The sequence below is a fragment of the Geminicoccus sp. genome, from assembly GCF_035556675.1.
Taxonomy (GTDB): domain Bacteria; phylum Pseudomonadota; class Alphaproteobacteria; order Geminicoccales; family Geminicoccaceae; genus Geminicoccus.
In genome coordinates this window covers 1-53,642 of the sequence record NZ_DATMFZ010000052.1, presented here as the reverse complement: position 1 = coordinate 53,642, position 53,642 = coordinate 1, and the positions used below count along the sequence as shown (strand labels likewise).

Below are 53,642 nucleotides of genomic sequence, written 5' to 3'. Positions count from 1 at the left end.
CGCGTTCGACCGCGGCTTCATCGGGGTCGTGTTCGGGATCTTCCTGCATCTCTTGTGGATGCGCTTTCTGGAGCAGGCCATCCCGCTCTGGGTCTGCACGATCCTGACTGTTCTGCTCGGCATCTATATCGTCAAGCGCGGCTAAGGCTGACCGCCAGAGGAGCCATGGCGGTTGATCGGGCCGCCGGCTCTTTGTAGAAAGGTGGCTGCCAGATGCGTTCAAGTTTGAAACGATCCACGGCTGGCGCCGCCGGCGCCCAATACTTGGGAGGTGAGTGATGAAACTCGGAATGATTGGCGCAGCTTTGGCTGTCGCCCTGATGAGCAGCAGTGCCTTCGCACAGGAAAAGCGCATCACGATCGCGACGGTCAACAACCCCGACATGATCACGATGCAGCGCCTGTCGGCGGAGTACACGGCCGCCAACCCGGACGTCACGCTCGATTGGGTCGTGCTGCCCGAGAACGAGCTGCGCGCCAAGGTGACCACCGACATCGCGACCAAGGCCGGCGCCTACGACATCCTGACCATCGGCACCTATGAGGTGCCGATCTGGGGCAAGCTCGGCTGGCTGGTGCCGTTCGACGACGTGCCGGAAAGCTACGACCTCGAGGACGTGTTCCCGCTGGTCCGTGCCGGCCTGACGGTCGACGAGAAGCTCTACGCCATGCCGTTCTACGGCGAGAGCAGCTTCCTGTTTTACCGCAAGGACCTGTTCGAGAAGGCCGGCATCGAGATGCCGGAGCAGCCGACCTGGGAACAGATCAAGGAATGGGCGGCCAAGCTGCACGACCCGGCCAACAAGATCTACGGCACCTGCCAGCGCGGCCTGCCGGGCTGGGGCGAGAACATGGCCATCATCAGCACGATGGGGAACACGTTCGGCGCCCGCTACTTCGACGAGGAATGGAAGCCGGAGCTCAACTCGGAAGAGTGGAAGACGGCAGTCAACTTCTATGTCGACCTGATGAACAATTACGGTCCCCCCGGCGTCACCGGTAATGGCCACCTCGAGAACCGCACGCTGTTCGCGGGCGGCAACTGCGCCACCTGGGTGGATGCCACCTCGGCCGCCGGCTACATGTTCAACAAGGACGAGTCGAAGGTCGTCGACACCGTCGCGTTCGCCAACGCGCCGATCGGCACGGTGCCGAAGGGCAACCACTGGCTGTGGGCTTGGTCGCTGGCGATCCCGGCCACCTCGCAGAACGCCGAGGCCGCCAAGGACTTCATCTACTGGGCGACTAGCAAGGAATACATCCAGAAGGTCGCCTCGGAGAATGGCTGGGCCGCCGTGCCGCCCGGCACCCGCAAGAGCACCTATGCGGAGCCCGAGTACATCAAGCTGCCGTTCACCCAGCCGACCCTGGATGCGATGAACACGGCGGATCCCACCGACGCCACTGCCAAGCCGGTGCCGTACGTGGGCATCCAGTACGCGCCGATCCCCGAGTTCCAGGCGATCGGCACCGAGCTCGGGCGTGCGATCGCCGGTGCGGTCGCCGGCCAGACCACGGTCGACCAAGCCCTGGACAATGCCCAGGCCGCAGCAGATCGGATCATGCAGGAAGCCGGCTACTACTGAGCCGCAGCTTTCCTTGAAGGTCGGGGCGGCCGCCTGGATGCACCTCTACCAGAGGGATGCATCCGCGGCCGCCCCGCCGCGTTTGCAACGGCGGAGGGATCACAGAAACCATGGCAGCTAGTCTGCAGGGTCAGGGCGGCACGGCGGTAGCCGGGCGCGGCATGGCCAAGGAAGCATGGTCCAAGCAGCGCTGGACCATGCTGGCGCTGATCGCGCCGGCGGTGGGCGTGCTGCTCGTGTGGATGATCGTCCCGCTGGCGATGACGATCTACTACGCCTTCCACCGTTACAACGTGCTCTACCCCGAGCGGTTCGGCTTCGCCGGCTTCCGCAACTTCTCCCTGCTCCTGAACGACCCGATGTTCTGGGGTGCCATGGGCAAGACCCTGATCCTGGTGGGTGCCTCGCTGGTCGTGACGGTGGTGCTGGGTATCATCCTGGCGCTGGTGCTGGAGAAGGACTTCCCCGGCCGCAGCATCGCCCGGCTGATGGCCCTGGCCCCGTTCTTTGTCATGCCGGTGGTGGCGGCCCTGGTCTGGAAGAACATGCTGATGCACCCGGTCTACGGGCTGCTCTCCTGGATCCTCGGCACGCTCGGCCTGCCGGTGGTCGACTGGTTCCAGAACTGGCCGATGACCGCCATCGTCATCATCATCGCTTGGCAATGGACGCCGTTCGCGATGCTGGTGTTCCTGACCTCGCTGCAGTCCATGCCCGAGGAGCAGAAGGAAGCCGCCTGGCTGGACGGGGCCAACCCGATCCAGATGTTCTTCAAGATCATCCTGCCGCACCTGTCGCGGGCGATCACGGCGGTCGTGATGATCGAGAGCATCTTCTTCCTCTCGATCTTCGCCGAGATCTTCACCACCACGGGCGGCGGCCCCGGCCAGGCCACCACCACGCTCAGCTACATCATCTACACCCGCGCCTTCCTGGAGTGGAACGTCGGCTCCGCCTCGGCCGGCGGCCTGTTCGCCGTGATCCTGGCGAACATCGTCGCGATCTTCCTGATCCGCCTGGTGGCCCGCAACATGCAGAACCCGGAGAAGTTCGGATGAAGCGCTCCCATCTGGGCCACGCCTTGCTGGGCCACGGCCTGGCCTTCCTGATGTTCTTCCCGATCCTTTGGATGATCATCACCGCGTTCAAGACCGAGATCGACGCCTTCTCCATGCCGCCGATCCTGTTCTTCGAGCCGACCCTGTCCTCGCTGAACGAGGTGTTCGCCCGCGGCTCCTATTCGAAGTTCGTCACCAACTCGGTGATCGCGGCGCTGGGCTCGACCGCGCTGTGCCTGGTCTTCGCGGTGCCGGCCGCCTACCAGATGTCGTTCTTCCCGAGCAAGCGGACCAATTCCACCCTGCTCTGGATGATCTCGACCAAGATGATGCCCGCGGTCGGCGTGGTGATCCCCATCTACCTGATCTTCCAGGCCACCGGGCTGCTCGACAACATCCTGGGCCTGGTGCTGATCTTCTTCCTGATGAACCTGCCGCTCGCGGTGTGGATGCTCTATACCTACTTCAAGGAAATCCCGAACGAGATCCTGGAGGCGGCCCGCGTCGACGGCGCCGGCATCATGGAGGAGCTGCGCTTCATCCTGCTGCCCGCCGCCATCCCCGGCATCGCGTCGACGGCGCTGCTCTGCACCATCCTGGCCTGGAACGAGAGCTTCTGGAGCCTGCAGCTCACCGCCTCGAACGCGGCCCCGCTCACCGTGTTCATCGCCAGCTTCAAGGCCGCCGAAGGGATGTTCTGGGCGAAGATGTCCGGCGCCTCTATGCTGGCGATCGGCCCGATCGTGCTGCTCGGCTGGGCGATGCAGCGCCATCTGGTCCGCGGCCTGACCTTTGGAGCCGTCAAGTGAGCAAGGCCTATCTGATCGCCCGGATCCGGGTCACCGACCCGGACGCCTACCGGGGCTACATCGCACGCACTCCGGCCGCGGTGGCCGAGCAAGGCGGCCGCTTCCTGGTGCGTGCCGGCGAGTTCGCGACGCTGGAAGGACCGGCCGAGGACCGGCGCATCGTCGTCATCGAGTTCCCGAGCCGTGCCGCGCTCGACGCGTTCTGGACCGGCGCCGCCTATGCGGAAGCGAAGCGCTTCCGGCTGGGCGCTGCCGAGTTCGAGGCGATCGCCGTCACCGGGGTCGACGACACGACCGCCTGAGGCCGTCCGGTAGCGGCCGCGGGATCAGGTTCCGCCCAGGTATGTAGCGCCGGCCGTGCTCGGCCCCCGGACCTGTGCTATCCTGGCCCATCCCGAGCCGCGGGAGCGCCGGCCGGAGCAGGCCGGCAGGGGCCGTCACCAGAATTACGAAACGAACCCGAGAAGGCCGGTCATCGCGTCCGTCCTACCGGCCCCTTTGCCCCGCCTGTCGCACCATTCCCCCGCCATGGCGGAAACCTGCCCAGCAACAGCAGCGCTGCCGCGGCAGCCTGTCTGTGCTACACTGGCCGGTCTGCGCCGCCTGGGTGCGGCAGGCGGGCTGGCCGGCGCGCAGACCGAAAATTGCGAAACAAACCCGGGCGGGCCATTGTCAGGATCATCCGCGCCGGTCGGGCGTGCCGCAGCCCGGGCGCAAGGAACCCGGGTCCCGGCTGCGGCCAGGCGCCATCCGACATCGGATGGCTCGGGGCCGCAGCCCTGCCCTGCCCCGCGGCGGCGTCAGGCCGCCGCGGCCGGTGCAAGCGGGACCCCGGCCTCGTCGGCCATGATCAGTTCTGCCGCCTTGTGGCCGAGCGCCAGGGCGATCGCGTTGGTGTTGGCCGAGGGGATGAACGGGATGGCGGCGCAGTCGATCACCCGCAGCGCCTCGACCCCGCGCACCCGCATCCGCGCGTCCAGCACCGCCGTCGGGTCGTGGTCCGGTCCCATCCGCGCCGAGCCCACCGGGTGGAAGTTGGTCTTGACGGTCTTGCCGGCAAACGCGGCCAGCTCGGCATCGCTCAGCTTGTCAGCACCCGGCAGGATCTCCCGCGCGATGTTGCCGGCCAGCGGTTCGGTCGCCAGGAGGGTGCGGGCGAAGCGCATGGATGCCAGGGTCAGGCGCAGATCGTCCGGATGGCCGAAGAAGTTCGCGTTGACCCTGGGCTTCTCCTTCGGATCGGCCGAGCGCAGCCGCACGGTGCCGCGCGCCTTCGGCCGGAGCAGGCAGGAGGCGATGGTGATGCCGTCGCCCTCCTCGACATCGGCGATGTCGCGGTCGACATGCACGATCGGGCCGCAATAGAGCTGGATGGTCGGGCGCTCGCCGCCGTCCGGGTCGTAGAACAGGCAGGATTCGATCCCGGTCGTGGTGACCGGGCCGGTGCCGAACAGGAGATATTGCAGGCCGTTGCGGATCATCCGCCAGCCATGGTCCTGGCCATGGTAGCCGCCGGGCTCGCGGGTGAGCGCGATCACCGGCACCTCGTGGTGGTCCTGGAGGTTCTGGCCGATGCCGGGCAGGTCGGTATGCACGGCGATACCGTGCTCGCGCAGATGGTCGGCCGGGCCCAGGCCGGACAGCATCAGCAGCTTGGGCGTATTGTAGGTGCCGGCCGCGACCAGCACCTCGCGCGCCGCGTGCGCCTTGAAGGTGGCGCCGTTGCGCAGGTACTCGACGCCGACAGCACGGCGGCCATCGAACAGGATCCGGGTGACTTGGCTGTCGGTGACCACGGTCAGCCGCTCGTCCGCCATCACCTGCGACAGGAACGCCGTCACCGCGTCGCAGCGCTGCATCTTGCCGTTCGGCCCGATGCCCATGGTGTGCTGCATGACGCCGACGCCGGCCTGGCGGGCACCGTTGAAGTCGCGGTTGTAGGGAATGCCGGCGCCCTGCGCCGCCAGGATGTAGCGCCGGGTGGTGTCGCAGAGCTGGCCTGGGTCCGAGACCAGCAGCCGGCCGTCGATGCCGTGATACTCGTCGTTGAAGTTGGCGTTCTTCTCCAGCGCCTTGAAGTGCGGGAGCAGGTCGACATAGGACCAGCCCGAGCCCCTGCCCAGATAGGCGTCCCAGCCGTCATAGTCCTCGCGCTGGCCGCGCATGTAGACCATGGCGTTCACCGAGCTGCCGCCGCCCAGCACCCGGGCCTGCGGCACGATCGGGCCACGCCCGCCCAGCTGTGGCTGGGGGGCAGTGTGGTGCATCTCGAGGAAGTCCTCGCGCCACAGATATTTCATGTAGCCCGCCGGCATCCGCATCAGCCAGGCATAGCGGGCGGGCCCGCGCTCGATCAGCAGCACCCGGGCGCCGTGGTCGCGGACCAGCCGCATCGCCGCCACGCAGGCGGACGACCCGCCTCCGGCGATCACATAGTCGTATTCCATCCCGGCCACTCCCAGCACTGCCCGGGACGAGCGGATAGCGCAGTGCGTGGCCGGGTCAACCTGGCAAGGCCCTGGATCTACTTGGTCTTGCAGCTGTCGATCGTTTCCCTGGTGCAGACGTCCAGCCCCACCGTGATCGGGTCCTCGACCGTCTTGCCGTTCACCAGGTCGTTCAGCACGTACATGGCGCGATAACCCATCTCGTAGGGCCGCTGGCCGACCTGGCCCTGGCTCAGCCCCTCCTTCAGGAACTGCATCTGCACGTCCATGGTCTCGACGAACAGCAGGACGAGATCGCCGGACTCGATCCGGTCCGCGTATTGGCTGGTGAGCTGCCGATAGGCCTCGGGCAGCATCTGCGGCGCGCCGCCGGCGTTCAGCATCGCGTCCAGGTCGGGATACTTGGCCAGAATATCGGTCATCTGGACGATCGAGAGCGGGAAGTCGTCATTGTTGTAGAGCGGGCAGCCTGCGACCTGCGTCCACTTGTCGGCCGGCAGGGTCTCGGTCATCCCCTGCATTCGCTCGTTCATGTTGACCGCCGCCGGCCCGCCGCTCTGGATGCAGTAGGTGCCGCCCTCGGGCTTGAGCGCCATCAGCCGCTTGGCCAGCTCCTTGCCGATCTCGGTGTTGACGGTGCCGATATAGGTCGAGCGCAGTGCCTGGTCCTGGTCGAGCAGGTCACTGTCCCAGGTGACAAACGGGATATCCGCGTCCTTGGCCGCCTGTGCCGCCTTGGCGATCGCCGGAGCATTGGCGACCGATACGGCGATGCCGTCGACGCCGCGCGCGATCAGGTCCTGAACGACCTGGAACTGCTCGTCGCCACCACCATGCTCGCCCGGACCAATATAGTAGCACTCGATCCCGCCGATCTCCTCGGCGGCCTTCTGGCAGCCGTCGCGTGCCTGGTCGAAGAACGGATTGTTCATGTTCTTGGGCACGAGGGCAAAGGTCTTGTCGGCAGCATGTGCGACGTTGGACAGGACTGCACATGTCGACACGGCAAGAAGAGTGGCGATCCGATTCATGGATGGGTGTTCCCTGATCTTCGTACTGGCCTAAGCTCGGCCGCACGTCCTCTTGTGGGCGGTCGAGCTTAGGCGCTTTCGATCTTCCAGGACAACCCGATCCACGGCACCGATGAGGCGGGGCGGCTCAGATTCGCCCGGGCCTGCCGACGTCCACACCCTCCGCCTCGGGCTGCCAGGTCACCGCCTTGAGCGTCAGCGCGCGGCTGTGCCCGTCAGCACCGGCAAAGCTGATCGTCTGGCCCACGCGCAGGCCCAGCAGGGCGCTGCCGACCGGCGTCACGATCGAGATCCGGCCCTGGGCGACGTCCTCCTCGCCTGGATAGACCAGGGTCACCTCCCGCTCCTCGCCGCTGCTCGACGCGAAGCGGCAACGCGAATGCATGGTGACGAGATCCGCAGGGGCCGCCTCCGGCGCCACGATCTCGGCACGGTCCAGTTCCTCGGCCAGCGCTTCCACCAGTTCGCCGTCGCCACGGCGCTCGAACGCCTCGACCACGCCGGTCAGGCGCAAGTGATCCAGCGTGGTAACCGTAATGCCGGGGGTGTCTTGCTTGTCGGCAGTCATGTCGTCTTCTCCATCGATACGTCTGATCTTAGACAGGTTCTTCGGCGTTCAAGCGGCGCCTTCTTCAATCAGCCCTTCCGCCTGCCGCTCGAACAGGCGGCGGTAGACGCCGTCCTTGCGCCGCATCAGTTCGTCGTGGCTGCCGTCCTCGACGATCCGGCCACCGTCGAACACCAGGATCCGGTCCACGGCGCGCACGGTGGACAGGCGGTGGGCAATGATGATCGCGGTCCGACCCTCCATCAGCCGTTCCATGGCATCCTGTACCAGCGCCTCCGATTCGGAATCGAGGCTCGAGGTCGCCTCGTCCAGGATCAGGATCGGCGCGTCGGCGAAGAAGGCGCGCGCAAGCGCCACGCGCTGGCGCTCGCCGCCGGACAGCTTGACGCCTCGCTCACCCACCGTGGTGGCATAGCCCTTGGGCAGCCGCATGATGAACTCGTCGGCATTGGCCAGCGCCGCCGCCGCCCGCACCTCGCCGAGCCCGATGCCGGCACCGGTCTCCCACCGGGCATAGGCGATGTTCTCGAACAGCGAACGGTGGAACAGGATCGGCTCCTGCTGGACCACCGCGATCTGCGCGCGCAGCGATGCCTGGGTCAGCCGGTCGATCTCCTGGCCGTCGATCAGGATCCGGCCGTCCGCCGGCTCGTAGAGCCGCTGGATGAGCTTGACGAAGGTGGTCTTGCCCGAGCCCGAGCGCCCGACCAGACCGACCCGCTCACCGGCACGGACCGTCACCGACAGGCCCCGGTACAACGGCGCCAGGTGCCGGCCGTAGTGGAAGTCGACATTCTCGAAGCGGATCTCGCCCCGGGTGATCCGCAAGGGCTGGGCGTCCGGACGATCCTCGATCTCCATGGGCTGGTCGTGGATCGCCACCACCTCCTCCATCTCGTTCACCGCCCGCTGCAGCGCATGGACGTGGTAGCCCACGTCACGCAGATAACCCTGCACGACGAAGAACATGGTCAGCACATAAGCGACATCGCCCGGTGTGGCACGGCCCTGCCACCAAAACCAGAGCACCATGCCGATCACGAGCGCACGCATCACCTGCAGCGCAGTACCCTGCGCCGCCTCGCTGACGGTGCCGCGAAGCCAGAATCTCCTGGTGCGCTGCCGCCACCGCCCGACCAGGGCCGCCAGCCGCGCATCCTCGCGCGCCTCGGCGCCGAATGCCTTGACCACCGCATTGCTGCCGATCGCATCGGCCAGAGCGCCGCCCATGCGCGAATCCCAGCTGTTCGCCAGCCTCGCGGCCGGCGCCACCCAGCACAGCGACAAGGCGGCGGTGAGCGTCAGGTAGGCGACAGCGCTGCCGGCCACCACCAAGCCCATCGCCGGCCAGCGCCAGCCCAGCAGCACCGCCGAGCCCAGCAGTACCATTACCGATGGCAAGAGCGCGATCAGCAGGGTGTCATGGAGGGAATCGATGGCGTTCATGCCGCGGCTGACCTTGCGGACGGTCGAGCCGGCGAAGTGGTTGGCATGCCAGTCGCTCGACAGCCGCTGGATCCGGAAGAACGCATCCTGGCCGATGTCGCTCATCACACCCAGGGTGAGCTTCACCACCAGGACGATGGCGCCGGTGCGCAGCACGAGCCCAGCCAGGCCCAGCAGCACGATGGCCCCGAAGGGCAGGAGCGCCTGTTGCAGGATGTCCGACGGTGCCAGGCCGGCACTAGCCGACACGGCGTCCACCAGCTGGCCGGCGAACAGCGGCACCAGGATCTCGGTGAGCGTCGCGGCGATCATGGCGAATACCACCAGCCAGGCCCGCCAGCCCTGCCGCTGCCAATGGCTATAGACGAATAGTAGAACCGCGCGAACCGGATTCGCGCGACCGAGTATTGCAGTCATGGGAGAGTTCCGAAGGAGCGAGCGGGCCATGCAGACATGACCCCTCACGTCCCAGGGGGATGGTTGCATCCGGATCGTTCCCGCTCCGATCAGGAGCAGGACCCACCGGATTATCTCGTTGGAGGCAGATGCGTGCCAGAATTGGCGGCTGGATCGAAGCTAACGGCGCCACTCGTCGGGGACGAGCAATCGCATCACTATCATGCAGACCCTCCCGACGACAGTAGGTTGACGTAATCAACCTACTGTAGAACCCGAGACCGGGTTTGGCAAGCATTCTGGGGAACCCGCCGTTCCCGGAGAGGTTGGCTAGCATCGTCGGCGTCCGCGAATGCCACGGCAATCCCAGTCTGGAGCAAGGATCTTCTGGTGGTTATCCTCGTTGCCGAAGATGACGGGCTAACCGCCCTGGCCATCGAGATGGCGCTGCGCACGGACGGTCATGAGGTGCTGGGACCAACCGGCTTGGTCGAGGAGGCGTTGCAGCTCGCCCAGTCCAGGACTCCCGACCTGGCGCTGGTCGACCTCGAGCTGGCCGATGGCGGCGATGGTATCCAGATCGCGCGCCAGCTGCATCGCCGATACGAGATCCCGCTCCTGTTCACCAGTGCCAGCGCCGAACGAGCCCGAGCCCATGTGGACGTGGCCATAGGCCTGCTCCGCAAGCCCTACGACCCGCAACTGGTGCCGCGCGTGATCGCCTTCCTGTCCCGGTTGGCACATGGCGAACTGGTCGCCGCCGTGCCCAGACCGCTCGAGCTGTTCGACCCGCCCCGCGGTGTCGCCGCCCTGGCGTGAGGCTGTCTCCGATGAGCGAGCGCAAGCTGCGCATGGTCTCCTCTCGCTGGCAGGCCGTGGCACTGATCTGCCGCAAATGCTCCAGGCGCCTGAAGGGCGGGTTCGGGGAGAGCGGCGAGCAGCACCTGGCCAAGGCGCTGCGCAAGCACTTGGCGCAAGGCGACGGCCAAGCGAAAGGAAGGAAGGCGCGCCTTGGTGTGGTCGAGGTCGGCTGCCTCGACATCTGCCCCAAACGGGGCGTGGTGATGATCCGCTCCACCGCACTGGACGAATGGCTGATCATTCCGGCAGGCATGCCCTTGATCGAGGTCGAGGCACTGCTGACGGAGCAGCTGCCCGCTCAGCGTGCCGCCGCGACGGGCTGAGGCAGGCCCGCGATCTCCAGCAGCAGCTTGCGCCGCACCGCCTCGGCAAAGCTGGTGGTCTGGTCCACGGTCACGACGAAGGCGCCGAACCCGCCGATCACTTGGCTAGCGAAATAGCCCTCCAGATCGGCGCGTGCCGGGCGGCCGTCGCAGGTCCGGCACAGGACCGCCAGCCCATTGATGGTGATGTCTTCCGCCAAGGCCGCCTCCCGGGCCAGCGGCAGCGGTAGTCCGCCATAATTGCCGCTGTCGGCCGAGACGTCGATCACCTTGCGGATGCCGTCATAGCTGTTCCCGGCCATGGCGCGGCGGCCGAAGTCGATCGCATTGGAGATCGAGTTCCAGCCGAACGCGCCGCGCGGCGTGGTGCGCAGCGTGTCGGCAAAGCGCGCGGCACTGTCTGGCCCGTCGATGACCGCCCAGTCGGCGATCACTACCTGCGAATCGGCACCGCCCCACTCGAAATACATGAGCGCCATCCGACCATGCGCCCCGGCGGTCATGGCGGACACCAGCTCCGGATCAGTCAGGGCAGCGGCATAGCCCTCGCGCTGCAGACGTATCTCGCCATCGTCGATCGAGCCCGACCCATCCGCCGCCAGCACCAATTCCAGGTCGACCGGCTCGGCCGTGGCGGGTGCAGCGAATGTCATCATGAGGCCAAAAAGGAACCATGCTGACTGGCGATTGGCCATGCTCACCCTCCCAGGTTCTCACGGATTGATCTGGATTATCCCGGCTGTCGGGGCAAGGCGACGAGCATCCGTGACGGTCGCAGACCGCAGCATCAATCACGCAGGTAGCAGGCTTCTTATACTGACACACGATTGTGGCGTGCTCCGGCTGGTTGCACAACCTGAGCAATTCATTCACTCAGAACATCCTGAAATTTCGTCTCTTATTATTATATGCATTTGAATAATACGCAACATTTTCCATGATATTGACAATTACAACTCCAAGGTAAAATTGCCCCAATCAACGAACGCTGCATCTATTCGTAACAATTTTTATGTTGCCTCCACTGTGCATCATGATACTCATAAGAATAGTTCCACAATGTAGCCCGATGTCTTGCACAAAGACTATCGAAACATAAGACTTGCCGCATCGTTTGGCTGATTTTGTCTGATCAGCCTATAAATCGCCTCGGTCATACATCAAAATTTCACGAGAAGGTACTTCATCCCTATCCGTGGGGAGGATTGGTGTCGTGCGGAAATCAATCACACGTTCTGGGACCCGGCATCATCTGGCCCGCCTGCTGCTGGCAGCCGCCAGCCTGTGCTGCCTGTCCCTGGCCAGCCAGGCGCAGGAGGTTCCGGCCTCGGCCATTCCAAACCGGGCGCCGAAATATTTTCCGCCGACCTATCGCGCGGCGCTGGGTGCCCCACTGCCGGCGATCATCGGCAACGAGACGCTGCCGGCCACGGTGCCGGCCAAGGGCACCTACTCGAACCCGGACGGCACGCTCGGCTTCATCAGTGGCACCGGTGCCGCGAAGACGGTGGGCGCCGGCGAGCACCCGTTCTTCAAGTCGCTGGGCGCCAACGGCCGGAGCTGCGGCACGTGTCACCAGCCGTCGCAGGCGATGAGCGTCAGCGCCGCCGACATCCGGGCACGGTTCAACCGGTCCGGCGTGAGGGACCCCATCTTCGCGCCGGTGGATGGCGCCAACTGTCCGACCCTGGTGCCGGCTTCCGAGACCAAGGCATCGCGGTTCTACGGTGGCCGTCGCGGGCGCGGCAGCGATTCGCGCAAGGCCCGCTCGTTGCTCCTGAACGACGGGCTGTTCCGGATCTTCATGCCAGCCGCCCCCAATCGCGACTTCACGATCGAAGTGGTCAAGGATCCGTATGGCTGCAACACGCCCGGCAACCCTCATGCCAGCACCTCGGACGGCAATGACGGCGCCAACGGGACCGGCGGAACGATCCCGATCTACTCGATGTACCGCCGCCCCCTGATCAGTCTCGCGCTCGACTTCAAGACCAAATCCCTGAGTTTCGGCCCGCCCGGCCCGAGCGGCAATATCATGTGGGATGGACGCGAGCCCAGCTTAGAATCCCAGGCGCTGAATGCCACGCTGGGCCATGCACAGCGTGACAACCGGCCTACCTCCGAGGGTGGCCAGGGAACCATGGACACCAGCCATCCTGATATTGCGAAGATCGTGGAGTACGAGGTCAGCTTCTTCGCCGCGCAGATTCGCGACAAGAAGGCCGGCGCGCTCGACAAGGACGGCGCTACCGGTGGCCCCGCGCACCTCAAGACGAGCGTGGAGACCGAAGGGGTCATTTTCCTCGACCTGGTCACGCAGCCTCCGCCTCCGCCCAAGCTGCCCTTCGACGAATTCGACGGCTGGTCGGCCGACAGGTCAAAGCATCGTCAGTCGATTGCGCGGGGACAGGCGTTGTTTAACGGTACTGCCCCCGACAATCGGGGCAAGTTTACCCTCGGAGAAGTTGCCGGCTTCAATGACGCCTTCCCTGGTGCACCAACAGATCCGGTACCGAACTCCGCTTGCGCCACCTGCCACAATGGCGTTGCCGGCGGCTCGGATATCATCCAGGCAAGCCAGCGAAATATCGGCACGGCCGGTGACTTCGCCAAACGTCTGGGCAACCCGCTGCGGAGCGATCTGCCGGTCTTCAAGATCACCTGCACGGGCGACAAGCCGCCCTTCTTCCCGGAGAACAAGACCGTGCTGGTCAACGATCCGGGCATGGGTCTAGTCACCGGCAGGTGCGCGGACATCGGCAAGTTCTCGGTGCCGACCCTGCGTGGCCTCGCCTCCCACGCGCCGTACTTCCACGACGGCTCCGCCAACACGATCGCCGACGTCGTCTACTTCTACAACAAGCGGTTCAACATGGGCCTGACCAAGCAGGAGAAGGCCGACCTGATCAACTTCCTGGCTGCCCTCTGAGCTTCCCGGACCGGTCAGGCGACTGACTAGGGCCCCGGTCGGACCGAAAGCCGGCCGGGGCCCGATTGTCTTCGCAGGCCACGTTCCGCCCAGGCATCCCTGCTTCCCGAGGACGATCATGGATTACGACGCATGGTTCCGTGCAGCCGTCCAGCGCGTGCGCGCCGAGGGCCGCTACCGGGTGTTCGCCAATCTGGCCCGGGAAGTCGGCGCCTATCCCCGTGCCCGGATGCGGACCGCCGCAGGTCCGCGCGACGTGGTGATCTGGTGCTCCAACGATTATCTGGGCATGGGCCACCATTCGGCCGTGCTGGACGCGGGATGTGCCGCCCTGCGTGCCCATGGCGCCGGTGCCGGCGGCACGCGCAACATCTCGGGCACTACTCATCTTCATGTCCGGCTGGAGCGTGCTCTGGCCGAGCTGCACGGCAAGCCCGCCGCGCTGCTGATGTCCTCCGGCTATGTCGCCAACGAGGCGGCGATCAGCACCATCGCCCGGCTCCTGCCGGACTGCCTGATCCTCTCCGATGCGAACAACCATGCCTCGATGATCGCCGGCATCCGCGCATCAGGCTGCGAGAAGCAGATCTTCCGGCACAACGATCCCGCCCATCTGGAGCGGCTCTTGGCGGCACAGCCGGCAAGCCGCGCCAAGCTCGTCGCCTTCGAAGGCGTCTATTCCATGGATGGCGATTTCGGGAGGGCGGCGGAGATCTGCACCATCGCCAGGCGGCACGGTGCGCTCACCTACCTGGATGAGGTGCACGCCGTGGGCATGTACGGCCCGCAGGGCGGCGGCATCGCGGAGCGGGACGGGCTGACGGACCAGGTCGACGTGGTCCAGGGCACGCTCGGCAAGGCGCTGGGTGCTGCCGGCGGTTATGTCGCGGGGCCGGCCGCCATGATCGACGCGCTCCGCAGCCACGCGCCGGGCTTCATCTTCACCACCTCATTGCCGCCGGCGACCGTGGCGGCAGCCCTGGCGGCCGTGGAAATCCTGCGCGGCCCGGAAGGCCAGGCGCTGCGGGCCCGCCACCAGGAGCGGGCCGCCAGCCTGAAGTCGCGGCTGCAAGGAGCCGGTCTCCCGGTCATCCCGTCGCCGTCGCACATCGTGCCGCTGCTGGTCGGCGATCCGGTCCGGTGCCGGCTCCTGTCCGACCTCCTGCTGGAGCGCCACGGCATCTATGTGCAGCCGATCAACTATCCCACCGTGCCCCGCGGCACCGAGCGGCTCCGGCTGACCCCGAGCCCGCTGCACGATGACCGGCTGATGGATCAGCTGGTGGCGGCACTGGTGGAAGTCTGGCAGCAACTCGACCTGCCTGAGCGAGGGTCCGCCTGGCCGTCAGGCGGCGAGCCTGCCCACTGCCTCGATCGAACGGTCGAGGGCCGCCTGGGAATCGTTGATGATGCTCAGCATCGCTTGGCCGGCCCCGGGAGCATCGCGGGCGGCGATGCGGTCATAGACCCGGGCATGCAGGGCAAAGCCCTGCTCGGCCGGGATCAGCGAGCGGCTCTGCAGGCCGAAGCTCACCGCCAGCACCGCGTCGACGATCGAGCCTAGCCGGTCGATGAAAGGGTTGCCGGTGGCGGCGAACAGGGCACGGTGGAATGCGCGGTCGGCGGCATAGTAGGAGCCGACATCGGTGCTGCGCATGTCGTCGAGCGCCGCGGCCAAGGCGGCCAGCTGCACCTTGTCGTGGCGCGTGGCCGCCATGCGCGCCGCACCCGGCTCGATCAGCCGGCGCAGCTCGATCATCAGCCGGGTGATCTCCGGATCCGGGTCGCCCGCCACCAGCCAGGCCAGCACGTCCGGGTCGAGCAGGTTCCAGTCTGACTTCGGCCGGACCAGCGTACCGCGCTTCTGGCGGGTTTCCACCAGGCCCTTGGCCGCCAGCACCTTGATCGCCTCGCGGATCGTGGTGCGCGAGGCCTGCAGCTCGGCCATCAGCTCGGCCTCCTTGGGCAGCATCTCGCCCTCGGCCAGCTCGCCTCCCACGATACGGTTGCCGATATGCTCGACGACGCGGCCATGGACCCCGCGCGCGCCATAGGTACGGGACTGGTCGATCAGATACGCAGGGTCGGTTTCCATGGGTCCTTCATCAGTGCATCCACCATCCGCCATCTACCGAGAGGTTGTGGCCGGTCACGAACCGCGCCCGATCGGAGATCAGGAACATCAGCGCATGAGCGATGTCGTCCGCGCTGCCGCGGTACTTCAGCGCCTGGTGGTCGATCAGAAACTTCACATAGCTATCGATCTGGTCCGCCCACACCTCCTGTTCCAGGGGTGTCGGGATGGCACCGGGACTGATGCAGTTCACCCTGATACCGAACTTGCCGAGCTCGCGCGCCATGGAGCGGGTCAGGCCCAGGAGCGTGCCCTTGGAGCCGACATAGGCGGTGAAGTCCTCCCAGCCGCCATTGAGCGTCACTGTGGTGATGTTCACGATCTGCCCGAAGCCCTTGCGCTTCATCGATGGCACGGTCGCCTGGGCGATCGCCACACAGGCAGTGGCATTGATGTCCTGCACCCGCTGCCACTCGGCGAGATCATAGGCGTCGATCGCCTTGAGCGGGTTGATCGCGGCATTGTTCACCACGATGTCGATTCCGCCATACTGCGCGTCCAGGGCCGCGGCTCGCTCCTTGGTCCCTTGCGGGTCGGCGAGATCACAGGCGACCCAGACCAGCTCCCCGGCGCCCTCGGGCAGAGTCGAACGAAGCTCGTCCACCACCGCCTCGCCCTTCACGTCGAGCATCAGCACGCGCGCACCTGCTTCGGCCAGCATGCGCGACTGGGCGACGCCCAGACCGCCGGTGGCACCGGTTACAAGAGCAGTGCGGCCTGCATGTTCCATGCCTGCGGATCCTCTGCGAGTGGTGCGGAGATGACCACAGGGTAGGCCGGCCGTACGGCGGCAATCAAGATGCAAATCCTATGCGCGCTATGGCCAAAGCCGCCCGGGCCCGCATGGCGCGGCACCGGGCGGGCGGTCAGTCCGCCGGGGCCGAGCGCTGCAGCCCGATCGGCTGGCGCAGCAGGCCCCGCAGGTCGGCCTCGCGCAGCCAGGCGGGGATCGCCAGCGACGCAATCGCGAGGAGCGCCAGGGCAGTGCGCACCACTGCGGGGAACGGGCCGAAGCTGCGGTCAATCGCCAGCATCAGGTAGACCACGAACACGTGGAACACGTAGACCTGGAGCGAATGGCGCCCGATCAGCCGCAGGAAGGGGAGCGAGAACAGCCGGGCGAGCAGCTCGGCGATCCGGCGCGGCCAGGCTTCCGCGGCGCGCGGGCCGGCGATCAGGGTCCATGCCAGCAGATAGCCGGTCGCCAGGAAGTTCAGGAGATAGACGAGGCTGAACTCGCCGCGGTTGGTGATCACCACGAACCGGTCCCATGTCGCCGTCGGGATCAGCCCGAACGTCCAGCCCAGCCGGAACAGCATGAAGAACAGGAAGAACGCCAGTGCTGCCGCCAGAATCACCCGCCGCTCGGGATGGAACACCTGCTGCCACTCGATCATGCGCGCGCTGGTCAGCGCACCCAGCACCAGCCCGCCCATGAACACGACCTGCCAGGCGAACACGTTGAAATGGTTGCGCATCGCCAAGCCCTCGTCCATCCGCCCGAGCAGCCCGTCCACCGCTGCCGCAACCGGCAGATGAAATCCGAGCTGTACCGCCATCCAGAACAGCGCCGACATGACCGCCACCACCACCCAGCGGCCCTTGAGCACCAGGTAGACCAGGGGCGGCGCCACCAGGAGGTAGGCGATGTATTGGGGGAGGATGTCCATGTAGGTCGGCTGATGGAGCAGGGTCACCGCCGCCAGGGTGGAAGCCCAGCCGGGCAGAGCCAGCTCACCCATCCAGTTCTTCCAGATCGGCTGGAGATCCGGCAGGAGCCGGACGGCGAGCAGCAGCGCGAACAGGCAGAACAGCGCGTAGAGATAAAGCTCGGCGGCACGGTGCCAGATCCGCGCGGCGCCGCCGAAGAAGCCTTCGCGGCTCATGCGCCGCGCATAGACCATCCCGATCAGCAGCCCGGACAGGAACACGAAGCCCTGGGCATCTTCGACGAAGCCCAGCTCGGCGTGGTTGACGTGCACCAGCGTCAGCCCGCCCGTGAAGTACAGGTGGTTCAACATCATGAAGGCGAGGAAATAGCCCCTCAGACCATCCAGAAGCTCGAGACGCCGCATTGCCACCCGCCTTGGTCCGTCCTCACCTGGCAACCGGACCACCCGAAGAGGTGGGCGAAAGCATCCTCGGCTGCCCGGAAACGCCAAATCTTTGGATGCTCGGGAACACCAAGCCCGCGGGAATAAGTGGATGTCGCCCCGGAAGTTCCAGTCACGAACGCTCGAACTGGCTGCCTTTAACGAAGCTTAGGGAATCGGTCATGGCGGCCCAGGCTGCGTCACTGGCGCCACAATCGGCTCTATCGATGCAGGTCGTTCGCGCCTTGGTTCAAATAGCGCTCGCAACTCCTGCGTGTCCCGCTTACCGATAATACCGACCTGCCGTGCGAGGCCTTAGTCCGGCCTTTCCGATCGGAACGACGTGCCATGAGATTGTTGCTCGTCCTGAGCCTGATGACGCTCGCCCTCGTCGGGCTGCCAGCCCCTACCGGCGCTGCTGCGTGCGACGCGCCTTCAGGAGTATGGGGGCCGTTCGATTCGCTCCCGCGCACTTGGGCGCGGCTGGCTGCGACCCGCTCTCTCAAGATCGTCGCGATCGGCTCGTCCAGCACCTATGGGACCGGTGCCACCAGTCGCGAGCACAGCTATCCGGCCCAACTCGCCCGTATCCTCCGTGGGCGCTTTCCGCAGGCTAAGGTCGAGGTGATCAATGCCGGGATCGGCGGCGAGACCGTGATGCGCAACCTCGCCCGGTTCGAGCACGACGTGCTGGCGCATCATCCCGACCTGGTGATCTGGCAGGTGGGCACCAACGATGCCTTCCAGAAGAAGACCGTCCAGGAGGTCTATGCCGGCATCCTGGCTGGCATTCGCCAGGTGCGGACCGCCGGTGCCGAGCTCGTGCTGATGGAATCGCAGTACTTCCCCGAGCGGCCGGAGACCGAGGCGCTCAGCCAGGCCCGGGCGACGATACGCCAGGCCGCTGCCGACTCGGGCGTGCAGTTCCTGCCGCGCTACGCCCTGATGCGCCACTGGATCGAGACGAAGCTGTTCTCGCCTGAGACCATGTTGGTCGCCGACAAGATCCACATGACCGACGCCAGCTACCAGTGCCTTGCAGAACGGGTGGCGGACCTACTGCCGGCGACACCTACCTCGGAAGCTCGCGGCGTGACGACCGCCACCACGGACGGTCTGAAATCATCGGCCAATCGGCAGGCGGCGGCAAACTGAAAGGCCGGTTGCTCACCGGCTGCCCTGTCGTCCTCGTCATTCTTTCCGATCGTTACCACGATCGCTTGATCCATTGCTCCGTTGGAAGCCGCAGATGGCGGTAAAGAGACGATCAGTCGGCTGCTCGTCTGACAGAACCCACGACTATCCCTAGCCGCGATAGTAGTGACAGATCGGCTCCGTGTGCAACGCCGCTCGAACTGTACATCATCGACATCCCCGTCCGCTGCGGTGGTGTCGCTAGATCCGAGGCACCGCCTCGCTCAAATGTCTCTGTAGATTGACTAAATCTTCGGCTTGAACCCAGCACCTCAAGACAAGCCTATCGATCAAGATAGGTGGACATTTCCAATGTCCGGTCCATCAGCGCGAATCCAGCAATCGATACAATCGTCCGGGTCCTCTACCGATCGCAGGTCGACATGGGCGACACTGCTTGCACGTTCCACAGGCGCACGCGTCGCTCACTCGGCACCGGGCGAAGCCGCTCAAGCCGTTTCACGCAGGTCGCCTGATGACCCAGAAGCGGGTGAAGCCCCGGTTGCTGGCACTGACGTTGACTGGCTCTTGCGCCAAGAGATCGTCCACATCCCGCGTGTCAAACCCAAAATGGGTTCCCCAGTGTGATCTGCTCTCAGACCTGAACTTGCCGATCCGTTCTCCCTTCATCAGCGCCATCACGTAGTCGCGCCTGAGTGACGGCCGCTGCGGCAACTCCTTCAGCGTGTAGCCGTACAGGCCGACCTTGACCAAGAACTTCACGATCCCCGCGAAGCCAACTTCCACGGGCACCGAGATGACGCCGATGCCGCCCGGCCGAACGGCATGCACGACGCTCCGCAGCGCATTGCCGAGATTGCCGGTATGCTCAAGTGTTTCGAAACACGTCACGAAGTCGAACTGCGGCCTTGTCGCGTCGAACCTGTTCAAATCGATCGTCATGAACTCGAGTTCAGGATGGCGCCGGCGCCCTTCTTCGAAGTGCTCGTCCAGATGGTCGAAACCCGTGGTATGCGCGGCCCGGACAAGCTGACGCACCTGATCGGTCACATAGCCGTTTGAGCAGCCGAAGTCCGCGTAGCTGCCTCCTGGCGGCACCTTCAGGCTGGAGATCAACGCCTTGATGTCGTTGAGCCGCTTGATGTGCGGGATATTGCGCAGCCTGAGGCGGCGATATGTGATTGAATGATCTTTGGCCATGATGCTCAACTGATAAGTTACGCCACTTTCTAGACGGCAAGCGCAGGGGCCTACAAGGACACCACCAACTGCAGGCTGCCGCACGGGAACGTCATCATCATGTGCGGGTCGCGATCCTCCTGACCTCGTGACTGGAACAATGGACCGTTGCCCTATCTCGTTTCAGCGGACGTTGATGCGGCGCGGGAGTGAGCGATGACCGGGCAGTCCTGTGCCGCACCGAGGGCCGGATGAGACCAACGAAATGCGAGCAGGTGAGTACCCTTCGGCAGTTCGACAGGCTCCATCTCCCGGACCACCAGATCGGCGACTTCGTCGTCGATCATGGGCCCACGGCGCCAGCGGAAGGCAGGCGTGATCAGCAGACCCGTCGGGTAGCAGCGGATGACCTTCTCGACTGCCTCCGGCGAGGCAATGACCGGCCGGCCTGTCCGCCTGTCCAGATCGAATTCCTGCTTGCCCATTCCCTGGGAGAGCACCTCGCCGTAGCGGCTCTTGCTGATCAGAACGTCGTAGTCGCCCAAATAGTAGATGGCATCCAGCTCGGTACTGGTCAGAATGACGTCCGAATTCTCCAGTTCATCGTGCAGCACCTGCCTGACGACGTCCCAGCGAGGTGCCGGCTGGGCTGGAGGAACCGTGATGTCGGCCAGCAGCGTGACGGTGCGAATGGTTGCGGCGTTTGCCACCAGCAGCCATACGACTCCGAGAGCCACGACGACGGCGGCAAGACCACCCGCTGCTGCTCGACCTGGCAGTGCATAGGTGATCGCAGCGGTCGCGTGACGGCGCATGAATGAAATTGTCCGCCGAAGTACCGTTGCGAGCGCCACACCCCAGATGGTGAAGATGAACGGCATCAGATAGAACACGTAGCGAAGGCTCTTGTTGCCCGCCAAGCTATGCAGGAGGATGCCGACCCCAAAGATCACCATGGCGAAGAATACCGGTCGAGGCGCTGCGACCAGCGCGATAACCGTCAGCATCGGCAGCAAAGTCCACAGAGTCGGATAGAATAAAACAAACCAAGTGTGATAAAATACTACATTGCCTGCATTTTCGGCTGCCCACATAGGGGTGTTGCGGAACATGACGAACGCGGCCTGCAGTTTGCCGGTCGCCAAGCCGACCACCAGGACGATCAGCATCAGCGCGATGCCGCCCACGACGAGAGCCCTCTTGCGTGCCACGGTCACATCGCGGCGCAGCAACCAGGGCACCACGACGTACAGCCCGCCCCAGACGCCCAGGCCCACGATCCCGATCAGGGTGGTCACCTGGAAGTACATTGCGACGGCCAAGGCCAGCATGCCGACGACCGCGAAGCCGATTCTCCTGGTCCATGCCTCCTGCTCGACGACAGCAGCATAGATCGCGAAGCAAGCGGCCAAGAATGCAAAGGCGTGTACGCCATAGAAGCGTGCGAACTGCGCCGTGTCGACAGCGAACGGGGAAACGGCGAACAGTAGCGCAGTCAGCAGCGCGGCGAGGTTGCCCGTTCTCGCCCGCAGCCAGACGAACAGCAGGGATGCCATCAGCGCAACGGAAACCACGGAAGGCAGCCGCGCCACCCACCGGTGCTCACCGAAGACGGAGAACAGCTTCGCGACCAGCCAAGTGAATACCCGCCCACGCTGATAAAGGCCATCGGCTATGCTGAAAGCCCCGGTCTTCAGATATCCATGCGCGGCCAGAATATGATACAGCTCATCAAAATCTGGAGCCTTATTCAGATTTATAGCATATAGTGCGCACGAGAACACGAACAGGAGCAGCGGGATCGTTGGCCCTGAACGCAATATATTCACGTCGAATCTCCGATCAATTGTCGTATCATGCTCACCAACCGCTGCGCTTCCCGATCCCAGTTATAAGTTGATCGGACGGCCGCCCTCCCGCGCTCCCCCATCGCGCGCGCCTCATCAGGGTGCGCCACCAGCCACTGCACGGCGTCTCGGATGGCGCTCGGCTTCGCAGGATCCACGCAAATGCCCACACCCTGCCCCTCGATCAGCGCTTTCCAGACAGGAAAATTCGATGCGACAATTGGCAGACCCGCGGCCATGTACTCAAAGAACTTCGTCAGTTCCTTCTCTCTGTAATGCTCGGTCTCCGGCATGATAGCGAGGCCGCAGGTCCAGGCCTCTGCATATGCCTGCACTATCCGCGAAAACGGCAATCGTTCGTTGACGCCTTCGAACGTCATCCGGCCGGCAGCAGTTCCTCCACGCTGCTGCATGGCAGTCACCGTTGCAGGTTCAGCCCATCCTATCAGATGAATTTCGGCATCGGGCAGATCACGGGCGAGGTCTGCATAAATCAGCCCTCCCCGATCCACCACGAGCGTGCCCGTGTAGAGCAGTCGAGGCTTCGTTGGAGGCTGACGGATCGGCTGCTCCATGATGGCAGCGAATCGATCGAGCCGCGGATAGTTGAGGACCGGAACCGCATCAGGAAATCGGGCCGAGTAATACCGCTCGGCTATAACAGTCCTGTATGGAAGTTTCGCTACCCGCTCAAAGTAATCGTAGCCAAATGCCACCGCGGTCGCTACCGGCTTGGGCAGCCAATGTCCCTTGCGAATGCTGGTGACATAGTCCTCATGAACATCAAAAATGACAGGCTTGCCTGTCGCCCGCAGCGCCAAAGCGAAGGGAATCAGCTCAGGATCGTGGAACTGATAAAGGTCTGCCTTTTCTGCCAGCGCCCTTGCCACCACCTGGCGAGTGGTGACCGTCATCCGCTTCAGCCGACTCTTGGGCTTCGGCACCGTCAGGATCCGCACGCCCTGCAGTTGCCGGTCTGGTCCGTCGTCTGGCACCACCAAGGCGACGTCGAAGCCGGCCTGCGCTAAGGACACGCACTCCTTCTCGAACACGCGGTTGTCGTGCAGGTTGTGCACCGATGTCAGATGCACGATCTTATGCTGATTCATGACAGCCGCTATGTTGCTGACAGGGAGTAGGCATTGTTCCATCGCATCAGGTTCGCCACAGCCATCCCGCGGCGGCGAGCCTATCAGCTGCGAGAGGCAGCGGGGCTGAAGTGCCTGCACGGCATGTTCCGACCCCGCCGCGCCGACGCTCTCACCTCGGCACGATAGCAGCAGGGGCCAGATATCCAGTTGCTCCTCAACAAAGGCGGTCGCTCAGGTCAAGGGCATCTGGTCGGACCCATGGTCTGTTGCGGCGGGGAGGCTGGGAGGTTGCGACGGCCGAAAATGGCAACCGGACAGCCCTCAATGCAAGCCAATCGCTCCGGCAAATCTGACAGTCCTCTCCAGCGGGCGATATGAGAAGGGTCCCGGCGACCCTTCACTCGGTGGTGACCGCAGCTGATGCAGCGCTTCCGGCAGCTTGGCCATGCAGGATGGCGTGATGGCTCAGCAGCCAGTTGACGCCGTAGTTGGCACTCATGGCCACGCTGTATAGCAGCAATGTCTGATTGGATGAGAGCTGCCACCCCCATCCAATCAGGAATGCAAGCAAGGTGATGGCCATGTTGCCAATATCCCACCAAAGGTTCAGATCCTGACGACCGAACATCGCAAGCGTCTGGCCAACGGGAAAGATCACGAACTGGGCGAGATACATGATTGACAGGATCTGAAGCTGTACGCCCGCCTCGCGCCACGCCTCACCGAACACCAACGCAAACAGAAATGGTGCCGGGATCGCGACCGCCGCCATGCCGAGCAGTCCGATCCAGGCCAGATGGAAAGTAGTCGAGCGGAACAGGCGCAGGAGTGCTGCTCGGTCCTCACGTGCGAGCTTAGGCGCAGCCCCCAGATATGCCTGCCCGATGCTCATGCCGAGCAGGCGCACGGGTGCCAGTACCACCCGCTGAGCCAAGCCGAACTGACCAGCCACCACGGGTCCGTACAGGGTCGCCAAGAACACCGCCGGCAGCATCTTCGCCGAAGTGTTGAGGAGCAAGGAGGGAGTCAGCAGTAGCGGGAAGCGGTAGTGACGTACGGCCGCCGCACGGATCGCAGACAGGCTGGTGGCTCTGAGGAGCGCCCGATCCCGCACATCGAAGCTGCGCAGAAAATTGACGATGCCCGCCGGCTGCCCGAGCGCCTGCCCTACCACCAGCCCGGCCGGTCCTTTTGCGAGCCAGCCATGGAGAACCTGCCATACCGCCATGAAGCCGAACTGGGCCAGCTTGCTCAGCGCCACCGCGCGGAATGCCTGCCGTCGGACCGCCCAAAGATTGGTTGCATTGTAGAAGGCCATGCCCAGCGTCCCGATAGGGATCGCCCAGAGCAGCGGGCCAAGACCGGGAACATTCGCACCCGTCACGAGCTGTTCGCCACATAGCGCCACTACCAGAGCGACCAGGCAGGTCGTGGCAAAGCCGGTGATCACGGCTGCCAGGAAGGTAGCCGCGGCATCCTCGTCGCGCCCATCCAGAGGAATGGCGGTTTCATAGCGCAGGTTCGTGACGGCACCGGTGATCGAAACGATTGCCGTAAACACGGCGAGCACACCGAAATCCGCAGGCGTATAGAGCCGGGTCAGAAGCGGCGTGACCGCGATCAGCAGCGCCTGCGCCGCGAGCGTTCCGAGGGTGACGGTCAGCGCGTTACGAGCTAGCCCGCCCTTCTTGAAGCGTTGAGTCAAACGAGCGAGCACTGCGGCTGACGGCTCCGGTTGAGGCTTGGACGGCGCCTCTCATGCCACGCCGGGGCGATCACCGCGAGACCGGGCGATCCGATGTGGTCGATCTGCCTCACCAGGAGCCTCAGCCGACGAAGACGGCCGCGTCCAGAGGACGCGGCCGTTACCTCGCTGGCAGATCAGACGAATCAGATAGTCTGTAGCGCGACCGGCAGATCCATGTCGGTGCGGGTATGAGTGCCCAGCGATTCCGAAGTGAAGCTCCAGCCCGACCAACTCGAGCCGCCATTCACGCTGTACTCCGCATAGGCGGAAGGCACGATATTCCGCTCCTTGAAGCCGTAGGCCGTGCCGCGCTGTGCCGCGCCGAACCAGTAATTGCCGGAAGTGGCGGAGAACCGCATGTGGTAGGTCTTGCCCTTCGTCAGCAGACGCGGTTGGGAGAAGGACCTGAACTGCCAGGGCACCGCCACGTCGTAGCGGGTGCTGGTCACGACCTGTGAAGGCGGGATCCGGACATCCTCCAGGATCGTGCCGGCCGAAGCATCGATCAGCTGGCAGATCAGGTCGCTGGGCGAGCCGCCGGACTTGCGCACCCGCAGCCACACGCCGTTCACGCTCCGGCTCTCGTCCAGCATCGGCAGGCGCTGCCTTGCCATCAGTGAGCCGCCGACCTGCTTGTCGCCGCTGTCATGGGCGAACATCCAGCCCACGCCGCAGGCCATGCCGTCCGCATAGTAGATCTCGAAGATCGGGCAGCGGTCGGTGCGCACGTACCAGCCGCCGGAATTGTTGACCCAGAGATGCGCCAAGGCGTCGCCGTGGAACGGGCCCATCCGGCCGGTGCCGCCGGTCGGGATCGGCATCTTGGTGTGCAGCATGTTGACCGAGATCTCGTTCTTGCCGCTCGAATCGAGCTGCAGGAAGACGAGGTGGTAGATCTCCCCGGCGGTCAGCACCGGATAGGGTGCCAGGAACGGGATCTGCGCGAAGCGGTCCGAGTTCATGAGGTTGGTCAGGTTGGCGGTCTTGGCTAGCACCGTGTTGGTCGGAAAGCCGGTGGCCGGATCGTTGGTGCGCAGCTCGATCCGGATCGTGCCGCCATTGCCGATGCTGTAGCCGACATGCCCGGTGGCCTGGTCATAGCGTAGAAAATAGCGCAGCGACGTGATCTGGCCGCTCCGCTCGGCAGCGAAGCGGAATGCGGCGGGCTTGCCGTAGCCATAGCGGGTGTTGCCGACCGCCTCGGCGTGAATGGCGCAGCCGAACAGCCGGCCTCGATACGGCTTGTCGTCGTTGGTCGGTGCCGCCGGCTGGGCGACCTCGACCACCACCGTGCCGACCGAGGTCTGGTTCTGCGCGTCCTGCATCGTGTAGGTGAAAGCGTCCTCGCCCACGAAGCCGGTGGCCGGCGTGTAGACGACCTTGCCGGCCGAGATCACCGCGGTCCCATTCGCCGGCGTGCCCACCTGGCCTGAGACGAGGCTGCGCGTGCCGCTCTCGGGGTCGATGTCGTTGGCCAGGACATCGATGGTGATCGCGGTGTTGCGCGAGGTCGCGACACGGTTGGGCACCGCGACCGGCGCCTGGTTGGTCGTGCCGAACGCGTCCTCGCCACCCAGGCCGTAGAAGGCACCGGGCCGGCGGTGATTGAGGTACTCGGCCTTCAGCCAGTTCTCAGGCAGTGCCGAGGCTCGCAGCCGCACCTCGTCGATGGCACCGTCCCAGGCGGACGAGGCATCGAAGGAGGCGCGGCCGATCCGCAGCGGGCCGTTGCTGAAGCTCGTGGTGCCGTTGCGGACCGAGGTCTCATAGCTGGGTGTGTTAGCCTCGGCGTCGATCCAGATCTGCGGATTGCCGTTCTGCTGCCAGGTGACCGCGAGGAACTGCGCGCCTGTGCGCTGGACGTCCGAGGCGGTCTCGATCCGGGTGCGGCCGCTGGTCAGTTGCTGCTCGAGCAGGATGACATTGGTGCCGCCGCCGGAATGGCCGGCCTTGTCGTAGCGCAGGCAGAAGCCCATTGCGTCGTCGCGGCCGGTAATGGGCCCGACCGAGACGATGCCGCGGTCGCTACCGACCTGATCCGCCTTGATCCAGGCCTGGACCGTGTAGGCGGACAGTGCATCCAGGAAGGTCGGCGATTCGCGGCTAGCCTCGCTGTCGGTCCCGTTGAAGTCGCCGGCGGCGCCGATCAGGCTGCCGGTGCCCAGCGCTTTCACGGCGAGGTCACGGCCGCGGCCGGTCCGGTCGGTGGCCACCGGCAGGTGATAGACGGCCAGATAGTCCTTCCAGACGCCCGCCGCGTTCTCCTCCGAGAGAGCCACCCCCTCCTTGCCGTAATACAGATAGATGGTGGTGTCGGCGGTGGTGAGCAGACTTGGCATCCGCACCCAGGCGCGCAGGGTGCCGGCCGCCCCGTTATAGGCCTCGACCTCGTGGTCGAGCTTCACGCCGGAACCGGAGGCCGGGGCGGTCTCGAAGCGGAGGTCCAAACCTGCCGGGGATTCGAGCCGGCCGTTGCTCGCAGACTTGTGCTTCAGCCAGTTGCCGGACAACTCCACCAGCATGGGGAAGTCGGTGAGGGATCCCCCGGTCAGGGAAGTGCGCGGCACCACCAGGCGGCGGCGGTAGCGGTAGCCGTTGGAATAGGCGCTAGGGGCGGGCTGCACCTGCACCTGCACCGTCACGGTGCCGCTGCTTTCCCCGCCGCGGCTGTCCGCGATACGGTAGGTGAAGCCGTCCGTGCCGGTGAAGCCGGCAGCCGGCGTGTAGACGACCCGCTGCTGGCCATCCACCGCGACCGTGCCGTTAGACGGCACGGTCAGGGCGATCAGGCGGATGGTGTCGCCGTCGACATCGGTATCGTTGGCGAGCAGCGGGATGGTCACCGGCGTATTGGCGTAGGTGGTGACCGAATCGGCGGTCGCCACCGGGGCCGTGTTGCTGGCCTGGACCTGCACGGTTACCCGACCGGTCGCAGTGCCCCCCTGGCCATCCGTGATCGTGTAGGTGAACTGGTCGGTGCCGGTGAAGCCGGTGGCCGGCGTGTAGAGCAGGCGATCCAGCCCGTCGATCGAGACCGTGCCGTTCGCGGGCATGGCGATCCCGGACAGTTGCAGCGGGTCACCGTTGCCATCGCTGTCATTGGTCAGCACCGTGATCAGGACCGGCTGGCCGGGGCCGGTCGTCACCTGATCGTCGTTCGCCACGGGCGGCAGGTTCACGCCCGCCACGGTGATGGTGACCTCGGCCGAATCGGAGCCGCCCTGCCCGTCGATCACCGTGTAGGTGAAGCGGTCGACGCCGGTGAAGCCGAGTTCGGGCTGGTAGGTCACCGACATGTCGGGATGGGCGGTGATGCTGCCGTGGCCCGGCATCGAGATACTGCCGAGCTGGAGCGGGTCGCCGTCGGGGTCCTGGTCGTTTGCCAGCACGTCGATGTTGACCAGCGTGCCCGGTGCGGTCGCAGCCGCATCGTCGTTGGCGACCGGCTGGAGATTGGCGGCGCTGACCGTGATGGTCACGACCGCCTGAGCGGTTTCGCCGGTCGTATCGCCCACCGTGTAGGTGAACTGGTCGACGCCCGAGAAGCCCAGCTGGGGCGTGTAGATTAGGGTATTGGCGGCCGGCCCCGGCGCTACCGTGCCGTTGGCCGGCGAGGAGAAGCCGAGGAAGGTCAGGCTGACGCCCTCGTCATTGGCGAATGGCGCGATCGTGACCGGCTGACCCGGCTGGGTGGCGAAATGGTCTGGGCGGGCAATAGGCATGGCGGAGTGCTCCAGGCAGTAGGCACGTAGTTTGACAGGATCACGTTCCTTTTCTGCCTACACTCCTATGTAAGGAATATTATCTCGTCAATGAGATTTCATGCCAGTGGAGGCCATTTCGCTACCAGGGCCCGCAACAGCAGAGGCAGTCGGCGATCGTGATGGTCCGTGATCACCATGTCCGCCCCGAGCGCTAGGATCTTCGCCGCCAAAAGTTCAGACGTTATTCCTACCATTTACAGCCCGGCGGACACGACGGAGCGGAGCCCGGCACGACTGTCTTCAAAACGCGACGCAGCTTCCGGCTGGCCATCCAGCAGCTCGAGCCTGATGAGATACGGCAAGGGGTGCGGCTTGGCGTCGGTGAGCTCGACCGCGCTGATGATCCCGTCGAACCGGTCACGGGGCCCAGCTTCGGCCAGGACCTGCTCGGCATTGGCAAGCGGCGCGTTCGTCACCACCGTCCGGTACCAGCCGGTCCGCTCGACCAGATCCAGGAACTCCGGCGATCGCCGTGGTGGCCTGTCCCAGCATCCGGCTGGCCTAGTGAACTGACCGAGACGGAAGATTCCCTTCCGCTCGGGGTGGCATCATCTCGGCGGGATGCGCGAAGTGTACCGGTCCACAATGATGAGACACCGATCTGCGCTCACGCGGCCATGTGCATCCGACCAAGCTGGCCGGCTCGAACCTGGGCGGGTGTCCGGTAGTCGTGCCGCTCGACGATCCAGCTCCGGTTGTAGGTCTGCTGGAACGCGATCAGGTCCAGCCGCAGCTCCTCGATCGTGGCGAAGCGCCGGACCCAAAGAAGGTTTTCCTTCAGCACCCGGATGAAGCGCTCCGCACAACCATTGCCTTCGGGCTCGCGCACGAAGGCCGGCGAGCTCGCGATGCCGAGGAAGCGGATCTCGGCCTGGAAGTGGTGGCTGACGTACTGGCTTCCGTGATCGTGGCGCAGAGCAAGACCGCTGGCCAGGTTCTTGCCGAAGGCGGCGAAGCGCTCGCGCACCCCCTGCCGGACCGGCTCAAGCGCCTCGAAGCGATCGGCGCGGCGGCAGGCATGGAGGCCGACGCATTCGGCCGAGCAGTGGTCGACGGCGACGAACACCGCCGCCTGGCCCTTGCCGGTCATGACGGAGGTCAGGTCGGTGCCCCACATCGCGTCGACCCTTTCGGTGGTGATCGTGCCGTCGTGGGCTCGTGAGCCCCGCGGCCGGCCCATGCGCTGATGCGCCAGCAGGCCGTGGTCGCGCATCAGCCGCAGCACCCGGCGCCGGCTGGTGCGGACGCCGGCGAAACGCAGCCGCGCCCACAGCTTGCGGTAACCCTCGCCATGAAAGGGGCTCGCCGTCAGAAGCTGCCGGATCGCCCGCACCAGTTCCTCGTCCGCCATCGCACCGAGCGGCCCAGGCCGCCTGCGCTCGCTCGCCTCCGACCGGCGGCGATGGCGGTAGATGGTTGCCCGCGACACGCTCCAGACGCGCGTCACCCGCTGCAGGCCGTAGACCCGGTTCGTGGCAGGCGAGACCCGTCGGCTCATCGCCTCGACCTCCGGCGGGCCAAAGGGTGGCTGGTCTCCAACCGCTCGATCTTGGCCTCGAGCAGCTCGTTCGCCATCGTCAGATCACCCACCTTCTCCTTGAGGCGGCCGATCTCAGCCTCCCGGGCATCGGCAGGCCGGGTCTTCAACGATGCCTCGCCAGCGGCCAGGAAGGCGTCCCGCCAGCCGCTCAGATCGGCGGCGGTCACCCCGAGCTGGCGCGACAGCAGCTCCAGATCCTCACCCCGCAACAGCCTCAGCACGGCGTCCTGTTTGCGGCGCGCCGACATCCGCCGTCGGCACTCGGGCGTGGGCCCGGATCCGCCAGCACAGAGGGCGCGCTCCACCGGCCCCACGTCCGACCCAACGTCCTCGTCCATCCTCCACCTCCTTGCAGTCCTCTACCTGCAAAGCGGTGTCTCAAAGAACCGTAGGCCGGGAGAGAAGGGATCACCGTCGAGGTCTCGGCCGCCGATCGCGCCCTCCTGAAGGCGATCGTGGCCGACCGTAACAGCCCGCAGAAGCACGTCTGGCGGGCCGCTGTCATCCTGGCGACGGCCGAAGGCTGCGGCACGGCCGAGATCATGCGCCGGGCCGGGGTGTCGAAGCCGTGCGTCTGGCGCTGGCAAGCGCGGTTCATGGCTGAGGGCGTGGCCGGGCTGCTGCGCGACAAGACCCGCCCGCCCGGCACGCCGCCGCTGCCGGGCGCGACCGTCGAGCGGGTGGTCGAGCTGACCCACCAGGCGCCCCCAGGCGAGGCCACCCATTGGACGGGTCGGGCGATGGCCGAGGCGGCAGGAATCAGCCTGAGCGCCGTGCAGGGCATCTGGAAGGCGCACGGGCTCGTGCCGCACCGGGTGCGGACCTTCAAGCTGTCGCGCGACCCGGCGTTCATCGCCAAGCTGCGGGACGTGATTGGCCTCTACCTGCACCCGCCGATGCACGCGGTCGTGCTCTCGGTCGACGAGAAGAGCCAGATCCAAGCCCTCGAGCGCACCCAGACCGGGCTGCCGATGAAGCAGGGCCGGTGCGCGACTGTGACCCACGACGACCAACGCCACGGCACGACGACCCTGTTCGCGGCGCTGAACTTGCTCGACGGCACCGTGATCGGCCGCTGCATGCAGCGGCACCGCCACCAGGAGTTCCTGCGCTTCCTGAACACCATCGAGGCGGCGGTCCCGGCCGGCAAGCTCGTGCATGCCATCCTCGACAACTACGGCACCCACAAGCACCCCAAGGTCCTCGCTTGGCTTGAGCGCCATCCCCGCTGGACCTTCCACTTCGTCCCGACCTCGTGCTCCTGGCTCAACGCGGTCGAGACCTTCTTCGCCAAGCTCACCCGCAGGCGGCTCCGGCGCGGCAGCTTCCACTCGCTGGTGGCCCTGCAGGCGGCGATCAACCGCTTCGTCGAGGAGGCGAACGAGGACCCCCGGCCCTTCGTCTGGACCGCCGAACCAGAAGGCATCATCGAGAAGGTGCGGCGAGGGTACCAGGCGTTCCGGTCACTCCACTAGGTCTGCTCGTCGAAGGTGATGCTGAGCCTGCCGAAAGTGCTCTCGAAGGCGCGGTAATGCTGCTGCCCGGTGACGACCAAAGTACCATCCAGGTCGAACAGAAGCGTGCGTGTCATTGACCCTCTTTCTTGAGAGCCGAACCTCTTCTAGCCAACCCGTGCCGCCCGAGACAGCCCGGGCGGCACAACGCACCATTGCAACGAGCACCCGCACCGCCGACAGTCGGCCCGCCAACAACAAGTCCAATTCTCAGGGAGAACCGTCGATGCAGCCGTTCCGCCGGCTCACGCCGTTCCTGCTGGCCGGCCTGCTCGCCGGCTGTGCCGGCCAGGCAGCACCACCGGCAAAGCCCGTCACGGTGACCGAGCTCGCCAGCGCCACCACCACCGCGTCGGGCCAGCCGATCCGCTTGCCGGGTGGCGAGATTCGGGTGGTGCTCTCCGACTATCGGATCGCACCCGCCGCGAAGCTGCCGGTGCACAAGCACCCCTACCCCCGTTACGCTGTGGTCCAGTCCGGCACGCTCGCCGTGACCAACGAGGTCACAGGCGAGACGATCACCTACCGTCCAGGCGACCTGGTCGTGGAAGCGGTCGACCAGTGGCACTCCGCCGTCAACGCCGGCACAGACGAGGTCCATCTGCTGGTCCTGGACGAGGTACCCGGCTCCGGCAGCAACACGATCCTGCAGGAGTAGGCGCGCTTCAGGCGGCCAGTGCCTGGATCCGCTTCAGCGCACACAGCTGCAGCGCCAGCATGGTGATGTCGTCGGCCTGTGCCGCTCCGGCGGTGAACTCGTCCAGGCCGGCCTGAACGTCCTCCACCGCCCGGCGCGGGTCGCCGCCGTCCAGTTCGCCAAGCGCACGGGCCAGCCCGTCCGTGTCGAAGAACCGCTCCTGCCGGTCGGCCGCCTCGGTCACCCCGTCGGTGAACAGGAACAGCAGGTCGCGCTCGCGCAGCTGCAGCGTCGCCTCCTCGAAGCCCGCCAGGTCCGACACCCCCAGGGCCGGGCCCAGGAACCGGTCGATCACGCTGAGCTCGCCGTCATGGCGGCGCAGGAAGGGCGGGTTGTGCCCGGCATTGGCGAGCCGCAGCTGGCCCGTGCGCGTGTCGAGGATCGCCACGAGTGCCGTGGCGAACATCATCTGGGGATTGTCCCGGGCCAGCACGTCGTTGGCAAAGTGCATCGCCTCTGCCGGCCCCATGCCCTGCAGGCAGGCGGCCTTGATCAGGCTGCGGGCGATCGCGATGAACATGGCGGCGGCCACGCCCTTGCCCGACGCGTCGCCGATCGCGACGGCCACCTGGTCGTCGTCGAGCAGGAAGAAGTCGTAGAAGTCGCCGCCCACCTCCTCGGCCGGCCGCATCGCCGCGAACACGTCGAACTCGGTGCGGTCGGGAAAGGCCGGGAAGCGCGTGGGCAGGCTGGAGAGCTGCAGGGTCCGCGCAATCGACAGCTCCTGGCGGAGATGGACCAATTCCTCGCGCTCGCGCACCGCCTCCTTCAGCCGCTCCAGATCCCGGGTGCGCTCGGCCAGGAGGCGGGACAGCTCCTGGTACTGGGCCAGCACCCGGCCGGTCATGTGCTGGAAGGCCACCGCGAGCGGCTTGGCGCCACCCGCCTCGCCCTCGCCCGCCCGGCTCTCCGCCTCGATCCGGGCCAGGTCGTGCTCCAGCTCGGCACGTGCCGGCGCATCCAGCGTCGCTGCCAGCTCCTGCATCTTCTGGCGGATCATCGCCTCGGAGCGGCGGCGTTCGCGCGACTGCCGGAAGCGGATCTGCTCCAGCGCGATGGCACCCTCGCGGAGCACGCCCACTGCCTGGGCGATGCCGCCCACCTCGTCGGCCCGGCGCGGCGGGTCGGGCGACAGCAGCAGGTTGCCGCTCGCCACCGCCTTGACCACCAGGGCCAACTCTTCCAGCGGCAGCAGGTTGTGGCGCAGCCAGCCATAGAGCATGCCGACCACGACCAGGAGGATCAGGCCGCAGCTCACGATCGTGGTGCTGGTCACCAGCCAGCGCTGCTCACGCTCGGCAGTGACGTCGCGCAGCGCGATCAGCCAGCCTGCCGGGGAGCCGCTCAGGTCGTAGATCTCGACGCTGCGCGCCTTGTGCACCCGGCCGTCCGCGTCCTCGATCACCGGGTCGATGTCGCCGGCCCGATAGGCCTCCTCCAGGTCCGGCCATGCCCGATCGTCCGTGGAAGCGATCCGCGCCGTATCGGCCGACATCAGGTAGGCATTGCCGCCATAGGTATCGGCAAAGGCCTTCAGCGTCGGGCCCAGCGGCCGGCTGATTGCCAGATGCCCCCCGGGCAGGGCCGAGACCACGGTCGGCGCCAGCCCGCCGCCGGCCTCGGGCTGCAGCCCGACCCAGGTTCCCTCACCTGCGCGCGCCTCCGGGGCCAGGCGGCGCACGTCGACCATGGCGCGGTCCTCCCCATGGCCGAGGCTGGTCCACAGGAGCTGACCATCCGGACCGAGCAGGTCGATGCGCTCGAACAGGTGCCGGTCGAGCGCATCGACCTGCTCGGTCAGGCGATCGGTGGCAGCCAGGCGATCGCCCAGCTCCATCGATTCACGGAAGGCTGCATCACCGGTGAGCTCACGCAAGAGCTGCAGCAAGGGCCCGGCCTCGGCCCGCACCGTGACCTCCCAGACCTTGAGCTGTGCGGTGCGCTCGGTGCGGTTGGCGTCGCGCCCGACCCGCTCGGCGATGATGGTGGCAGCGGCGGCGACCAGGCCAGTGATCACGGCGATCACCAGCAGCACTACGAGGACCAGGCGGATCCGCAGCAGCATGCTATACGGTCTCCGCGAAGCGCAGCAGGGACAAGGGCGGATAGAACTCCAGCCGCTTGGCGGTCTGGACGTTCACGATCAGCGAGAAGCGAGCCAGCGGTTCCACCGGGATTGAGGCAGGCTCCACCCCGTTCAGGATCTGCTCGGCCTTGAACGCGGTGAACTGGCCGACCGCGTAGTAGCGGCTCACCAAGCCGAACAAGGCGTGCGCCTGGAGGATGTAGGGCTCGGTCGAGGTGAAGCTCGGCAGGCCGGCATCCAGTGCTGCCTGGGTCAGCGGCAGCTTGTTGCCGTTCAGGAAGGTGTCCGGGGCGATGTAGAGCCATTCGGCACCGGCCCGCGCGATCTCGGCGACCTTGGCGGGCAGGGCCGCGGCGATCGGCTTGCCCGCATCGTCCAGCGGCACCGGCCGGTCGATCAGCTCGAAGCCGGTGCGTCTGGCCTCCTGGCCCAGCAGTTCTACCACCGCGCGGGAGTTGCCCTCGATCGGGCTGTAGGTGATGCCGATCGAGCGAAACGGCCGGTAGGTCGCGAGCGTGGCGAGCTGCTGGGCCATCGCGGTGATGTAGAGGGTGCCGGTGGCACGGCGGGATGGCCGCTCCAGCGACGGCACGATCTTGTTCCACACCGGCTCGGTGACGATGTTGAACACGGCCGGGATCTCGTCGGCCAGATGGATCGTCGGGTCGACCGCGTCATAGGGCCCGAGCGCCACCATGGCGGTGGTGGTGCCCCAGAGATAGACCAGGTCCGGCCGGGTCTCCTTGGCCTCCGCGACGTGGCGGGTGACCATTGCCGGCGACTGCCCGGCATCCCGCAGGACCAGTTCCACCGGGACGTTCCGCTCGCTGAAGAAGTCGGCGAAGCCCTGGCAGGCGTCTTCCCAGCCGCGCCAGGTGATCATCATGATCCGCCAGGGACGCTGCTGCGCCCGTGCCGGGCGACGGGCTGCCAGCCCGGCGGTGAGCCCGCCGACCAACAGGCTACGCCGACCGATCAGACCCCGGCTCATCGCCCGCCTCCGCTCATGGCCGGCACCAGCACCCGGCCCGGCAACAGCCAACCGGCCAGGGCCAGCAGGATCGCGGCGGCACCCGGGATCAGGCCCAACCACAGCGCCGCGGCGGCAGGCCCGGCACTGGCGAGCAGGACCGCGCCGATCATCGGCCCCAGCATGCTGCCGACCCGCTCGGCACTGCGCAGGAAGCCCAACAGCAGGGCTGCTTGGCGCCGCCCGTCCGGCCCTGGGCACAAGGCCGGCACGGCCGCCAGCATCGGCGCGCTGCCCAGGCCATGGCCGATCCCGAGAGCCGTCACCGCAATCAGCATGCCGACCTCCGGGTCCTGCCAAGGCAGGAGCAGCGCACCTGCAGCCGGCAGAAGCCCCATCAAAGCCATCGGCACGAGATAAAGGCGGCGCCGGTCGGCCAGCCAGGCACCGATCCGGATCGCCACCAGCATCCCGATCGAATACATCATGATGGTCCGGCCGATCGCCGGCAGGGTGACCTCGGCCTGCGCCAGATAGAGCGGTGCCAGATAGTAGACCATCCCGTTCAGCGCGATCTTGGCCGGGATGGCCCCTAGGATCACGATGGCGAGGAACCGAGGCGCCCGCAGCGCCAGCAGCCAGGCCGAACCGCCCTCCGCGGCCCGCCGGGCAGGAACTGCGTCACTGTCGGCCGGCAGCACCCAGGCCGCCAGGAGGGCTGCCACCACCACCAGCCCACCCGCGACCATGAAGGTGTTGGTGAAGCCCAAGCGGTCGGCCACCACCGCGCCGATCGCCATGCCGCAGATGGTGCCGGTGACCACCGCCAGCACGAACACGGCGAGGGTGCCGGCCTGCCGGCCGAGATTCGCCACCTGCACGAAATGGTGCTGGCACGCGATCGTCACCAGCGCATAGCCGATCGCGGCGATCACCCGCGCCGCGATCAGCATGGTCAGGTCAGAGGCCAAGCCGGCTAGCACATGGCCAAGCACCGCCGGGAGCGCGCCCAGGAGGAACACATTGCGGCTACCGATCCGCCCGACCCACCAGCCACCCAGTGGGGTCGCCACCGCCACCGCCACCACGAACGCGGAAAGCGGGAGGCCGATCGCGACTGCCGGGTCGAGCCACGTGAAGGGAGAAGGGAGCGAGCCCGCATAGAGCGGCATGAACGAAGTGGGCAGTTGCTCGGCGAACACGAAGATGAACAAAGGCGTGCGCGCCATCGCCGCGCCCGGTAGGGCAGTCATCCGGCCGAGCCGGCCGGGTGCAAAATGGTGCCGCTCGGTGAGCGCGCCAATCTCCCGCCCAATCCGCTCTGCAGCCTCCCGCCCCTCGCGGGCGATCTCTTCAGCCTTCCAGGTCAGGCGCGCGAAGGCCTCGTTCACCGTGCGCACCGCCAGGTTGAAGGTACGCAGTACTTGGCGGCTCTCGTCCGAGCCGATCACCGCCACCGTCCGGGTCCAGTCGCCCGCGACCACCCGGTCCACCGCGCGCCCGAGCAGGGTCATCGGCGCCTCCGCGGAACGGGCCAGGAGGAAGATCAGGATCTCGTAGGTGGCGAGCACCGAGACCAGCAGCACGATCCAGATGTCCCAGCGGACGTCGGTGATCTGGGCATCGTAAGCGCGGCTGGAGGAGCCGATATGGAGGACCAGCGGCTCCTGGCCCGGCACCACGATCGGCCAAGCCGTATCACGGATCCCGTCCAGGCTCGTGCTGATTGAGCGGCCGCCCAGGTCGCCGTCCGAATCCGGCTGGGCCTGCACCAGGCTGAGATCCGGCCGCAGCACCCGCTTGGCCGTCAGCATCGCCTCGAAGGCGGGCAGCTCGGGACCCACCCCGTGCATTAGGCTGCCCTTGCCGTCGAGCAGCGCCACGTAGCCCAGGCTCGGCAGCTGGCGGCGGAACTCGTCGAGGAACGGATCCACCTCCACCAGCTGATCGGCGGGAATGCCCAGGGCCAGCGCGCGCTCGATGGTCGCCGCGATCGAGCTGGATACCGCCTCCGCCTCGCGGTCCATCAGCGGCAGCAGCTCGCGGTTGAACGCGTCCAGCGCGCGATTGGCGACGTAGAGGGTCGCCAGGACCAGTACCGCTACGACCAGGAGGATCAGAGCGGCGCTCTCTCGGCCGCCGGCCACGGCGGGTGCCCGGTCCGCCGCCGATGACTTGCTCCCCTGCGCGATCAAGACACGTCCGCCTTCTCGACTCGCGCTTCTGCCCCATGCAGCCGGGCCAGCGTCTCCTGAGCGATGGCCGCGACCGGATCCGGCGGAGCTGCTTTGCCCGGTTTGTGCAGCACCGAACCGCCGATCGCGTCCATGATTGCGTGGGTGCTGGCCTGCATGCGCCGCCTGGAGCGGTGCATCACCAGGGCAATGCCCAGGATCAGCACGATAGCCGCCGGCACGCTCGCCTCTAGGATCGCTTGGCCCAGGATGACCCGGATCGCGATCATGGTGCGCTCGATACCGGCCTCGCTGTAGCCGAGCGCCAGGCCGCCCACCGGCTGTTCGAACAGATTGGTGAGCGGCACGACGATCACCGGCACATCCAGGCGTCGCGGGCCGCTGGGCTCGTCCGGCCCCGCATGCACCGCCGCCCGCCAAGCGTCCGGCACGGGCTGGTCGGATGCCTCGCCCCGATCGGTGCTGTAGAGACGGCGCCCGGCATCGTCGAACACCACGACCCAGTCGATCAGCCGATCGATGGTCCGCCGCCGGTCAATCAGCGGCTGGATCGAGCGTAGCGCGCTGAGCGGCAGGCCGATGCGCATCCCGTCCTGGATGGCCGCAGCCAGATCATTGGCGAGGAACTCGAAGCGGGCCTGCTCCTTCTGCTGCACCACACGCTGAAACTTCAGCAGGTTGAGCGCCGCGGAAAGCAGCAGGCTGGCGAGCACGAGAACGAAAGCGGTGAGTGCGAGACGGCCGACCAGAGAAGTTCCGGAAAACATCAGCATCTCCGCTGGGCAGCGTCCCCGGGCGCCGCAACGCGGCGCCCATGCGGAGAAGCCTCCGATCTTGGGGCACCCGTCACAGGATCCGAGGCCGGCAACGGTCGCTTCGCATGGACAGGCAAAACCATACTGGCTACCTGATCACTACTTCAAGCGATGGGGACGGGCGCGCATCGTTCCTGGAGTCGAGTGCGGTAGCGGCGCAAAGGCGAGATATAGGCAACGTGCGCATCCTGGTCTGCACCAAGGCGGATCTTCCGAGCCTGATCGCCATGAATCGGCTGCTGCCGGCGCTGGCCGAGCGGCACGATGTCGAGGTGCTGCTCACCGAGCGGGTGCGGCCGGCCGAGCGGCACCTGCCGGATCTCGCCGTCCTCAAGCTGCTGGAACGGGACCTGCCGCTATCGGTGCTCCTGCCCCTGGCGGAAGCCGCCGCCCCCACCGGGTGGAGACTGCGCAGCTTCGAGCGCCTGGGCAAGGAACTGGCGATCCAGGTCGGCACCATCCGGCAGATCAATGCCGGCGATGGCTTCGAGCGGGCGGTCCGCTTCCGGCCGGACCTGGTCCTGTCGATCCGCTTCAGCCTGGTGTTCCGCCAGCCCATGCTGGAACTGCCCCGCCACGGTATCCTCAATCTCCACCCCGGGCCGCTGCCCGGGTTCGGCGGGCTGTTCGCGATCTTCCGCCAGATGAAGCTGGGGCGGCCGGAGATCGGCGTCACGCTGCACCGGGTGGATGCCGGCATCGATACCGGCCCGGTCGTGACGGTGCAGCCCATGCCGATCGCCCCCGGCCGGTCGATGCTTTGGCATGTGCTGCGTGCCTATGAGGCGGGTGTGCCGGCGATCCTTGCGGCGGTGGCGCGTCTGGCGGCCGGCCAGGCGCTTTGCAGCACGCCGCAGGACCCGGAGCGGATGAGATATTTCGGTCTGCCGGAGCCGGACGAGTTCGCGGCTTTCGCCCAGGCCGGGCTTCGGCTCTACGACGTCGAGGAATATGCCCTGGACCTGCGCCGTCTGCTGGGCCTGCAGGTCCGAGAACTGGTGGCGGCGGCCTTGCCGGTCGAGGCGGCTGGACGGGCGCGTCTTGCTGCGGAAGGATGAGGCATGGCTCGGTGCCGCAGGCAGCGCAGGAGTAGCAGTCGGTGATGGAACTGAGCAGCGCCCTCGAAGGCGAGGTATTGGTGGTGAGCCCGATAGGCGACCTCAACGCTGCATCCTGCGGGCAGCTGGAAGCGGAGCTTGCCGGCCATGCCGAGAACGGCCGCCGGCGGATCGTCCTCGACCTCAGCCAGATCCGCTATGTTTCCTCGGCCGGGCTGCGGGTGTTCCTGGTGACGGCACGTCGTCTCGGCAAAGACGGCAGCTTCGTGCTGGCTAGCCCCAGCGATGCGGTGGCGCAGATTCTGAAGATGACCGGATTCGACCGGATCGTCCGGGTCGAGCCGAGCCTGGACCAGGCTTTGGCAGCGGCAGCCGCCTGATCGGCCATCATCGACCGGACCCGGAGCAGCCCGACGGCGGCCGCGTCATGGCGAATCGCTGGATACCGCACGTCCCAACCATGAATCACGTCCAGGTCGGGCTGCAGCAGCACTTCATCTGATAGGCTGAGCGGCCATGAGCGCCAAGTTATCTGCGCCACGGGCGCGAGCATGTCGTCGTGCCGCCATTTCCAGGTAGGTCCAGCCGTTAGAAAGTTAGGATATATTAGGAGTTAGAAGGTTAGAGGGTCGCAAACCCCAGGCTACTCAATTGGTTAGCAATGGTTTTTGTGAATGATGTACCGGGTTGTGGTGAATGATGTACCGAGTGGCTACGTGGACGAAGTACCGACGTCGCGTGGATGAAGTACCGAGCAGACGCCACGCGAACTTTCGCACCTATGTGGGTGAAGTACCGAGCTTCGGGCGGCCAATGTCCGCGATGTGCCGTCCGCCGCCGGCTCATACGGTACTTCGTTCACCTGAATCGTGGCCACTGCTCGCCGACGCCAAGCTCCGACAGGCTCCTGATAGACATCTGGAGGCAGTCCTTTGCCCGCGTGTGGCGGGATTCCCGGGGCATGTGAACGAAGTACCGAGGTCGGTCCCCACAGCTGCGTGAATGAAGTACCGATTCGGTGACCCTAAGCCGTGAATGATGTACCGAGCTTCGGTACATCATTCACGAAAGCGGGGCCGGACCGCGCGTCCCCCCGTAGCGCCGCACGGCGCTTCGTGAACGAAGTACTGAACCGGCCTGGGCTGGCAGTGTGGACGAAGTACCGAGCCGTCAGCCGGCCCGCGGCGAGAACACTACCAGCAGCCGCTCGTTCGAGGCCCAGCGGCGCCCATCGAACCCGTCATGCTCGACCGCCTGCCGGTCGGCCGGGTCGAAATTGATCGCGATGTGGTAGTCCGGCAGGTCGTCGTCCTCGACGATCTTGCGCAGCTGCGGCTTGAAGAAGCGCGCCTCCATCACCGAGCCGCACTTGTCGATCAGCCTGGGCAGAGAGATCACCCAGCGCGATTGCGACCCGCAGTGCTTGCGGGCCAGCTCGTAGAGCCGGCGCTTCAGCCCCATGCTGATCTGGAAATATTCTGGGCTGATCGTCAGGACACGACGATCCTTGACGATCGCCCGGAACATCCAGTCGTTTAGGGTGATCTCGCAGCCGGCCATGATCTTCTTGCCGGTGCGGGTCTTCTTCTCCAGCACCCGGAACGTCTCGATCCAGCCGAAGCCGCGGCGCTCCTTGATGTCCTGTGACTCGATTGTGGTGACGATGGTGGTGGAGCGCAGCCGGTAGATCGCGTCCAGCAGCAGTTCATAGGCCCGCTTGCCCGAGCCGCGGCCGGTCACCTGCAGGAGATTGTGCGCATTGAAGCGCACGGTCTTCTCCACCGGCATGCCCCGCTCGATCCGGTCGTTGATGATCGAAGCCAGGTAGATCAGGACGTCCTTGTCCCAGATCGTGGCGATGCCGCGGTCGCCCGGCCGGATCTCCACCCGCACCTTGCCGTCGTCATAGATCATGGGCTTGGTGCGCGGCGTCTTCTGCAGAGAGAAGAACGGGAACTCCATCAGCGCCCGGTCATCCTTGAACGGCGCGCTGATCAGGCTGTCGAGGAACAGGTCCACCTGCCGACCGGTGGCGGCACCATCGCCGTCCGCGGCGAGCCGCCGCCTGGCGCGCGCGGTGCTGGCCGCCTCCTCGGTGGGCTCTGGACCCATGGCACCCCGCTCGGCCTCGGCAGCGCGCGGCACCATGTGGACGATGTTCCGAATCATCGGCGCTCCCCGTCGCGGCTCTCCGGCCGGCGCCGGTCGCGGATCTCGGCCGCATCGACTCGGTAGCCCGCCCGCGCGAGTGCATCCAGGACCAGCGCGCGCATGGTGGTATCGTCCTCGGCGACTCGGGTGCGCAGCTGCCGGAGCACGTCGGCCGGCAACAGCACGGTGAGTTTGCGATCGGGTGGTCCGCCCTGGGGCGGCGGAGCTGCTGGTGCCATAGGCACGTACTTACGGCAGTTCACCGGAGCCTGTCCACTCCCGCATCAGGCGAATTCATGCATGGTTGCCGAATGCCCTGGCAGTCGCCACCTCGGGCGGGAATGTAACTTTCGATGGGATCGGCGATGCGCCGCCGTAGCCGCGCCAACCATGCAGGGACCGCCGTGCCCGCACCATTCTGGCGTACCAAGAACCTGGACGAGCTGACGCCCGAGGAATGGGAGTCGCTCTGCGATGGCTGCGGCCTGTGCTGCCAGATCCGGGTGGAGGACGAGGACACGGGCGAGCTGGCCTTGAGCGACGTCGCCTGCCGCCTCCTCGACCTGTGCACCAATCGCTGCAGCGACTACCGCAATCGCCACCGGCGTGTCCCGGACTGCGTCGCGATCACGCCGGAGAACGTCTACGAGCTCACCTGGCTGCCGCATAGCTGCGCCTATCGGCTGGTGGCGCATGGCTACGACCTGCCCGAATGGCATCATCTGGTCTGCGGCGACCGAAAGCGTGTCCATGAGGAAGGCCCGTCCATGCTGGGCATGCTGGTGAGTGAGGACGAGGTCGACTGGAGTGCTCAGGGCGAGGCCGAGGATTAGAACGCTCCGGCGCGGTGTGCGCCATCCGCCGAAACCGTCACGTCGTACCACGATGCGGTCTTGACCGGCTCTGGCTGCTTCAGGACACTTCCTATCATGGCGGGGCGCTCTGCCGGCATGTCGCCGACCATGGTCGCGCCCACCCGATCGATGGGGGATAGGTGCGCACCATGACCGAGACGAGCAGCACGATCGAGGCGGCGCGGAGCTGGCGCCGGCGGGAGCTGGGCAGGCTGGCAATGGGTGCCGGGGCGGCCGCCGTGGCAGCACCCTGGGTCAGCCGGCACGCCGCGGCCGCGGGCGTGGTGAAAGTCTACGCCTGGTCGGACTATATCTACCAGGACATGATCGACAGCTTCCGGGAGGAGACCGGACTCGACATCGAGCTGTCCAAGTTCGGCAGCAACGACGAGCTGTTCAACAAGCTCAAGGCATCGGGTGGCGCCGGCTTCGATCTGGTCATGCCGACCACCACCGAGGGCCCGCAATGGTATGACGCTGGCGACCTGCTTCAGCCGCTGGACGAGAGCAAGATCGACATCGAGGCTGTCTATCCCTCGATCTACGAGCGGTCCATCGACCTCGGCGGAACCTATCGCGGCAAGCGCTACATCCTGCCCTTCAACTGGGGCACGGAGGGCATGACCTACGACAGCAGCGCGTTCCAGACCAGCTATGGCACGCTGTCGCTGGGCGATCTGTGGCGGCCGGAGATGATCGGCAAGGCCACGGTGCGGCAGAAGTCGGCGCTGATCGCAATCGGCCGCACCATGGATGCGGAAGGTAAGTTGCAGTCCAACGGCATGCTCGACGCCTACAAGGACGAGGAGACCTCCCGGAAGATCTTCGACCAGATCCTGCCGGTCGCCATCGAGCTGAAGAAGAACATCAAGAAGTTCTGGAACAGCGCCGACGACCAGTACACCGCGTTCAACCAGGATGGCTGCGTCATCGGCCTCACCTGGGACGGGCCGGGCATCGTGCTCAGCCGGACCTCGGGCGGGCGGATCAGGTACCTCATGCCCAAGGAGGGCGGGTTCGCCTGGCTCGATGGCATGTCGATCCCGACCGGGGCCGAGAATGTGGAGGGCGCCTATGCCTTCATCAACCACATGTACCGGTCGGACATGGGTGCCGCGATGGCCAACCAGTCCGGCTACAACAGCGTGGTTGCGGAGGCCGTGCCCCTGCTCAAGCCGGAGGCCAAGGCCGCGTTCGAGGCGGCCTACCCGGAGGGCGCCGTCGACAATCTGTGGTGGTGGCCGATGGTGACACCATGGTTCAACCCGGTGCGGGCGGAATACGTGGAGAAGTACACCGCCGCCTGAGGCCCGGCCCGTCAAGACCCTGGTTCAACTGTCGAGCCATCCGGCGACGGATGGCTCGGTCTTGTTCTCGCCCGGAGGGGGAGAAGATTTTTGAATGAGCGACATCGCCGCAGGTGGGTCGACTACAACACCCTTTCCCGTCATAGCGTTTCGCTGTTATGGACTGCTTTGGGTGCAGTGCAGCGAACGCTGACTCGATCGGAAACGCAGCAGATAAGGCCTGTCGGGCTACACGGGTAGCTTGGGTGCGTCTTGTTTCGGGTTTCCTCGATCACGTTCCATCAGCATCCGATCACGCCTCCTCGTGCCTGACCGGCGCCGAGCCACCCCTGACGTGATATGACCGTGATCATGGCCGACGATCAGTACCGCTATCCTCCGCAGAACCAGGTCGCCTACCGGCCGGCCGACTATGAGGGCGAGGCCGACGGGCCGAATCTCGGCCAGTTGGCGGCGACCCTGTGGCGCCGCAAGGCGATGATCATCGGCATCGTGGTCCTGGGCACCGGGCTCGCCGGGCTCGCCGGCCTGTCGATGACCAAGAAGTATACCGCCAAGGCCATGGTGGTAGTTCAGGGCCAGAGCTCCAACGTGGTCAACATGGAGCAGGTCGCAGCCGGCCTGGATGCGAATCCGACTACGGTCGAGACGCAGATCCGCGTGCTCCAGTCGGCGCCGGTGGTCGATCGGGTGATGACCCGGCTCAACCTGTTCAACGACGAGGAGTTCCGCCCGTCCGTCGAGGAGGGCGAGGAAGGCCAAGTCCTGGTCTTCACCCTGCCGGAGCCCTGGAGCGGCTACCTCGCGACCGCGACCTCGTTCGTGCCGAACAGCTGGCTGATCGCTACCGGTCTCGCCAAGGAGCCGCTGGTCGCCAATGAGCTGATCCAGATGGCGACGCTCGACCAGGGCGCCCCGCTTCCCGCGGCCGGTGCGGGCGACGGGCTGTCGGCTGCGCCCGGCGATGCAGTGCCGGATGCCGGCATGCCGGCGCTCTCGGCCGAGGCACCCGTCGAGCCGGCTGGTGCCCTGCCGGACGTTCAGGCGGCTCCGATCGCCACGGCAGACCCTGTCATGACGGGTGAGCCGGCGGCACCGGTGACGGACCCGCTCACCAGCGGGCCGTATGGCGAGCAGTTCTCCCAGGCTCTGGCCGCCGATCCCTATCGTGAGGTCGCCCGCAGCAAGTTCCTGCGCAACCTCACGGTGGCCCCGGAGGGCCGTTCGTTCGTGATCGGCGTGTCCTTCACGTCCGAGAGCCCGGACAAGGCTGCGCGGGTCGCCAACCTGCTGGCCGAGAGCTACGTCCAGAGCCAGATCGACCAGAAGCGCCTGACCACCGATCAGGCCGGCGACTGGCTGGGCCAGCGGGTGGAGGAGCTGCGCAAGGAGCTGGAGCAGATCGAGGCGCAGGTCCAGCAATACCAGATCGACCACAACCTCACTTCCGGCAACCGGACCGACCTGACCGACCTGCAGCTGACCAACATGAACCAGCAGCTGCTGGCCGCCCAGGCGCAGCAGGCCGGGCGCGAGGCGCGGCTGCAGTTCGTGCGCGAGCTGAAGGCCAAGGGCCAGCCGCTCGACACGCTGCCGGAAGTGCTGGCCTCGCCGCTCGTCCTGCAACTGCGTGCCCAGGAAAGCGATCTGGAGCGCCAGGAAGGCGAGCTGCGCGCCACCTTCGGCGCCAAGCATCCGCGCGTGCAGCTGATCGCCACGGAGAAGGAGAAGCTCCGGCACAGCGTCAACGGCGAGATCGAGCGGATCATCGCCAACATGGAGAACGAGGCGCAGGTCAACGCGGCGCAGATCGCCGTCCTGCAGGAGCAGCTGGGCCAGGCGCAGGGCAAGAGCGGCGAAGGCATGGTTGCGGAGGTCGGCCTGCGCGAGCTGGAGCGCGAGGCCCAGTCGACCAAGCAGCTCTACGAGAGCTTCCTGCAGCGCTACAAGGAAACCCGCGAGCAGCAGCAGATCCTGGATTCGGATGCGAAGCTCCTGTCGGCCGCCCAGCGCCCGGTCGATCCGTCCACGCCCGGCCTGCCGATCTTCCTGGCGGTTGGCTTCGTCGCCTCCTCGCTGCTCGGCAGCATGGGCGCCCTGCTCCTGGAGCGGATGGACAAGGGGCTGCGTTCGGCCGAGGACGTCGAGCGGCATCTGGGGCTCCTGCGGGTCGGCCTGATCCCGCAGACCAAGGAGATCACGGCCAAGCGCCCCGCCTGGCGGTTCCTCAAGGACAAGCCGCTCTCGGTGTTCGCGGAATCAGTGCGCGGGGTCGGCACGGCGATCCGGTTCGCCGATGTCGACAACCCGCCGCGGGTCATCCTGGTGACCTCGTCCGTGCCGGGCGAAGGCAAGAGTACCCTGGTGCAGAGCCTGGCAGTGATTTCGGCCGCGGCTGACCACCGGGTGCTGGTGATCGACCTAGACACCCGCCGTCCGGTGCAGGCAAAGAACTTCGGCGTGGAGCCGGCCAACGGCGTGGTGGAGCTCCTGGGCGGCGAGGTCAGCTTTGAGGATGCGGTGGTCCAGCACCCGGGAACGGACGTGGACCTGCTGCTGGTGCGCCGCAGGCCGACCAATCCCGCGGCACTGCTGGAAAGCAAGAAGCTCAAGGCCCTCATCGAGGAGGCACGGGGCACCTACGACTACGTGATCCTCGACACTCCGCCGGTGCTGGGCGTGAACGACGCGCTGCTGCTCTGCCCCGTGGCGGACACGGTGGTGTTCGTGACCCAATGGGCCGAGACCAAGCACCAGCTGGCGCACAATGCGGTGCAGGCGCTGCGCGGTGCGCGGGCCAAGCTGCTGGGCGCGGTCTTGACCCAGGTCGATGTCAAGAAGCACAAGCGCTACGGCTATGGCGACGCCGGCGAGTACTACGGTACCTATACGAAGTACTATTCCGACTAATTCTTGACGCTCGATTCGTTGCGACGCGCCCGCCTGTCCCCCGACTGGCGGGCGCGTGCCGTTCGGGGGTCGCGGGCGGCATTGCGCAGCCACTTCCACCGCAGCCCGGCTGCCGTTACGCTCCCGCCTGCCGGCAATGGCAGCCTGGGAATCCAGCCCGATGAATGGCCAGAGCATCTCGCTGGACGCGATCACCATCCGGTTCGGCGCGTTCACCGCGGTCAGGGATGTCAGCCTGCACATTGAGCCCGGGGAGTTCTTCAGCTTCCTGGGCCCATCCGGCTGCGGCAAGACCACCATCCTGCGGATGATCAGCGGCTTCATGGAGCCGTCCGAGGGCCGCATCCTGATCGGCGAGAAGGACATGGCCGGCATCGGGCCGAACCGGCGCCCGACCGCCCTGATCTTCCAGAACCTGGCGCTGTTCCCACTGATGAAGGTCTGGGAGAATGTCGCGTTCGGCCTCGAGGTGCGCGGCGTCGCCAAGGGGGCGCGGCGCCGGCGCGCCGAGGAACTGCTGGAGATGGTGGCCCTGGCCAACCAGGGCGAGAAGATGGTCGCGGAGCTGTCCGGCGGGCAGCGGCAGCGGGTCGCGATCGCGCGGGCGCTCGCAGTCGAGCCTTCCGTCCTGCTGCTGGACGAACCGCTCTCGGCACTGGATCTGAAGCTGCGCCAGCACATGCGGGCCGAGCTGCGCACTCTGCAGCGTCGCACCGGCGTTACCTTCGTCTACATAACCCACGACCAGGGCGAGGCTCTGACCATGTCCGACCGGATCGCGGTGATGAGCAACGGGCGGATCGAGCAGACCGGCACGCCGCAGGAGATCTACGACCGCCCGAGCACCGCGTTCTGCGCGACCTTTGTCGGAGAGAACAACGCCTTTCCCGGCCGGGTCGCCGAAGTGTCGGGAGGATTCGCAGCACTCGACACGGCGCAAGGCCGCCTGCTCGGCCGCTGCGGCGAGACTACCCGGGCCGGCGATGCGGCCATCCTGTTCGTCCGCCCGGAGCGGTGCGGCCTCGTCGACGGCCAGCCTGTCGACAACCGGGTCGACACGCGGGTGATCCGGGTCGACCTGGAGGGCGCCTATGCCAACATCGTGACGGAAGGCCTCAGCCGGGAGCTATCGGTCCATCTCACCAATCATGGCGGCTTGACCGACACCGCGCCTGGAAGCCTTGTCACCATCGGCTTCGACCGGCAGGCGGCTCTGGTACTGCCGGCAGGCAGCCTCGCCCAGACCTAGGAGTGCACCGGGTCCGGCGGTGCGGCAGGTTCAGGGGGAGCGCTCGGCTGGCCCAAAGCGGACGCAAGCAGGCCGGGCGGGGCCTGCAGACGCGGCAGATCACCTCGACCCAGAGCCTCGATCACGGTCAGCGTCCGGGCGGCGGCCGTATCCCAGTCGAACAGGCGGACCCGCTGCAGCCCGCGGCGGCGCAACTCGGCGGCACGGGCGGGATCGGTCAGGATCGCTTGCATCGTCCGGGCCAGCAGGTCCGGGCGCTCGGGGTCGATCGTGGGTGCTGCGTCGCCCACCACTTCCGGGCACGAGCCGCCGGTGGAGGTCACCACCGGCGTGCCGCAGGCCATCGCCTCCAGGAGCGGGATCCCGAAGCCCTCGTAGCGTGATGGAAACACGAAGAGTTCCGCCAGCGACAGCACGGCCGGCAGGTCGGCGTCGGCGATCCAGCCCGGCCGATGCACCCGGCGCGCCAGCTCCGGGTCGGCCAGCTGCGCCAGCTCGCGCTCACCATGAAAAGCCGGCCGCCCGGCCAGCACCAGGTCGTGCGGCACCGCCGGCGCCAGAAGCTGGAACGCCTCCAGCAGCCCGGCCACGTTCTTTTGCCGGTAGATGAGCCCGAGATAGAGGACGAACCGCTGCGGCAGCCGGTAGCGTCGGCGCACCTCGTCCAGATGCCGCCGATCGGTCACCGGCGCAAAGCGCCTGGCCACGCCGTGATGGATCGTGCAGGAGCGCTCCCGCGTGAACGGGAAGCGCATGCCCAGGCGCTGGCGGCTCTCCTCGGACACGCTGATCGTGTAGGCGGCCTTGCGCAGGTAGAGCGGCAGGGCCAGGGCCTGGTAGGCCCGCAGGCGCCAGCCATAGTTCTCCGGCACCACGAACCAGTCGGCACCGTGGAGCACGAACAGGCACGGTGCCTTGGCCAGGAACGGCATCGAGTGCTTGGGATTGAAGATCACGTCGACCTGGCGGGCATTGCACCAGCGGGGCACCGTCCACTGGTCCCAGGCGAGCCGGCTGCTGGCCGGCAGCACGACCGGCTGCGCATTGGACAGGTCCTGCCAGTGCCGGGCCTGGTCCGGCTCGTCGAGCAGCAGGTCGAAGCGATGGCCGCTGCCCTGCTGCACCAGGCGGCGCACGATCTCGCGGGTATAGGTGCCGGTGCCGCCGTCCTCCGCGACATGCCGCATCATCACCGCAATGCGCATGTCGCCTCGCCGCCGTCCCCGTGGGCACCGGCATCGACCCGCAGGCTCGCGGGGCCGGCTAGGCCGGCCCGCCCCATCATGCCGCGAACTGCTGGCGTACGAAGTTCATCAGCACCTCGATGCACTCGGCCTCGCTCTGCCGGTCGGTCTCCACGATCACGTCGGGATGCTCCGGCTCCTCATACGGTGCCTGGATCCCGGTGAAGTCGCTAATCGCACCACTGCGCGCCTTGCGGTAGAGGCCTTTAGGGTCGCGGGCCTCACAGGCTTCCAGGGACGCCTTGACGTAGATCTCGCGGAACCGCTCGCCCGCGGCATCGCGCGCCCGCTGCCGGTCGGTGCGATAGGGCGAGATGAACGAGGTGACCACCAGGAAGCCGGCATCGGCGAACAAGGCGGCGACCTCGCCGATCCGGCGGATGTTCTCCGCCCGATCCTCCGGCCCGAAGCCCAGGTCGCGGTTCAGGCCGGAGCGGACATTGTCGCCATCCAGCACGTAGACATGCCAGCCCTTGGCGAACAGCTCGCGCTCCAGCGCCAGCGCCAGGGTCGACTTGCCGGCACCGGACAGGCCGGTCAGCCAGAGCACGCCGCCGGCATGGCCGTTGCGCAGGGTGCGCGCCTCCCGGGTCACCGCATGGCCGACCGCGTGGACGTTGGTCGCCTTGACCGCGAGCTGGCGGCGCTGGTCCGGATAGCCCTCCATCGAGACGAGGCCGGCCGCGACGGTGAGATAGTCGTCGACCAGCACGAACCGCCCGGTGCCGGGCACGCTGCGGTACTCGTCCAGCGCCAGCATGCGCGTGCTGCGGAAGATCACCTCCGCCGCCTCGTCGCGCTCGACCCGCTCCATCTGCCGCTCGCCGAGATCGGTCGTGTCGATGACCTTCTCGATCTTCTCGACGACCACCGGCGCTTCCACGGTCGCCAGCTTCAGCGTGTAGCTGCGGCCGACCTCGAGCGGCTTCTTCGACAGCCAGAACAGCTTGCCGCGGAACACGTTGGTCAGGACCGGCGGGTTCTCCAGATGGCTGATGACCTCGCCGCGTTCGACGAAGATCTGCTCGTCCAGGGTGATGCCGGCCGCCGCTCCGGCAACCGCCGAGGTCGGCGGCTCCGGCACGTTCCAGGCCTCGACCGAAGCGATCTTCACCACCTTGCCGGACGGCGAGAACAGGATCTGCTGGCCGGCTTCCAGCCGGCCGCTCTCGATCCGGCCGGCGATGATCCGGCGCTGGTCGAACTTGTAGACGTCCTGCACCGGCAGGCGCAGCGGCGCCTCGATCCCGCGGGCACGCGGCTGGAACTCGTCCAGCACGTCCACCACTGCCGGGCCCTGGTACCAGAGCATCCGCTGGCTCTTGGCCGCCAGGTTGTCGCCATCGCGCGCGGCGATCGGGATGATGTGGGTGGGCTCGATGTCCAGGGCGTTGAGGTTGCCGCGGATCGCCTCGGCGACCTTGCCGAAGCGCTCGGCGTCGTAGCCCACCAGGTCCATCTTGTTGACCAGGACCGCGACCTGCCGGATGCCCAGGAGATGGAGCACGTAGGCATGGCGGCGTGACTGCTCGCGCACGCCCTCCTCGGCATCGACCAGCAGCAGCGCCGCATCGGCCGCCGAGGCGCCGGTCACCATGTTCTTCAGGAACTCGCGGTGGCCGGGCGCGTCGATGATGATGTAGTCGCGCTTCTTGGTGGCGAAGCGGATCCGGGCGGTGTCGATGGTGATGCCCTGGTCGCGCTCGGCCTGCATGGCGTCCAGCGCGAAGGCCCATTCGAACGGCATGCCGCGCTTCTTCGACATGGCCTGCAGCGCCTCGAACTTGCCCTCGGGCAAGGAGCCGGTGTCGTGCAGGAGGCGGCCGATCAGGGTGGACTTGCCGTGGTCCACGCTGCCGACGATGACGATGGCGAGTTTCTGACCGCTATGGTCGGACATCTTGGTAGCTTCCGGGCGGAACGGAGGAGCGGGCGGAGGATCAGAGGTAGCCGGAGGCGCGCAGGCGCTCGAAGCTGTCCTCGGCCTCGTGATCCATGGCGCGGCCCGAGCGTTCCGCCACCTTGGTCGTCTCCAGTTCCGCGATGATCTCGTCGATGGTGGAGGCGGTGGACGGCACCGGCTTGGTGATGTCCTCGTCGCCCAGCGACCGGTAGCGCATGCCGTTCTTGGCGAAGTACAGGTCGATGGCCGGGATGTTCTCGCGCTTGGTGTAGCGCCAGATGTCGAGCTCGGACCAATGCAGCAGCGGATGGATGCGCACGTGCACGCCCGGCGGGAAGCTGGTCATGTACTGCTCGAACACCTCCGGCGGCTGGTCCTTCAGGTTCCACGAGCCGTCCTCGCTGCGCGGCGAGAAATAGCGTTCCTTGGCGCGGATCGCCTCCTCGTCGCGGCGGATGCCGGCGACCAGCCCGGTGAACTGGTGCTTGGCGAGCGCCGCCTTCAGGCCCAGCGTCTTGCGCGCGGCCGAGCGGGCGGCCGGCGGCAGGGTCGGATCGGTCATCTCGACCGGCGGGCACTCCTCGCGGATGAAGTTCAGGTTCCACTCCTTCGCGTAGCGGTCGCGGAACGCGTACATCTCCTTGAACTTCTTGCCCGTGTCGACGTGCATGACCGGGAACGGCACGTGCCCGAAGAACGCCTTGCGGGTGAGCCACAGGACGACATTGCTGTCCTTGCCCAGGGACCAGAGGATGGCGGGCCGCTCCAGCTTGGCGAACGCCTCACGGAGGACGTAGACGCTCTCGGCCTCGAGCTCGTCGAGATGGGACATGGTGCCTGGATGATCCGATGGGGTCAGGTGCTGCGACAAAGTTCCGGACGCCGTGGCGGAAACCTGGATTCCTGAAAGATGCGGCGAGCCATGCCCAAACAAGGCGCACCGGGTCAACGGTCCTATCCGCGCAGGCAGATCCGAAAGCGCGCGGCGGTGCCGATGGCCCGGCGACCCCTGTTCGGCATTGCCGCTGGCGGGGGAAGCGAGAGATCCGACAGGTCCGCCCGGGTCTATAAGATTGTTGACCAAGAAACTCCAGTTTCTTGCCGCGACCGATCGTTGCACCGCCGCTACGGTCGGCCCGCCGCCTGTGCGGTGGACAGGTTTCCATTCGGGCCGCACACGGAACGGGCGGGCGAGTTCGCAAGGGAGGATGACTGTCGATGGCTCTGGACTGGCAGGCCGATGCAGGCCGCTATCAGACGATGCCCTACCGACGCTGCGGCAAGAGCGGCCTGAAGCTGCCGCCGATCGCACTGGGGCTCTGGCAGAACTTCGGCGGCATCGATGCGCCGGAGACCGGCCGGGCCGTACTGCGCCGGGCGTTCGATCGCGGCATCACCCATTTCGACCTGGCCAACAATTACGGCCCGCCGCCGGGCTCGGCCGAGGAACTGTTCGGCCGGGTGATGGCCCAGGATCTGCGGCCCTATCGCGACGAGCTGATCGTCTCGACCAAGGCCGGCTATCCGATGTGGCCCGGTCCCTATGGCGAGAACGGCTCGCGCAAGTACCTGCTGGCCAGCCTCGACCAGAGCCTGCGCCGGATGGGACTGGACTATGTCGACATCTTCTACAGCCACCGGCCGGATCCGGAGACGCCGCTGGAGGAGACGATGGGGGCGCTCGCCCAGGCCGTGCGCTGCGGCAAGGCGCTCTATGCCGGCCTGTCCAACTACCCGCCCGAGACGACCCGCCGGGCGGCGGCGATCCTCCGCGAGCTGGGCACGCCCTGCCTGATCCACCAGCCGCGCTACTCCATGCTGGACCGCACGGCGGAAGGCGGGCTGCTGGACACGCTGGAGGAGAGTGGGATCGGCTGCATCGTGTTCTCGCCGCTGGCCCAGGGCCTGCTCAGCGCCAAGTATCTGGAGGGCGTGCCGCAGGGCTCGCGGGCCAGCCGCGGCACGACTTCGCTCAAGCCCGAGCGGGTGACGCCCGAGCTGCAGGCACGGCTCCGGGCCCTGAACGAGCTGGCGAAGGGGCGCGGGCAGAGCCTGGCCCAGCTGGCCCTGTCCTGGGTGCTGCGCGACCCGCGGGTCACCACCGCCCTGATTGGCGCGCGGGACGTGGCTCAGCTCGACGACAGCCTGGCGGCACTGGCAGCGGGAACCCTCACCGCGGACGAGATCGCGGCGATCGAGCCGCATCTGCCGGCACCGGGTTCAGCCGTCTGAGAACTTGTCGAAACTTTTCAAGTCATTGATTCGTCGAGGCGGCTCGGGTTCGTTTCGCAAAATCATGTTGATGCCGGCCGCGGGCCAATGCCCACGGCTGGCACGGGCGACCATCGATCATGCCATGAGCCGGCCGTATCAGGAAGGGCCGGTGGATCAGTCGACCCATTGGCCGTGCCGCTTGTGCCAGTCGGCCAGCGACAGTTCCGGGTAGAGATCGAACTGCTGGTCCGCGCTGCCGATCTCCGGCACCACCCAGTCCGGCTTGAAGCGCAGCATCATGTGGACCAGGGCAGGCGGGCGGGGCAGCTCGCTGTCGATCGCCGCGGCGAACGGATGCACCAGTTCCGGCCATTCCGGCGAGAACAGCCAGAGCGCCGTGCCGCAGCCAGCACAGAAATTGCGCTCGGCCGTGGACAATTGGCAGGAGCCGTCATCCTGGACGATCTGCGC

At 66.5% G+C, this 53,642-nt stretch carries 40 protein-coding genes and 3 pseudogenes; 18 read left to right on the top strand and 25 right to left on the bottom strand.

What is annotated here, in order from left to right:
- The first annotated feature begins 320 nt into the window (after positions 1 to 320).
- From VNS22_RS03970 to VNS22_RS03955, 4 genes are all read left to right on the top strand, one after another.
- Positions 321 to 1,586, top strand: coding sequence for a sugar ABC transporter substrate-binding protein (locus VNS22_RS03970; protein WP_325729828.1), 1,266 nt, complete (start codon positions 321 to 323; stop codon positions 1,584 to 1,586).
- A 110-nt stretch (positions 1,587 to 1,696) separates the two neighbouring features.
- Positions 1,697 to 2,644: a carbohydrate ABC transporter permease gene (locus VNS22_RS03965; RefSeq protein ID WP_325729827.1), complete on the top strand. Its 948-nt coding sequence runs from the start codon at positions 1,697 to 1,699 to the stop codon at positions 2,642 to 2,644.
- On the top strand, positions 2,641 to 3,453 hold the full coding sequence (locus tag VNS22_RS03960) for a carbohydrate ABC transporter permease (RefSeq protein ID WP_325729826.1): 813 nt from the start codon (positions 2,641 to 2,643) through the stop codon (positions 3,451 to 3,453). Before VNS22_RS03965 ends, VNS22_RS03960 begins: the two co-directional genes overlap by 4 nt.
- Positions 3,450 to 3,755, top strand: a complete 306-nt coding sequence (locus tag VNS22_RS03955) for a DUF1330 domain-containing protein (protein WP_325729824.1) — start codon at positions 3,450 to 3,452, stop codon at positions 3,753 to 3,755. Before VNS22_RS03960 ends, VNS22_RS03955 begins: the two co-directional genes overlap by 4 nt.
- Before the next feature lie 498 nt (positions 3,756 to 4,253).
- Here VNS22_RS03955 and VNS22_RS03950 read toward each other — a convergent pair whose 3' ends face one another.
- From VNS22_RS03950 to VNS22_RS03935, 4 genes are all read right to left on the bottom strand, one after another.
- Positions 4,254 to 5,900 (bottom strand): GMC family oxidoreductase, encoded by a 1,647-nt coding sequence (locus VNS22_RS03950; RefSeq protein WP_325729823.1) that lies wholly within the window; start codon positions 5,898 to 5,900, stop codon positions 4,254 to 4,256.
- Between the two features lie 77 nt (positions 5,901 to 5,977).
- Entirely contained in the window at positions 5,978 to 6,931 is a 954-nt protein-coding gene (locus VNS22_RS03945) for a substrate-binding domain-containing protein (RefSeq protein ID WP_325729821.1), read from the bottom strand.
- 127 nt (positions 6,932 to 7,058) lie between these two features.
- On the bottom strand, positions 7,059 to 7,499 hold the full coding sequence (rnk, locus tag VNS22_RS03940; protein WP_325729819.1) for a nucleoside diphosphate kinase regulator: 441 nt from the start codon (positions 7,497 to 7,499) through the stop codon (positions 7,059 to 7,061).
- Between the two features lie 48 nt (positions 7,500 to 7,547).
- Positions 7,548 to 9,362: an ABC transporter ATP-binding protein gene (locus tag VNS22_RS03935; protein WP_325729817.1), complete on the bottom strand. Its 1,815-nt coding sequence runs from the start codon at positions 9,360 to 9,362 to the stop codon at positions 7,548 to 7,550.
- 369 nt (positions 9,363 to 9,731) lie between these two features.
- Between VNS22_RS03935 and VNS22_RS03930 the strand changes: the two genes are divergently transcribed.
- Both VNS22_RS03930 and VNS22_RS03925 read left to right on the top strand, forming a co-directional pair.
- Positions 9,732 to 10,160: a response regulator gene (locus VNS22_RS03930; protein ID WP_325729815.1), complete on the top strand. Its 429-nt coding sequence runs from the start codon at positions 9,732 to 9,734 to the stop codon at positions 10,158 to 10,160.
- An 11-nt stretch (positions 10,161 to 10,171) separates the two neighbouring features.
- Positions 10,172 to 10,525, top strand: coding sequence for a hypothetical protein (locus VNS22_RS03925; protein WP_325729813.1), 354 nt, complete (start codon positions 10,172 to 10,174; stop codon positions 10,523 to 10,525).
- Here the strand turns inward: VNS22_RS03925 and VNS22_RS03920 are convergent.
- Positions 10,501 to 11,220, bottom strand: a complete 720-nt coding sequence (locus tag VNS22_RS03920) for a DUF1194 domain-containing protein (RefSeq protein WP_325729811.1) — start codon at positions 11,218 to 11,220, stop codon at positions 10,501 to 10,503. The genes VNS22_RS03925 and VNS22_RS03920 overlap by 25 nt on opposite strands.
- A 518-nt stretch (positions 11,221 to 11,738) precedes the next feature.
- On the opposite strand from VNS22_RS03920, the gene VNS22_RS03915 reads away from it, so the two are divergent.
- Together VNS22_RS03915 and hemA are read left to right on the top strand one after the other, a co-directional pair.
- Complete coding sequence (locus VNS22_RS03915; protein ID WP_325729809.1) at positions 11,739 to 13,454, top strand: hypothetical protein; 1,716 nt, start codon at positions 11,739 to 11,741, stop codon at positions 13,452 to 13,454.
- Between the two features lie 118 nt (positions 13,455 to 13,572).
- A pseudogene (gene hemA / locus VNS22_RS03910) lies at positions 13,573 to 14,787 on the top strand (5-aminolevulinate synthase); the annotation flags it as partial.
- A gap of 12 nt (positions 14,788 to 14,799) precedes the next feature.
- On the opposite strand, the gene VNS22_RS03905 reads toward hemA, so the two are convergent.
- From VNS22_RS03905 to opgC, 3 genes are all read right to left on the bottom strand, one after another.
- Positions 14,800 to 15,549 carry a FadR/GntR family transcriptional regulator gene (locus tag VNS22_RS03905; RefSeq protein WP_325729807.1) on the bottom strand — a complete coding sequence of 250 codons (750 nt, stop codon included), beginning with the start codon at positions 15,547 to 15,549 and terminating at the stop codon, positions 14,800 to 14,802.
- Positions 15,550 to 15,559: 10 nt separating this feature from the next.
- Positions 15,560 to 16,318: an SDR family NAD(P)-dependent oxidoreductase gene (locus tag VNS22_RS03900; RefSeq protein WP_325729805.1), complete on the bottom strand. Its 759-nt coding sequence runs from the start codon at positions 16,316 to 16,318 to the stop codon at positions 15,560 to 15,562.
- A 136-nt stretch (positions 16,319 to 16,454) separates the two neighbouring features.
- On the bottom strand, positions 16,455 to 17,663 hold the full coding sequence (gene opgC, locus VNS22_RS03895; RefSeq protein ID WP_325729803.1) for an OpgC domain-containing protein: 1,209 nt from the start codon (positions 17,661 to 17,663) through the stop codon (positions 16,455 to 16,457).
- A gap of 366 nt (positions 17,664 to 18,029) precedes the next feature.
- Between opgC and VNS22_RS03890 the strand changes: the two genes are divergently transcribed.
- Positions 18,030 to 18,836, top strand: a complete 807-nt coding sequence (locus VNS22_RS03890; RefSeq protein WP_325729801.1) for an SGNH/GDSL hydrolase family protein — start codon at positions 18,030 to 18,032, stop codon at positions 18,834 to 18,836.
- 498 nt (positions 18,837 to 19,334) lie between these two features.
- On the opposite strand, the gene VNS22_RS03885 is transcribed toward VNS22_RS03890, so the two are convergent.
- The 7 genes and pseudogenes from VNS22_RS03885 to VNS22_RS03855 form a co-directional block, all read right to left on the bottom strand.
- On the bottom strand, positions 19,335 to 20,036 hold the full coding sequence (locus tag VNS22_RS03885; protein ID WP_325729834.1) for a class I SAM-dependent methyltransferase: 702 nt from the start codon (positions 20,034 to 20,036) through the stop codon (positions 19,335 to 19,337).
- Between the two features lie 152 nt (positions 20,037 to 20,188).
- Positions 20,189 to 21,844, bottom strand: a complete 1,656-nt coding sequence (locus VNS22_RS03880; RefSeq protein WP_325729799.1) for a glycosyltransferase family 39 protein — start codon at positions 21,842 to 21,844, stop codon at positions 20,189 to 20,191.
- Positions 21,841 to 22,971 carry a glycosyltransferase gene (locus VNS22_RS03875; RefSeq protein WP_325729797.1) on the bottom strand — a complete coding sequence of 377 codons (1,131 nt, stop codon included), beginning with the start codon at positions 22,969 to 22,971 and terminating at the stop codon, positions 21,841 to 21,843. The genes VNS22_RS03880 and VNS22_RS03875 overlap by 4 nt, the downstream gene beginning before the upstream one ends.
- Positions 22,972 to 23,350: 379 nt before the next feature.
- A complete protein-coding gene (locus tag VNS22_RS03870) occupies positions 23,351 to 24,670 on the bottom strand; it encodes a lipopolysaccharide biosynthesis protein (protein WP_325729795.1) in 1,320 nt (439 codons plus the stop codon).
- A gap of 173 nt (positions 24,671 to 24,843) precedes the next feature.
- Complete coding sequence (locus VNS22_RS03865; protein WP_325729793.1) at positions 24,844 to 28,422, bottom strand: DUF2341 domain-containing protein; 3,579 nt, start codon at positions 28,420 to 28,422, stop codon at positions 24,844 to 24,846.
- Between the two features lie 236 nt (positions 28,423 to 28,658).
- Positions 28,659 to 28,913 (bottom strand): HAD family hydrolase, encoded by a 255-nt coding sequence (locus VNS22_RS03860; RefSeq protein ID WP_325729832.1) that lies wholly within the window; start codon positions 28,911 to 28,913, stop codon positions 28,659 to 28,661.
- A 158-nt stretch (positions 28,914 to 29,071) separates the two neighbouring features.
- Positions 29,072 to 30,342, bottom strand: a pseudogene (locus tag VNS22_RS03855) (IS3 family transposase).
- Between the two features lie 69 nt (positions 30,343 to 30,411).
- Between VNS22_RS03855 and VNS22_RS03850 the strand changes: the two are divergent.
- Positions 30,412 to 31,479, top strand: coding sequence for an IS630 family transposase (locus tag VNS22_RS03850; RefSeq protein ID WP_325729830.1), 1,068 nt, complete (start codon positions 30,412 to 30,414; stop codon positions 31,477 to 31,479).
- Between the two features lie 265 nt (positions 31,480 to 31,744).
- Entirely contained in the window at positions 31,745 to 32,176 is a 432-nt protein-coding gene (locus tag VNS22_RS03845) for a cupin domain-containing protein (protein WP_325729791.1), read from the top strand.
- 7 nt (positions 32,177 to 32,183) lie between these two features.
- Here the strand turns inward: VNS22_RS03845 and VNS22_RS03840 are convergent, their stop codons facing one another.
- Genes VNS22_RS03840 through VNS22_RS03825 form a run of 4 tightly spaced genes read right to left on the bottom strand, consistent with a single transcriptional unit; the run spans position 32,184 to position 38,233 of the window.
- Positions 32,184 to 34,280, bottom strand: a complete 2,097-nt coding sequence (locus tag VNS22_RS03840; protein WP_325729789.1) for a PP2C family protein-serine/threonine phosphatase — start codon at positions 34,278 to 34,280, stop codon at positions 32,184 to 32,186.
- 1 nt (position 34,281) lies between these two features.
- Complete coding sequence (locus VNS22_RS03835; protein ID WP_325729787.1) at positions 34,282 to 35,292, bottom strand: ABC transporter substrate binding protein; 1,011 nt, start codon at positions 35,290 to 35,292, stop codon at positions 34,282 to 34,284.
- On the bottom strand, positions 35,289 to 37,418 hold the full coding sequence (locus VNS22_RS03830) for an MFS transporter (RefSeq protein ID WP_325729785.1): 2,130 nt from the start codon (positions 37,416 to 37,418) through the stop codon (positions 35,289 to 35,291). The genes VNS22_RS03835 and VNS22_RS03830 overlap by 4 nt, the downstream gene beginning before the upstream one ends.
- A 44-nt stretch (positions 37,419 to 37,462) precedes the next feature.
- On the bottom strand, positions 37,463 to 38,233 hold the full coding sequence (locus VNS22_RS03825) for a hypothetical protein (RefSeq protein ID WP_325729783.1): 771 nt from the start codon (positions 38,231 to 38,233) through the stop codon (positions 37,463 to 37,465).
- A gap of 227 nt (positions 38,234 to 38,460) precedes the next feature.
- On the opposite strand from VNS22_RS03825, the gene VNS22_RS03820 reads away from it, so the two are divergent.
- Together VNS22_RS03820 and VNS22_RS03815 are read left to right on the top strand one after the other, a co-directional pair.
- Positions 38,461 to 39,339: a formyltransferase family protein gene (locus VNS22_RS03820; protein ID WP_325729781.1), complete on the top strand. Its 879-nt coding sequence runs from the start codon at positions 38,461 to 38,463 to the stop codon at positions 39,337 to 39,339.
- A 44-nt stretch (positions 39,340 to 39,383) separates the two neighbouring features.
- Positions 39,384 to 39,719 (top strand): STAS domain-containing protein, encoded by a 336-nt coding sequence (locus tag VNS22_RS03815; RefSeq protein WP_325729779.1) that lies wholly within the window; start codon positions 39,384 to 39,386, stop codon positions 39,717 to 39,719.
- A gap of 790 nt (positions 39,720 to 40,509) precedes the next feature.
- Here the strand turns inward: VNS22_RS03815 and VNS22_RS03810 are convergent.
- Both VNS22_RS03810 and VNS22_RS03805 read right to left on the bottom strand, forming a co-directional pair.
- Positions 40,510 to 41,508, bottom strand: a complete 999-nt coding sequence (locus VNS22_RS03810; RefSeq protein WP_325729777.1) for a replication initiator protein A — start codon at positions 41,506 to 41,508, stop codon at positions 40,510 to 40,512.
- Entirely contained in the window at positions 41,505 to 41,675 is a 171-nt protein-coding gene (locus VNS22_RS03805) for a hypothetical protein (protein WP_159716327.1), read from the bottom strand. Before VNS22_RS03805 ends, VNS22_RS03810 begins: the two co-directional genes overlap by 4 nt.
- A gap of 180 nt (positions 41,676 to 41,855) precedes the next feature.
- Here VNS22_RS03805 and VNS22_RS03800 point away from each other — a divergent pair, with 180 nt between their 5' ends.
- The 4 genes from VNS22_RS03800 (at position 41,856) to VNS22_RS03785 (ending at position 47,810) form a co-directional block, all read left to right on the top strand.
- Complete coding sequence (locus VNS22_RS03800) at positions 41,856 to 42,323, top strand: YcgN family cysteine cluster protein (protein ID WP_325729773.1); 468 nt, start codon at positions 41,856 to 41,858, stop codon at positions 42,321 to 42,323.
- 170 nt (positions 42,324 to 42,493) lie between these two features.
- The gene (locus tag VNS22_RS03795; protein ID WP_325729771.1) at positions 42,494 to 43,651 is read left to right on the top strand and encodes an extracellular solute-binding protein; all 1,158 of its coding nucleotides are present in this window, start codon (positions 42,494 to 42,496) and stop codon (positions 43,649 to 43,651) included.
- Positions 43,652 to 44,002: 351 nt separating this feature from the next.
- Positions 44,003 to 46,561, top strand: coding sequence for a GumC family protein (locus VNS22_RS03790; RefSeq protein WP_325729769.1), 2,559 nt, complete (start codon positions 44,003 to 44,005; stop codon positions 46,559 to 46,561).
- Between the two features lie 160 nt (positions 46,562 to 46,721).
- Complete coding sequence (locus VNS22_RS03785) at positions 46,722 to 47,810, top strand: ABC transporter ATP-binding protein (protein ID WP_325729767.1); 1,089 nt, start codon at positions 46,722 to 46,724, stop codon at positions 47,808 to 47,810.
- On the opposite strand, the gene VNS22_RS03780 is transcribed toward VNS22_RS03785, so the two are convergent.
- The 3 genes from VNS22_RS03780 to cysD all read right to left on the bottom strand — a co-directional run bounded on the left by VNS22_RS03780 (position 47,807) and on the right by cysD (position 51,789).
- Entirely contained in the window at positions 47,807 to 49,015 is a 1,209-nt protein-coding gene (locus VNS22_RS03780; protein WP_325729765.1) for a glycosyltransferase family 1 protein, read from the bottom strand. The genes VNS22_RS03785 and VNS22_RS03780 overlap by 4 nt on opposite strands.
- Before the next feature lie 76 nt (positions 49,016 to 49,091).
- Entirely contained in the window at positions 49,092 to 50,954 is a 1,863-nt protein-coding gene (gene cysC, locus VNS22_RS03775; protein ID WP_325729762.1) for an adenylyl-sulfate kinase, read from the bottom strand.
- Between the two features lie 40 nt (positions 50,955 to 50,994).
- Complete coding sequence (cysD, locus tag VNS22_RS03770; RefSeq protein ID WP_325729760.1) at positions 50,995 to 51,789, bottom strand: sulfate adenylyltransferase subunit CysD; 795 nt, start codon at positions 51,787 to 51,789, stop codon at positions 50,995 to 50,997.
- Between the two features lie 386 nt (positions 51,790 to 52,175).
- On the opposite strand from cysD, the gene mgrA reads away from it, so the two are divergent.
- Positions 52,176 to 53,189: an L-glyceraldehyde 3-phosphate reductase gene (gene mgrA / locus VNS22_RS03765; protein ID WP_325729758.1), complete on the top strand. Its 1,014-nt coding sequence runs from the start codon at positions 52,176 to 52,178 to the stop codon at positions 53,187 to 53,189.
- A gap of 156 nt (positions 53,190 to 53,345) precedes the next feature.
- On the opposite strand, the pseudogene VNS22_RS03760 reads toward mgrA, so the two are convergent.
- A pseudogene (locus VNS22_RS03760) lies at positions 53,346 to 53,642 on the bottom strand (GFA family protein); the annotation flags it as partial.

What these genes read in the sequence shown, in the direction of transcription:
- VNS22_RS03970 (WP_325729828.1), top strand. Translation starts at nt 321, where the DNA reads ATGAGCAGCAGTGCCTTCGCACAGGAAAAGCGCATCACGATCGCGACG.
- VNS22_RS03965 (WP_325729827.1), top strand. Translation starts at nt 1,697, where the DNA reads ATGGCAGCTAGTCTGCAGGGTCAGGGCGGCACGGCGGTAGCCGGGCGC.
- VNS22_RS03960 (WP_325729826.1), top strand. Translation starts at nt 2,641, where the DNA reads ATGAAGCGCTCCCATCTGGGCCACGCCTTGCTGGGCCACGGCCTGGCC.
- VNS22_RS03950 (WP_325729823.1), bottom strand. Translation starts at nt 5,900, where the DNA reads ATGGAATACGACTATGTGATCGCCGGAGGCGGGTCGTCCGCCTGCGTG.
- VNS22_RS03945 (WP_325729821.1), bottom strand. Translation starts at nt 6,931, where the DNA reads ATGAATCGGATCGCCACTCTTCTTGCCGTGTCGACATGTGCAGTCCTG.
- rnk (WP_325729819.1), bottom strand. Translation starts at nt 7,499, where the DNA reads ATGACTGCCGACAAGCAAGACACCCCCGGCATTACGGTTACCACGCTG.
- VNS22_RS03935 (WP_325729817.1), bottom strand. Translation starts at nt 9,362, where the DNA reads ATGACTGCAATACTCGGTCGCGCGAATCCGGTTCGCGCGGTTCTACTA.
- VNS22_RS03925 (WP_325729813.1), top strand. Translation starts at nt 10,172, where the DNA reads ATGAGCGAGCGCAAGCTGCGCATGGTCTCCTCTCGCTGGCAGGCCGTG.
- VNS22_RS03920 (WP_325729811.1), bottom strand. Translation starts at nt 11,220, where the DNA reads ATGGCCAATCGCCAGTCAGCATGGTTCCTTTTTGGCCTCATGATGACA.
- VNS22_RS03905 (WP_325729807.1), bottom strand. Translation starts at nt 15,549, where the DNA reads ATGGAAACCGACCCTGCGTATCTGATCGACCAGTCCCGTACCTATGGC.
- VNS22_RS03900 (WP_325729805.1), bottom strand. Translation starts at nt 16,318, where the DNA reads ATGGAACATGCAGGCCGCACTGCTCTTGTAACCGGTGCCACCGGCGGT.
- opgC (WP_325729803.1), bottom strand. Translation starts at nt 17,663, where the DNA reads ATGCGGCGTCTCGAGCTTCTGGATGGTCTGAGGGGCTATTTCCTCGCC.
- VNS22_RS03890 (WP_325729801.1), top strand. Translation starts at nt 18,030, where the DNA reads ATGAGATTGTTGCTCGTCCTGAGCCTGATGACGCTCGCCCTCGTCGGG.
- VNS22_RS03885 (WP_325729834.1), bottom strand. Translation starts at nt 20,036, where the DNA reads ATGGCCAAAGATCATTCAATCACATATCGCCGCCTCAGGCTGCGCAAT.
- VNS22_RS03875 (WP_325729797.1), bottom strand. Translation starts at nt 22,971, where the DNA reads ATGAATCAGCATAAGATCGTGCATCTGACATCGGTGCACAACCTGCAC.
- VNS22_RS03865 (WP_325729793.1), bottom strand. Translation starts at nt 28,422, where the DNA reads ATGCCTATTGCCCGCCCAGACCATTTCGCCACCCAGCCGGGTCAGCCG.
- VNS22_RS03845 (WP_325729791.1), top strand. Translation starts at nt 31,745, where the DNA reads ATGCAGCCGTTCCGCCGGCTCACGCCGTTCCTGCTGGCCGGCCTGCTC.
- VNS22_RS03840 (WP_325729789.1), bottom strand. Translation starts at nt 34,280, where the DNA reads ATGCTGCTGCGGATCCGCCTGGTCCTCGTAGTGCTGCTGGTGATCGCC.
- VNS22_RS03835 (WP_325729787.1), bottom strand. Translation starts at nt 35,292, where the DNA reads ATGAGCCGGGGTCTGATCGGTCGGCGTAGCCTGTTGGTCGGCGGGCTC.
- VNS22_RS03825 (WP_325729783.1), bottom strand. Translation starts at nt 38,233, where the DNA reads ATGTTTTCCGGAACTTCTCTGGTCGGCCGTCTCGCACTCACCGCTTTC.
- VNS22_RS03815 (WP_325729779.1), top strand. Translation starts at nt 39,384, where the DNA reads ATGGAACTGAGCAGCGCCCTCGAAGGCGAGGTATTGGTGGTGAGCCCG.
- VNS22_RS03810 (WP_325729777.1), bottom strand. Translation starts at nt 41,508, where the DNA reads ATGATTCGGAACATCGTCCACATGGTGCCGCGCGCTGCCGAGGCCGAG.
- VNS22_RS03800 (WP_325729773.1), top strand. Translation starts at nt 41,856, where the DNA reads ATGCGCCGCCGTAGCCGCGCCAACCATGCAGGGACCGCCGTGCCCGCA.
- VNS22_RS03795 (WP_325729771.1), top strand. Translation starts at nt 42,494, where the DNA reads ATGACCGAGACGAGCAGCACGATCGAGGCGGCGCGGAGCTGGCGCCGG.
- VNS22_RS03790 (WP_325729769.1), top strand. Translation starts at nt 44,003, where the DNA reads ATGGCCGACGATCAGTACCGCTATCCTCCGCAGAACCAGGTCGCCTAC.
- VNS22_RS03785 (WP_325729767.1), top strand. Translation starts at nt 46,722, where the DNA reads ATGAATGGCCAGAGCATCTCGCTGGACGCGATCACCATCCGGTTCGGC.
- VNS22_RS03780 (WP_325729765.1), bottom strand. Translation starts at nt 49,015, where the DNA reads ATGCGCATTGCGGTGATGATGCGGCATGTCGCGGAGGACGGCGGCACC.
- cysC (WP_325729762.1), bottom strand. Translation starts at nt 50,954, where the DNA reads ATGTCCGACCATAGCGGTCAGAAACTCGCCATCGTCATCGTCGGCAGC.
- cysD (WP_325729760.1), bottom strand. Translation starts at nt 51,789, where the DNA reads ATGTCCCATCTCGACGAGCTCGAGGCCGAGAGCGTCTACGTCCTCCGT.
- mgrA (WP_325729758.1), top strand. Translation starts at nt 52,176, where the DNA reads ATGGCTCTGGACTGGCAGGCCGATGCAGGCCGCTATCAGACGATGCCC.